The sequence below is a fragment of the Halorubrum aquaticum genome, from assembly GCF_900113615.1.
Classification (GTDB): domain Archaea; phylum Halobacteriota; class Halobacteria; order Halobacteriales; family Haloferacaceae; genus Halorubrum; species Halorubrum aquaticum.
In genome coordinates this window covers 108,961-163,681 of the sequence record NZ_FOPZ01000002.1, presented here as the reverse complement: position 1 = coordinate 163,681, position 54,721 = coordinate 108,961, and the positions used below count along the sequence as shown (strand labels likewise).

Annotated in this window: 58 protein-coding genes (2 of these 58 running past the window's edge); 36 read left to right on the top strand and 22 right to left on the bottom strand. The window is 69.7% G+C overall.

Going from position 1 to position 54,721, the window contains the following annotated elements:
• Together F3H10_RS02845 and F3H10_RS02840 are read left to right on the top strand one after the other, a co-directional pair.
• A protein-coding gene (locus tag F3H10_RS02845; protein ID WP_149783334.1) for a pyridoxal phosphate-dependent aminotransferase crosses the window boundary here: on the top strand, window positions 1–247 show its 3' end. The gene continues 923 nt to the left of window position 1, outside the view; the window shows 247 of its 1,170 coding nt (coding positions 924–1,170); its start codon lies off the left edge, out of view; it ends in the stop codon at window positions 245–247.
• A gap of 66 nt (window positions 248–313) precedes the next feature.
• Window positions 314–1,690, top strand: coding sequence for an FAD-binding oxidoreductase (locus F3H10_RS02840; RefSeq protein ID WP_149783333.1), 1,377 nt, complete (start codon window positions 314–316; stop codon window positions 1,688–1,690).
• Between the two features lie 47 nt (window positions 1,691–1,737).
• Here F3H10_RS02840 and F3H10_RS02835 read toward each other — a convergent pair whose 3' ends face one another.
• Both F3H10_RS02835 and F3H10_RS02830 read right to left on the bottom strand, forming a co-directional pair.
• The gene (locus F3H10_RS02835) at window positions 1,738–2,520 is read right to left on the bottom strand and encodes a hypothetical protein (protein WP_149783332.1); all 783 of its coding nucleotides are present in this window, start codon (window positions 2,518–2,520) and stop codon (window positions 1,738–1,740) included.
• Between the two features lie 130 nt (window positions 2,521–2,650).
• Window positions 2,651–3,370 carry an SDR family NAD(P)-dependent oxidoreductase gene (locus F3H10_RS02830; protein WP_149783331.1) on the bottom strand — a complete coding sequence of 240 codons (720 nt, stop codon included), beginning with the start codon at window positions 3,368–3,370 and terminating at the stop codon, window positions 2,651–2,653.
• A gap of 316 nt (window positions 3,371–3,686) precedes the next feature.
• Between F3H10_RS02830 and F3H10_RS02825 the strand changes: the two genes are divergently transcribed.
• The 5 genes from F3H10_RS02825 (at window position 3,687) to F3H10_RS02805 (ending at window position 10,168) form a co-directional block, all read left to right on the top strand.
• Window positions 3,687–5,183, top strand: a complete 1,497-nt coding sequence (locus F3H10_RS02825; protein WP_149783330.1) for a COG1361 family protein — start codon at window positions 3,687–3,689, stop codon at window positions 5,181–5,183.
• Window positions 5,180–5,845, top strand: a complete 666-nt coding sequence (locus F3H10_RS02820; RefSeq protein ID WP_149783329.1) for an ABC transporter ATP-binding protein — start codon at window positions 5,180–5,182, stop codon at window positions 5,843–5,845. Before F3H10_RS02825 ends, F3H10_RS02820 begins: the two co-directional genes overlap by 4 nt.
• Before the next feature lie 38 nt (window positions 5,846–5,883).
• On the top strand, window positions 5,884–6,984 hold the full coding sequence (locus tag F3H10_RS02815) for an ABC transporter permease (RefSeq protein ID WP_149783435.1): 1,101 nt from the start codon (window positions 5,884–5,886) through the stop codon (window positions 6,982–6,984).
• A 121-nt stretch (window positions 6,985–7,105) separates the two neighbouring features.
• The gene (locus F3H10_RS02810) at window positions 7,106–8,782 is read left to right on the top strand and encodes a thiamine pyrophosphate-binding protein (protein WP_149783328.1); all 1,677 of its coding nucleotides are present in this window, start codon (window positions 7,106–7,108) and stop codon (window positions 8,780–8,782) included.
• A 153-nt stretch (window positions 8,783–8,935) separates the two neighbouring features.
• Window positions 8,936–10,168: a Zn-dependent hydrolase gene (locus tag F3H10_RS02805; protein WP_149783327.1), complete on the top strand. Its 1,233-nt coding sequence runs from the start codon at window positions 8,936–8,938 to the stop codon at window positions 10,166–10,168.
• Between the two features lie 44 nt (window positions 10,169–10,212).
• Here the strand turns inward: F3H10_RS02805 and F3H10_RS02800 are convergent, their stop codons facing one another.
• A complete protein-coding gene (locus F3H10_RS02800) occupies window positions 10,213–11,085 on the bottom strand; it encodes an EamA family transporter (RefSeq protein ID WP_149783326.1) in 873 nt (290 codons plus the stop codon).
• A 94-nt stretch (window positions 11,086–11,179) separates the two neighbouring features.
• Here F3H10_RS02800 and F3H10_RS02795 point away from each other — a divergent pair, with 94 nt between their 5' ends.
• On the top strand, window positions 11,180–11,782 hold the full coding sequence (locus F3H10_RS02795; RefSeq protein ID WP_149783325.1) for an LURP-one-related/scramblase family protein: 603 nt from the start codon (window positions 11,180–11,182) through the stop codon (window positions 11,780–11,782).
• A 27-nt stretch (window positions 11,783–11,809) separates the two neighbouring features.
• Here the strand turns inward: F3H10_RS02795 and F3H10_RS02790 are convergent, their stop codons facing one another.
• Window positions 11,810–13,261, bottom strand: coding sequence for an MATE family efflux transporter (locus F3H10_RS02790; protein ID WP_149783324.1), 1,452 nt, complete (start codon window positions 13,259–13,261; stop codon window positions 11,810–11,812).
• A gap of 390 nt (window positions 13,262–13,651) precedes the next feature.
• Between F3H10_RS02790 and F3H10_RS02785 the strand changes: the two genes are divergently transcribed.
• The 6 genes from F3H10_RS02785 (at window position 13,652) to F3H10_RS02760 (ending at window position 19,644) form a co-directional block, all read left to right on the top strand.
• Complete coding sequence (locus tag F3H10_RS02785; RefSeq protein WP_149783323.1) at window positions 13,652–14,899, top strand: ArgE/DapE family deacylase; 1,248 nt, start codon at window positions 13,652–13,654, stop codon at window positions 14,897–14,899.
• A gap of 61 nt (window positions 14,900–14,960) precedes the next feature.
• Window positions 14,961–16,235: an amidohydrolase gene (locus F3H10_RS02780; protein ID WP_149783322.1), complete on the top strand. Its 1,275-nt coding sequence runs from the start codon at window positions 14,961–14,963 to the stop codon at window positions 16,233–16,235.
• A 190-nt stretch (window positions 16,236–16,425) separates the two neighbouring features.
• A complete protein-coding gene (locus F3H10_RS02775; RefSeq protein ID WP_149783321.1) occupies window positions 16,426–17,442 on the top strand; it encodes a threonine ammonia-lyase in 1,017 nt (338 codons plus the stop codon).
• Between the two features lie 216 nt (window positions 17,443–17,658).
• Window positions 17,659–18,099, top strand: coding sequence for a phage tail protein (locus F3H10_RS02770; protein ID WP_149783320.1), 441 nt, complete (start codon window positions 17,659–17,661; stop codon window positions 18,097–18,099).
• A 59-nt stretch (window positions 18,100–18,158) separates the two neighbouring features.
• The gene (locus tag F3H10_RS02765) at window positions 18,159–18,650 is read left to right on the top strand and encodes a phage tail protein (protein WP_188127848.1); all 492 of its coding nucleotides are present in this window, start codon (window positions 18,159–18,161) and stop codon (window positions 18,648–18,650) included.
• A 49-nt stretch (window positions 18,651–18,699) separates the two neighbouring features.
• Window positions 18,700–19,644: a helix-hairpin-helix domain-containing protein gene (locus F3H10_RS02760; protein ID WP_149783318.1), complete on the top strand. Its 945-nt coding sequence runs from the start codon at window positions 18,700–18,702 to the stop codon at window positions 19,642–19,644.
• A 52-nt stretch (window positions 19,645–19,696) separates the two neighbouring features.
• Here the strand turns inward: F3H10_RS02760 and F3H10_RS02755 are convergent, their stop codons facing one another.
• On the bottom strand, window positions 19,697–20,866 hold the full coding sequence (locus tag F3H10_RS02755) for an NAD(P)/FAD-dependent oxidoreductase (protein WP_149783317.1): 1,170 nt from the start codon (window positions 20,864–20,866) through the stop codon (window positions 19,697–19,699).
• Window positions 20,867–20,982: 116 nt separating this feature from the next.
• On the opposite strand from F3H10_RS02755, the gene F3H10_RS02750 reads away from it, so the two are divergent.
• From F3H10_RS02750 to F3H10_RS02725, 6 genes are all read left to right on the top strand, one after another.
• Entirely contained in the window at window positions 20,983–21,966 is a 984-nt protein-coding gene (locus F3H10_RS02750) for an ornithine cyclodeaminase family protein (RefSeq protein WP_149783316.1), read from the top strand.
• A 237-nt stretch (window positions 21,967–22,203) separates the two neighbouring features.
• Window positions 22,204–23,553 carry an ABC transporter substrate-binding protein gene (locus F3H10_RS02745; RefSeq protein ID WP_149783315.1) on the top strand — a complete coding sequence of 450 codons (1,350 nt, stop codon included), beginning with the start codon at window positions 22,204–22,206 and terminating at the stop codon, window positions 23,551–23,553.
• 5 nt (window positions 23,554–23,558) lie between these two features.
• On the top strand, window positions 23,559–24,473 hold the full coding sequence (locus F3H10_RS02740; protein WP_149783314.1) for a branched-chain amino acid ABC transporter permease: 915 nt from the start codon (window positions 23,559–23,561) through the stop codon (window positions 24,471–24,473).
• The gene (locus tag F3H10_RS02735; protein ID WP_149783313.1) at window positions 24,470–25,513 is read left to right on the top strand and encodes a branched-chain amino acid ABC transporter permease; all 1,044 of its coding nucleotides are present in this window, start codon (window positions 24,470–24,472) and stop codon (window positions 25,511–25,513) included. Before F3H10_RS02740 ends, F3H10_RS02735 begins: the two co-directional genes overlap by 4 nt.
• Window positions 25,510–26,274: an ABC transporter ATP-binding protein gene (locus F3H10_RS02730; RefSeq protein ID WP_149783312.1), complete on the top strand. Its 765-nt coding sequence runs from the start codon at window positions 25,510–25,512 to the stop codon at window positions 26,272–26,274. Before F3H10_RS02735 ends, F3H10_RS02730 begins: the two co-directional genes overlap by 4 nt.
• A complete protein-coding gene (locus tag F3H10_RS02725) occupies window positions 26,271–26,975 on the top strand; it encodes an ABC transporter ATP-binding protein (RefSeq protein WP_149783311.1) in 705 nt (234 codons plus the stop codon). The genes F3H10_RS02730 and F3H10_RS02725 overlap by 4 nt, the downstream gene beginning before the upstream one ends.
• 631 nt (window positions 26,976–27,606) lie before the next feature.
• On the opposite strand, the gene F3H10_RS02720 is transcribed toward F3H10_RS02725, so the two are convergent.
• Complete coding sequence (locus F3H10_RS02720; protein ID WP_149783310.1) at window positions 27,607–28,443, bottom strand: VOC family protein; 837 nt, start codon at window positions 28,441–28,443, stop codon at window positions 27,607–27,609.
• A 237-nt stretch (window positions 28,444–28,680) separates the two neighbouring features.
• On the opposite strand from F3H10_RS02720, the gene F3H10_RS02715 reads away from it, so the two are divergent.
• The gene (locus tag F3H10_RS02715; RefSeq protein WP_149783309.1) at window positions 28,681–28,878 is read left to right on the top strand and encodes a hypothetical protein; all 198 of its coding nucleotides are present in this window, start codon (window positions 28,681–28,683) and stop codon (window positions 28,876–28,878) included.
• 72 nt (window positions 28,879–28,950) lie between these two features.
• Here F3H10_RS02715 and F3H10_RS02710 read toward each other — a convergent pair whose 3' ends face one another.
• The 4 genes from F3H10_RS02710 to F3H10_RS02695 form a co-directional block, all read right to left on the bottom strand.
• Window positions 28,951–29,475 (bottom strand): YqaA family protein, encoded by a 525-nt coding sequence (locus tag F3H10_RS02710; RefSeq protein WP_223174183.1) that lies wholly within the window; start codon window positions 29,473–29,475, stop codon window positions 28,951–28,953.
• A gap of 74 nt (window positions 29,476–29,549) precedes the next feature.
• On the bottom strand, window positions 29,550–29,978 hold the full coding sequence (locus F3H10_RS02705; RefSeq protein WP_149783308.1) for a GtrA family protein: 429 nt from the start codon (window positions 29,976–29,978) through the stop codon (window positions 29,550–29,552).
• On the bottom strand, window positions 29,979–31,418 hold the full coding sequence (locus F3H10_RS02700) for a sulfatase (RefSeq protein ID WP_149783307.1): 1,440 nt from the start codon (window positions 31,416–31,418) through the stop codon (window positions 29,979–29,981).
• Window positions 31,419–31,525: 107 nt separating this feature from the next.
• The gene (locus F3H10_RS02695) at window positions 31,526–32,128 is read right to left on the bottom strand and encodes a TetR/AcrR family transcriptional regulator (RefSeq protein ID WP_149783306.1); all 603 of its coding nucleotides are present in this window, start codon (window positions 32,126–32,128) and stop codon (window positions 31,526–31,528) included.
• Window positions 32,129–32,347: 219 nt separating this feature from the next.
• On the opposite strand from F3H10_RS02695, the gene F3H10_RS02690 reads away from it, so the two are divergent.
• Window positions 32,348–32,641 (top strand): transcriptional regulator, encoded by a 294-nt coding sequence (locus F3H10_RS02690; RefSeq protein WP_149783305.1) that lies wholly within the window; start codon window positions 32,348–32,350, stop codon window positions 32,639–32,641.
• Between the two features lie 13 nt (window positions 32,642–32,654).
• Here F3H10_RS02690 and F3H10_RS02685 read toward each other — a convergent pair whose 3' ends face one another.
• Together F3H10_RS02685 and F3H10_RS02680 are read right to left on the bottom strand one after the other, a co-directional pair.
• Window positions 32,655–33,101, bottom strand: a complete 447-nt coding sequence (locus tag F3H10_RS02685) for a universal stress protein (RefSeq protein WP_149783304.1) — start codon at window positions 33,099–33,101, stop codon at window positions 32,655–32,657.
• A gap of 89 nt (window positions 33,102–33,190) precedes the next feature.
• Window positions 33,191–35,098, bottom strand: coding sequence for an ATP-binding protein (locus tag F3H10_RS02680; protein WP_149783303.1), 1,908 nt, complete (start codon window positions 35,096–35,098; stop codon window positions 33,191–33,193).
• Window positions 35,099–35,218: 120 nt separating this feature from the next.
• Here F3H10_RS02680 and F3H10_RS02675 point away from each other — a divergent pair, with 120 nt between their 5' ends.
• A complete protein-coding gene (locus F3H10_RS02675) occupies window positions 35,219–35,554 on the top strand; it encodes a DUF7113 family protein (protein ID WP_149783302.1) in 336 nt (111 codons plus the stop codon).
• 51 nt (window positions 35,555–35,605) lie between these two features.
• Here F3H10_RS02675 and F3H10_RS02670 read toward each other — a convergent pair whose 3' ends face one another.
• From F3H10_RS02670 to F3H10_RS02645, 6 genes are all read right to left on the bottom strand, one after another.
• On the bottom strand, window positions 35,606–36,595 hold the full coding sequence (locus F3H10_RS02670) for a carbohydrate kinase family protein (RefSeq protein WP_149783301.1): 990 nt from the start codon (window positions 36,593–36,595) through the stop codon (window positions 35,606–35,608).
• Window positions 36,596–36,674: 79 nt separating this feature from the next.
• On the bottom strand, window positions 36,675–37,598 hold the full coding sequence (locus F3H10_RS02665) for an LLM class oxidoreductase (RefSeq protein ID WP_149783300.1): 924 nt from the start codon (window positions 37,596–37,598) through the stop codon (window positions 36,675–36,677).
• Between the two features lie 136 nt (window positions 37,599–37,734).
• Window positions 37,735–38,211, bottom strand: coding sequence for a 50S ribosomal protein L11 (locus F3H10_RS02660; protein ID WP_149783299.1), 477 nt, complete (start codon window positions 38,209–38,211; stop codon window positions 37,735–37,737).
• A 96-nt stretch (window positions 38,212–38,307) separates the two neighbouring features.
• Window positions 38,308–39,690, bottom strand: a complete 1,383-nt coding sequence (locus F3H10_RS02655) for an MFS transporter (protein ID WP_149783298.1) — start codon at window positions 39,688–39,690, stop codon at window positions 38,308–38,310.
• A 47-nt stretch (window positions 39,691–39,737) separates the two neighbouring features.
• Window positions 39,738–40,487, bottom strand: a complete 750-nt coding sequence (locus F3H10_RS02650; RefSeq protein ID WP_149783297.1) for a TetR/AcrR family transcriptional regulator — start codon at window positions 40,485–40,487, stop codon at window positions 39,738–39,740.
• A gap of 176 nt (window positions 40,488–40,663) precedes the next feature.
• Window positions 40,664–40,858: a cold-shock protein gene (locus F3H10_RS02645; protein WP_004046659.1), complete on the bottom strand. Its 195-nt coding sequence runs from the start codon at window positions 40,856–40,858 to the stop codon at window positions 40,664–40,666.
• Window positions 40,859–41,054: 196 nt separating this feature from the next.
• Here F3H10_RS02645 and sdhC point away from each other — a divergent pair, with 196 nt between their 5' ends.
• From sdhC to F3H10_RS02615, 6 genes are all read left to right on the top strand, one after another.
• Window positions 41,055–41,480 (top strand): succinate dehydrogenase, cytochrome b556 subunit, encoded by a 426-nt coding sequence (gene sdhC, locus F3H10_RS02640; protein WP_066417885.1) that lies wholly within the window; start codon window positions 41,055–41,057, stop codon window positions 41,478–41,480.
• A gap of 1 nt (window position 41,481) precedes the next feature.
• Window positions 41,482–41,853: a succinate dehydrogenase gene (locus tag F3H10_RS02635; RefSeq protein WP_149783296.1), complete on the top strand. Its 372-nt coding sequence runs from the start codon at window positions 41,482–41,484 to the stop codon at window positions 41,851–41,853.
• A gap of 7 nt (window positions 41,854–41,860) precedes the next feature.
• Window positions 41,861–42,757 carry a succinate dehydrogenase/fumarate reductase iron-sulfur subunit gene (locus F3H10_RS02630; RefSeq protein WP_149783295.1) on the top strand — a complete coding sequence of 299 codons (897 nt, stop codon included), beginning with the start codon at window positions 41,861–41,863 and terminating at the stop codon, window positions 42,755–42,757.
• 40 nt (window positions 42,758–42,797) lie between these two features.
• Window positions 42,798–44,627, top strand: a complete 1,830-nt coding sequence (locus tag F3H10_RS02625) for an FAD-binding protein (protein ID WP_149783294.1) — start codon at window positions 42,798–42,800, stop codon at window positions 44,625–44,627.
• Between the two features lie 228 nt (window positions 44,628–44,855).
• The gene (locus tag F3H10_RS02620; RefSeq protein ID WP_149783293.1) at window positions 44,856–45,083 is read left to right on the top strand and encodes a helix-turn-helix domain-containing protein; all 228 of its coding nucleotides are present in this window, start codon (window positions 44,856–44,858) and stop codon (window positions 45,081–45,083) included.
• 80 nt (window positions 45,084–45,163) lie between these two features.
• Entirely contained in the window at window positions 45,164–45,799 is a 636-nt protein-coding gene (locus tag F3H10_RS02615) for a uracil-DNA glycosylase (protein WP_149783292.1), read from the top strand.
• Window positions 45,800–45,830: 31 nt separating this feature from the next.
• Here the strand turns inward: F3H10_RS02615 and F3H10_RS02610 are convergent, their stop codons facing one another.
• On the bottom strand, window positions 45,831–46,997 hold the full coding sequence (locus tag F3H10_RS02610) for an NAD-binding protein (protein WP_149783291.1): 1,167 nt from the start codon (window positions 46,995–46,997) through the stop codon (window positions 45,831–45,833).
• A gap of 116 nt (window positions 46,998–47,113) precedes the next feature.
• Between F3H10_RS02610 and F3H10_RS02605 the strand changes: the two genes are divergently transcribed.
• The 6 genes from F3H10_RS02605 to F3H10_RS02580 all read left to right on the top strand — a co-directional run bounded on the left by F3H10_RS02605 (window position 47,114) and on the right by F3H10_RS02580 (window position 51,653).
• On the top strand, window positions 47,114–48,409 hold the full coding sequence (locus F3H10_RS02605) for a potassium channel family protein (RefSeq protein ID WP_149783290.1): 1,296 nt from the start codon (window positions 47,114–47,116) through the stop codon (window positions 48,407–48,409).
• A 44-nt stretch (window positions 48,410–48,453) separates the two neighbouring features.
• A complete protein-coding gene (locus tag F3H10_RS02600) occupies window positions 48,454–49,734 on the top strand; it encodes a cation:proton antiporter regulatory subunit (RefSeq protein WP_223174182.1) in 1,281 nt (426 codons plus the stop codon).
• A gap of 25 nt (window positions 49,735–49,759) precedes the next feature.
• Complete coding sequence (locus tag F3H10_RS02595; protein WP_149783289.1) at window positions 49,760–50,032, top strand: ubiquitin-like small modifier protein 1; 273 nt, start codon at window positions 49,760–49,762, stop codon at window positions 50,030–50,032.
• Between the two features lie 90 nt (window positions 50,033–50,122).
• Entirely contained in the window at window positions 50,123–51,178 is a 1,056-nt protein-coding gene (locus F3H10_RS02590) for a deoxyhypusine synthase (RefSeq protein WP_149783288.1), read from the top strand.
• Window positions 51,179–51,240: 62 nt separating this feature from the next.
• On the top strand, window positions 51,241–51,441 hold the full coding sequence (locus tag F3H10_RS02585; RefSeq protein ID WP_149783287.1) for a hypothetical protein: 201 nt from the start codon (window positions 51,241–51,243) through the stop codon (window positions 51,439–51,441).
• Complete coding sequence (locus tag F3H10_RS02580; protein ID WP_149783286.1) at window positions 51,438–51,653, top strand: hypothetical protein; 216 nt, start codon at window positions 51,438–51,440, stop codon at window positions 51,651–51,653. Before F3H10_RS02585 ends, F3H10_RS02580 begins: the two co-directional genes overlap by 4 nt.
• Window positions 51,654–51,696: 43 nt before the next feature.
• On the opposite strand, the gene F3H10_RS02575 is transcribed toward F3H10_RS02580, so the two are convergent.
• The 3 genes from F3H10_RS02575 to F3H10_RS02565 form a co-directional block, all read right to left on the bottom strand.
• Window positions 51,697–52,728 (bottom strand): LLM class flavin-dependent oxidoreductase, encoded by a 1,032-nt coding sequence (locus F3H10_RS02575; RefSeq protein WP_149783285.1) that lies wholly within the window; start codon window positions 52,726–52,728, stop codon window positions 51,697–51,699.
• Between the two features lie 150 nt (window positions 52,729–52,878).
• On the bottom strand, window positions 52,879–53,055 hold the full coding sequence (locus tag F3H10_RS02570; RefSeq protein ID WP_080505266.1) for a 50S ribosomal protein L37e: 177 nt from the start codon (window positions 53,053–53,055) through the stop codon (window positions 52,879–52,881).
• Window positions 53,052–53,294: an LSM domain-containing protein gene (locus tag F3H10_RS02565; RefSeq protein WP_149783433.1), complete on the bottom strand. Its 243-nt coding sequence runs from the start codon at window positions 53,292–53,294 to the stop codon at window positions 53,052–53,054. Before F3H10_RS02565 ends, F3H10_RS02570 begins: the two co-directional genes overlap by 4 nt.
• Before the next feature lie 298 nt (window positions 53,295–53,592).
• Here F3H10_RS02565 and F3H10_RS02560 point away from each other — a divergent pair, with 298 nt between their 5' ends.
• Window positions 53,593–54,721 carry the 5' portion of a ribonuclease J gene (locus tag F3H10_RS02560; protein WP_149783284.1) on the top strand. It continues 224 nt past the right edge of the window, so only the first 1,129 of its 1,353 coding nucleotides appear in the window; it begins with the start codon at window positions 53,593–53,595; its stop codon lies beyond the right edge, outside the window.

Sequence of the window (54,721 nt, the reverse complement as noted above, 5' to 3'; positions counted from 1 at the left end):
GTCCGTCGGGCTCGACCCCGTGAAGCCGGACGGCGCGTACTACATGCTGACGCGCTATCCGACCGACGAGGACGACACGGAGTTCTGTTTCCGGCTCATCCGCGAGGCGGGCGTCGCCGCGGTCCCCGGAAGCAGCTTCTACACCGACGAGGGCGAGGAGTGGGTCCGATTCACCTTCTCGCGGAACGAGGAGACGATCGACCGCGCCATCGACCGCCTCGACGAGAGCCGCTTTTGGGAGGCGTAGCGTCGTCGATTCGAGAGGGGATCCGACCGGCGCTACCTTTTTGCCCGTCACCCGCCAGCCTCCCGCATGACCGACGCGTCGTTTCTCCGCTCGATCCTCTCGCCGAACCAGGTGTCGACGACGGACGCCGACCGCGACTACCACGGGACCGACTGGGGTACGTCGCCCGAGTCGGCCTCCCCGCCCGACGTCGTCGTCTGGCCGGAGTCGACGGAGGAGGTGTCGGCGGTGCTCGCGGCCGCGACGGAGCGGGGGATCCCCGTCACGCCCTTCGCCGCGGGGACGGGAATCGAGGGCAACGCAGTCCCCGCAAACGGCGGGATCAGTCTCGATCTGACCCGGATGGACGCCGTGCTCGACGTCCGGCCGGAGGACCGCCAGATCGACGTCGAGCCCGGCGTGATCGGTGCCGACGTCGACGAGGCGGTCGCCGCCCACGGTCTCTTCTTCCCGCCGCTTCCCACCTCCGGCGACATGGCGACGATCGGCGGGATGATCGCGACGAACGCCAGCGGGAAACGGACCGTCAAGTACGGGAAGGTCGGCGACTGGGTCCGTGAGATCGAGGTCGTCCTCGCCGACGGCTCCGTGCTCACGGCGGGGACCCGCGCCGAGAAGACCTCCTCGGGGTACGACCTCCGTGACCTGATCGTCGGCAGCGAGGGCACCCTCGGCGTGGTGACGCGGGCGACGCTCTCGCTCGCCGGCCGGCCCGAGCGGACGCGTGTCGGGCGGGCCACGTTCGGGACGCTCGAGGACGCGACCGCGGCCGCCGCCGACCTCGTCTCCTCGGGCGTCGACGTCAGCGCCGTGGAACTCGTCGACGGCTTGAGCGCCCGGATGGTGAACGACTACGTCGGCTCCGAGTTCCCCGAGGGACCGACGCTCTTCTTGGAGTTCCAGGCCGACCACGGCCTCGAGCGGGAGGTCGAGTTCTGTCGGACGATACTCGACGCCCACGACCCGATCGAGGTCCTCCTCGACGGCGAGACCGACCCCGAGGAGGTCTGGAAGCCGCGGCACGAGCTGGCGGACGCGGTCCGGGCGTACTACCCCGAGTTGGAGTCGCTTCACGCCGGCGACGTCGCGGTGCCGATCGGCTCCTTCTCGAGCATCGTCGCGCACGTCCACGCGGTGGCCGACGCCCACGACGTGCCGATCCCGACGTTCGGGCACGCCGGCGACGGCAACGTCCACTTCGACGTGCTCGTCGACCCCGACGAGGAGGGGGCCGTCGCGGAGGCCCACGAGATCTACGACTCGATCGTCACGGAGGCGATCGACCTCGGGGGGACCGCCACCGGCGAGCACGGGATCGGGCAGGGGAAACGCGAGTTCCTGCCGGTCGAACACGGCGAGACCGGCGTCGCAGCGATGCGGTCGATCAAGGACGCGCTCGACCCGCACGGGACGCTCAATCCGGGGAAGGTCTTCCCGGAGTGAGCGCGGGGTCGGGAGCCGGGTCGTCCGGTCGCCGGGTCGCGGAGTCCCTACAGCTCCGCCGTCGAGGAGGCGTCGATCGGGTCCGCCGTCACGGCGCCGCCGGAGCCGCCGGACGGCTCGTCGCGAAGTTGGAGATACGCGGCGGCGATCACCGCGTACAGCACGGTGAAGAGGACGCTGGTGACGACGCTCACGGCGACCTCGGAGGCGAGCGCGAGCCCCGCGAGGTCCAGGATCGACCCGACCGCGCCGACGGTGCCGCCGATCCCGCCGGAGAGGACCACGAGCAGGGCGAGCTTGAGTCGGTTACCGCGCGCGAGCGCCCAGCTCCGCTTGAGCGCACCGACCGTTCCACGGTCCTCGACGCCGACCGCGAACGTGAAGAACAGGAACGAGGCGGCGAGGAAGATCCCGGGGAAGAAGAGCGCCGCGAACCCGAGCGTGACCGCGATCGACACGACGACGCCGCCGACGACCATCGAGAGGGTCGCCCGGCCGGTCCGCCGCGTGAACAGCTCCGAGGGGAACGACGCGAGGTCGCGGGCGGGGCGGGCCAGCGCCCGCGAGAGCACCACGAAGTAGACGGAGCTCGCGAGCAGCGTCGCGGCGAGGAGCGCGAGCCCGACCTCTCCGGGGACGGGCAGCGCCAGTCCCGCGGTCTCGCCGAACTGCGCGGCCACCTCCGGGGGAAGGTAGCCGATCACGGCGGTGTTGACCGCCGCCTGGGTGACCAGTTGAATGGCGAGCAGCCCCGCGAGGAGGATCCCGCCGGTCCTGGTGAGTATTCGTCCGATGCCGTCGCTAACCGCCTGGCCGAGTTGGAGGGCCATGTCATCGAATCGAAACCACGAGCGTAATAAAACGACCGGATCGGCTTCGGTGGGGGGTCCGCGGCGGTGGGGTTTCGGTCGCGTGACGGTCGCTCTCTCGACGTTCTCGTCCCCAAGGGTCCGAGACGGATCAGACGAACTCCGAGGGTCGCGGCCCGTTCGTGACGTGGACCTCGAACGGCTGCGTGCCGACGTCGTCCCGCTCCACGAGGTGCCAGTACGTCTCGGCCAGCTCGTCGGGATCGAGGAACGTCTCCGCCCCGCGGTCCGGCCGGCGCTCGCGGGCCTCCGGCGAGTCGATCTGCCCGTCGATCACGACGTGGGCGACGTGGACCCCCTCCGGCCCGAACTCCTGAGCGATGTCCATCGCCATCCCGCGGGCGGCGAACTTCGCGGCGGTGAAGCCGATCGCCCCGCCGCGGCTCCGCACCGCGGAGGTCGCGCCGGTGAAGAGCACCGTTCCGCCGCCCGTCTCGAGCATGTCGGCGACGGCCTCCCGCGAGCAGACGAACGCGCCGCGTCCGTTGACGGCCCACGCCTCCTCGAACTCCTCGACGCTCGTGTCCATGAGCCCCGTCCAGGAGGCCGCGCTCGCGTGGTTGACGAGGATGTCCACGGGGCCGAACGCCTCCCGAACCGTCTCGAACCCCTCGCGAACCCGATCGACGTCCGTGAGGTCGACCGGCACCGCGAGTCCCTCGCCGGGTTCCGGGAGGTCGGCCGCGAGCTCCTCGACGTACGCCTCCGACCGGGCGAACAGCGCGACCCGACACCCCTCGGCGGCGAACTTCCGTGCGATCGACGCTCCGAGCCCCGGACCCGCGCCGGCGACGACGACAGTGCGCGTCATGCGTTCGCGTACGCGCCCGTGACCCAAAAGTACACCCCGAGCGTCGAAGGGACGCCCCGAGCCTCGACGGGCGACTCCGACGCGCGACGGGCGGTTCGGGGGAAGGAGCGGACCGACGGTCGACGGGGACGTCCGCCGGAGGAAACGGAGTCCGTTCCCGGGGAGACTGACGCGCTTCCGGGGAAGACGATTTAACGGAGGACGTTGTCCGAGGACGTGTGCAGCGATCAGCCCTCCACCGACGCGTACCGCGTGATCCCGACGCACAGGTTCCCCGTTCCTCGCCGCGATCGATCCGGACTCCGGTCGACGTGACATGCGAGTGAAGCGCCTCCGCGCCGTCTCGGCGGTCGCCGGCGGCGTCCTCCTCGTCTGTGTCCTCCTCGTGAGTTCGCTCGGCGGGACGGCGACGACCGCCTCGGCCGACGCCCCCGCCGTCCAAGTGACCTCCGTCACGTCGTCGCCGGACTCCCCGGTCGTCGGCGAGACCGTCACGATGGAGGCGACGGTCTCCAACCTCGAAGGGACCAACGGGACCGTCGAGGTCACCGACGTGTACCTCCGCGACTGGCCGACCGAGTACGAGCGCGTCGAGAACGTCGGATCGGTCGCCCCCGGCGGGAGCGTGACCGTCCCGGTGACGACGGTCTTCGATACCCCCGGTGAAAAGCGGGTCACCGTCCACGTCGTCGTCAGGGACGGCGCGGGCGACTCGAACTCGTACTCGTACCCCCTCGTGGTCGACGTCGAGGAACCCGACGCCGACGGCGACCTCTCGGTGGACCGGAACGCCTCCGGGGAGACCGCCGTCACGCTCACCAACTACGGGAACGTGGACTTCACCGACGTCGAGATCGCCGCGATGAGCGGGGACGAACGCCGGGCCCGACGACACGCGCTCGACGTCGCGCCGGGCGACGACCGAACGGTGACCTTCGACACCGAGGGAGACGACGTGGACGACCTCGCGTTCGTCGCGAACTACTCCGCGAACGGGGAGACCCACGAGGTCAGGCGCGCCCTCGGCGAGACGCCCGACGTGCGCGGCGACCTCTCGATCGCCGGGAGCGCCCCCGACCGGACGACGGTCTCCCTCGAGAACTACGGGAACGTGGCGTTCTCCGACGTCGAGGTCGCAGCGGTGGTCGACGGCGAGGTACGCGACCGGCGGTACACCCGTGACGTCCCGGCTGACGAGAACCGGTCGGCGGCGTTCGACACCGAGGGATACGACGCGGGGAACGTCACGTTCACCGCGAGCTACGCCGCGAACGGGGAGACCCACGAGGTCTCCCGCGAGGTCGCTCTCGAACCGGACGTTTCCGGGGAGATACGCCTGACCGCGGTCGAGGCCACGCGGCGCGCCGGGAGCGTTTCGATCGACGGCGAGGCGGCGAACGTCGGCGGGAGCGACGCCGAGTCCGTCCTCGTGAGCGTGCGAGGCGGCGACGGCGTCACGCCCGAGGGCGGGTCCGGCGAGTACTTCGTCGGCGCGGTCGACGCCAGCGAGTTCGCCACCTTCGAACTCGCCGCGTCCGTCGGGAACGGGACCACCGAGGTCCCCGTCGAGGTGTCCTACCTCGTCGACGGCGAGCGAGTCACGACGGTCCGGCCGGTGGAGGTCTCCTCGACCGGGTTCCCGCCGACGGGAGCCGCGACGAGCGAGCAGAGCGGCGGCGGGCCGTCCGGCGGCAGTGGAGGCCCGCAGGGACCGCCGGGCGACTCCGGGCTCCCGACGCTCCCGATACTCGTCGGGGTCATCGCGCTTATCGGTGCCGCCGGCGGGCTCTACTACCTCTGGAACCGCGAATGAGCGTCGTCGAACTCCGCGGCGTGGGCAAACGCTACGAGAGCGGTGCCGAGATCATCGATGCACTGAAACGCGTCGACTTCTCGGCCGAACGCGGCGAGATGGTCACCATCACCGGTCCCTCCGGGAGCGGCAAGAGCACGATGCTCAACCTGATCGGCCTGCTCGACGAGCCCACCGAGGGCACCGTCTCGCTCCAGGGTCGGAACGTGACGGATCTCAGTGAGGACGAGCGCACCGAGGAGCGCCGCTCCGCGCTCGGGTTCGTCTTCCAGGACTTCCATCTCCTCCCGATGCTCACCGCCGTCGAGAACGTCGAACTCCCCTCGATGTGGGACACGTCCGTCGACCGGCACGACCGCGCCGTCGACCTGCTTCGCCGGGTCGGCCTCGGCGACAGGCTCACGCACACGCCCGACGAGCTGTCGGGCGGACAGAAACAGCGCGTCGCGATCGCGCGGTCGCTGGTCAACGAGCCGGAGGTGCTCCTCGCGGACGAGCCGACGGGGAACCTCGATCAGGAGACGGGAGGGACCATCCTCGACGAGATCACGCGGCTGAAAAACGAGGAGGACCTCGCCGTCGTCGCGATCACGCACGACGAACAGCTGGTCGAGTACGCCGATCGGGTCGTTCGGCTCGTCGACGGGGTGACGCGGCCGTGAGGATCGCCTCCCTCCTCTGGCGGTTCCCGAGCGTGCTGATGGCGTGGCGCAACCTCGGGCGGAACAGGCTCCGAACGGCCCTCGCGGCGCTCGGGATCGTCATCGGCGTGGTCGCCATCTGTTCGCTGGGGATGGCCACCGTCGCGCTCGAACAGCAGGCGACCGCACAGCTCGGCGATCTCACGAACGAGGTGACCGTCTCCTCGGGGCCGGACAGCGACACGGACGGGGTGACGGAAGAGCAGGTCGAGGAGATGCGCGCGATCGTGACCGACGCGCGGGTGATCCCTCAGAAGACGAACGCGACGACGCTCGAGGCGAGAAACGGCATGGAGGCGAGGATGAGCGTGACGGGGGTGACCGACGCGAGCGCGCTGTACGACCTCACCGAGGGGGAGGCCCCCGAGCGGTTACACTCCGGCGCGTTGATCAGCAACGCCACGGCGGACAGGCTCGGTCTCGAGTCCGGCGATCCCGTCGAGTACGACGGGCGGATCTACCGGATCCGCGGGTTCATCGAGTCGGAGCACTCGTTCGGCTTCGGCGGCGGAGATCTCGTGATCCCGGTGTCGGGACTCGCCGACCAGCGACACTACGACACGGTGACGATCATCGCGGCCGACGGCGACGCGGCCGGCCGGATCGGCGACCGGCTCGACACCCGGTTCAACGCCGAGAACGACGAGGAACTGCGCGTCACCACGTTCGGGAACCGGGCACAGGTCGGCGGCTTCCTGGACACGCTGTCGCTCGCCCTGCTCGGGATCGGCGGGATCTCGCTGGTCGTCGCGAGCGTCGCCATCCTCAACGTGATGTTGATGAGCACGGTCGAACGCCGCGGGGAGATCGGCGTGCTCCGGGCGGTCGGGATCCGCCGTGGCGAGGTGTTGCGGATGATCCTGACCGAGGCGACGCTGTTGGGCGCGCTCGGCGGCCTGATCGGCGCGCTCGTGTCGCTCGCGACGGGGATGGTATTGTTCCACGTGATCACGGGCGACGCGACCGGGGCGCTCGGGTGGGCCAGTTCGCGGTATCTGGTGTACGGCTTCGGGTTCGCGGTGACGGCCAGCGTCCTGAGCGGCGTGTATCCCGCCTGGAAGGCCGCGAACGAGTCCCCCGTGGAGGCGCTCCGCGGCTGAGCGCACGCCGCCGACGGCGTCGGCGTCGCCACCGTCGACCGCTCGTTCGTCGACCGCCCGTTCGTCGGCCGGGCGTTCCGAGGCCCAAATCGTTTTTTCGGTCGGGCGAGACCCTCCGAGCATGGCAGTCACCGGGGCGGAATATCTGGTCGACGCGTTGGAGGAGTACGGCGTAGAACACGTCTTCGGAAACCCCGGAACGACGGAGCTTCCGACCGTTCAGGCGGTCTCGGACAGCTCGATCGAGTACGTCCTCGCCCTCCACGAGGACGTGGCCACCGGGATGGCCGCCGGGTACGCGACGGCGCGACGGTACCACTCGCATCACGACGACTCCGTGAACCCGCTCGGCGTCACGAACCTCCACGTCGCGCCGGGGCTCGCACACGGCGTCGGCAACGTCATCGGTGCCGCCTTCTCCGGCTCGCCGCTCCTCGTCACCGCGGGCAACTACAGCACCGACTTCCAACACGAGGAGCCCATCCTCCACGGCGACCTCGAGGCGCTCGTCGACCAGTACACGAAGTGGAGCGCCTCCGTCCCCTCCGTCGACGCCCTCCCGGCGATGCTGCGGCGGGCGGTGCGACAGGCGCTCACCCCGCCGACGGGCCCGGTCTTCCTCGAGTTGCCGGTCGACGTGATGACCGACGAGACCGACGCCGGGGTCCAGCGGCTCGGCCCGATCCCCGACGCGGGACGCGGCGACCCCGACGCGGTCGCGGCCGCCGCGCGCCTCGTGGCCGAGGCCGACGAGCCCGTGATGGTGATCGGCGACGAGGTCGCCCGGTCGGGCCCCGCCGCTATCGAGGCGGCCGTCGACTTCGCGGAGTCGGCCGGCGTCCGGGTCCACGGCGAGTTCATCACCGCGGAGTCGAACTTCCCGACCGACCACGAACTCTGGGGCGGGACGGTGCCGGGGACCGAGCCCGGGTTCGTCGAGACCGTCGACGGCGACACGGTCGTGTTCGTCGGCTGCGGCTCGGCGACGACCTCGCTCGCGCACGACGAAGAACTGCTCGCCGACGCGACGATCGTCCAGATCGGCCCTGACGGCTGGGAGCTCGGGAAGAACTGGCCCGCGGACGCGTCGGTGCTCGGCGACCCCGAACACGTGTTCCGCGAGCTCACGGAACTCCTCTCGGAGGACCTCCCCGCGAGCGAGCGCGACGACCGGCTCGACCGCGCCCGAGAGCGCGTCGCGGCGATCCGCGAGGACCAGCGCCCCGCCGCTCCCGACCCGGACGACCCGCGCGCCTCCAAGGGCCAACTGGGTGAAGCGATGGCCGAGGCCGCATCGGACGCGCTCGTCGTCAACGAGGGCGTTACCGCGGGCCACGCGGTCCGGTGGAGCGTCCCGCTCGGCCCCGAACAGTGGATCGCGAACAAGAGCGGCGGGCTCGGCTACGGGCTCCCCGCGGCGATCGGGGCGGCCATCGCCGAGCGCGAGCGTCCCGACCCGCGCGACGTGGTCGCGTTCATCGGCGACGGGTCGTACTTCTACTACCCGCAGGCGATCTACTCGGCCGTGCGACACGGCGTGGACCTCACCACGGTCGTCGCCGACAACCGGAACTACCGGATCTTAAAGGACAACACGCTCCGGGTGCTGGGCGGGGAGGAGGGCGACCACGACTTCACCGCGATGGACTTCGAGCCGCCGATGGACATCCCAGCGAACGCGGAGAGCTACGGCGCGACGGGCGAGCTCGTCGACGACCCCGACGCGATCGCCGACGCGATATCCGAAAGCCGTGAGCGGGACGGTCCGACCGTCCTCGACGTCGCGATCCACGACTGAGGGTCGACTCGTTTCCGTCTCCCCGACCTCGACTCCCCGACCTCCACGCTGACTCCCTGCCTTCCACGCCGACCCGCCGACCCGATTCCCCGACTCTGATTCCCCGACCCGCCGGCCGCTGGTTTTAGTTGCCCCTTCGACGCAGTGGGAGACATGGTCACCATCGACCCCGAACGGTTCAGGGAGACGTTCGAACGGTACTCCGAGATCGGCCGAACCGACGCCGACGGCCTCCACCGGCTGGCGCTCTCCGAGGAGGATAGAGAGGTACGGGACCTGTTCGTCTCGGACCTGGAGGACCTCGGACTCGAGGTTCGGATCGACCGGATCGGCAACGTCTTCGGGCGCGCGGAGGGAACCGACCCCGACGCCGAGCCGGTGCTCATCGGGTCGCACCTCGACTCACAGCCGTACGGCGGCCGGTTCGACGGCCAGCTCGGCGTCCTCTCCGCGCTCGAGACGCTCCGGGCGTTCGACGACGAGGGCGTCGAGCACCGCCGGCCGATCGAGATCGTGAACTGGACCAACGAGGAGGGGTCGCGGTTCAAGCCGGCGTTGATGGGAAGCGGGGCGTTCACCGGCGAACTCGACCTCGAGGAAGTCCTCGAGCACGCGGACGCCGACGGCGTGACCGTCGCGGAGGCGCTCGATCGGATCGGGTATCGCGGCGACGACCCGGTCGGTCCCCGCGAGGAGTACCACTCCTCGCTCGAACTCCACGTCGAGCAGGGACCCAAACTCGAGGACGAGGGACTCTCGGTCGGCGTCGTCGAGGGCGTGTTCGGGATGGCGTGGCTCGAGGTGGTGGTCCACGGCGACGCCGACCACGCCGGACCGTCCCCGATGTACTCCCGGAAGGACGCGCTCGTCGCCGCCTCGGACGTCGTCGGAGCGGTCCGGCGGCTGTCGAATCGCTTCGCCGACGACGTGGTGACGACCGTCGGGGAACTCGAGGTGGCGCCGGGGTCGATCAACGTCATCCCCTCCGAGGTCCGGTTCACCGTCGACGTGCGCAGCTACGACGACGCGGTCGTCGGCGACCTCGTCGAGGCCGTGGAACGCGAGGTCGAGACCGCCTGCGAGCGCGAGGGCGTCGAGTACGACCTCGAGGAGATCTGGCGGATCCCCCACACCGAGTTCTCCCCGACCGTCGCCGAGACGGCGCTCGCCGCCGCCGACGCTGTCGGCGCGTCCCACCGGGCGATGGTGAGCGGGGCCGGCCACGACGCGAGCTACGTGAACGAGATGACGGACACCGCCATGCTGTTCGTGCCGAGCGTCGACGGCAAGACCCACAACGAGGCCGAGTTCACGGAGTGGGCGGACGCCGAGGAGGGCGCGCGCGTGTACGTCGAGACGGTGAAGCGGCTGGCGAACGCGAAGTGAGGCGACGTGGCGGCCGGCGGACGCGGAGCGAGGCGGGTTTCACCTCAAAGCGCGATCAGCGTCACGCCGACCACCGCGAGCAGCGCCGCGATCAGCCGGATCCGGAAGTAGCGCTCGCCGAGCAGGACGCCGCCGAGGACGACCGCGACGATCGCCTGCGTGTTGATCACCGGCGAGGCGATGCTGGCGGGCAACGACGCGAACGCGAGCGTCGTGACGTGCTCGCCGACCGCGACGATCCCGCCCGCGGCGGCCAGCTTCGGGAGGTCCGCGCGGACCCCGGTGGGCGGGTTTCGGACAGCGCTCGGAAGCAGGACGAGCGCGACGCCGACCAGAAGCAGGGGGACCCACAGCGTCTCGGGGAGCGCGAGCTCCTGGAGCGCGACGCGTTTGCCGAGGTCGCTCACCGCGTAACACATCGCGCTCACCAGCGCGAGTTGGGCCGGGCGCGATCGGGCCGCCTTGCGGAACGGCTCGAGGAGTCCCCCCGGCTCGTAATTGGCGACGTACACCGCGAACGTCGCGACGAGGACCCCGAGGACCTGAACGGGGCTCAACACCTCCCCGAGCAGCAGCACCTCGAGCGGGAGGACGAACATCGGCACGACCTTGTTGATCGGCGTCACGTACGAGACCTGTCCCTCGGCTATCGCCCGTAAGAAGAGGACGAACGCGAGCGCGGTCGCCACGACGGTGAGCGCGACGATCCCGACCTCGGGAGGTCCGAACCCGCCGAGTGCGGCGAGGGAACCGCCGCGGTCGGCGAGGGTGACCGGGGCGTACCACGCCAGCGCGAACGAGTTGATACAGACGGTGAGTGCGGCCGCGGAGTACCCCTCGAACCACCGCTTCAGTACGAAGACGTAGACGCCCCAGACGACGGCGGCGACGACCGCGAACCCGAGGCCCAAGTCCATCGATCGCTCCGACGAACGGTCGACCCAAGAGGCGTTCGATCGACCGACCGCTACCGAGCGGGACCTTTTTGCGGCCCGTGGCGTCCCGTTACCCATGGTCGAGCCCTCCACCTCCGGATCGCGACCGAACCGCTACGACATCTCGACGGTCGACCTCGTCGACGACCGCTACGAGGTGAAACAGTCCACGATCCGGAACAAGTACGCCGTCCGAGACGGCGCGGGAAACGTCGTCCTCCGCGGGAAACAGAAGCTGTTCAAGATGAAAGAGGAGTTCCCGTTCGTCACCGGCGACGGCGAGGACGCGTTCACGGTCAAGGCCGGCGGGATCATGGACGTCGCGGGCAGTTACGCCCTCACCGACGCGGGAACCGGCGAGGAGGTCGTCGTCCTCGACGAGGACCTCTCGTTTCTGATGGAGAACTGGACGATCCGTGACCCCGAGACGGGCGAGGCGCTGGCGACCATCCGGTCGAAGAACAAACTCCTCTCGGCGCTTCGACACCTCGTCTCGGTCGCGAACCTCGTCCCGAACAAGTACGAAATATTCGACGCCGACGGCGACCACGTTGGCGACATCGAGGGGAAGTTCTCGCTGCGGGACGCCTATACGGTCAGCATCGACGACGCGAGCGACGTCCCGAAGGAGGCGGTGATCGCCTGCGCGTGCGTCCTCGACGCGTTGGAGAACCAGTGAGGCGGCCGGCGACGTCCCCGAACTCCCTCAGTCGTCCGTCGACTCGGCGGTCGCGATCGGCTCGTCGGCGTCGACGGTTCGCTCGGTGAGATCCCCCGTGCGCCAGGTTCCGCGGCGGTACCAGACGTAGGCGATCGCCGCGCCGACGACGTTCGAGACCGCGAACGACAGCCAGATGCCCGTCTCGCCGATCCGGCCGGCGGCGACCCACGCGATCGGGAACCGGATGACGCCGAGCATCAACACGGAGATGGCGGCGGCCGTGAGCGTCTTTCCGGCGCCCCGGAAGCTCCCGGTGTACGCCCGCATGATCCCGATGAACCCGAAGGTCAACGCGACCACCCGCAGGAACTGCGAGCCGACCGCCACGACCCGGTCGGCGGCGACCTGGTCCGCCCCGACGAACACCGAGACGATCGGCTCGGGGACGAGGAACACGAGGATCCCGACGGCGGAGAGGATCCCGAAGAGCGTCTTCGCGGCCAGATCGGCGGCTCGCTCGGCGCGGTCGGGCTCGCCCGCGCCGACGTTCTGGCCGGTCATCGTCTCGACGCCGCGGGCGACCGCGATCGCCGGCAGGAACACCACCGAGAAGACCCGCGTCCCGATGCCGTAGGCGGCGACGATCGGGTCGGGAAAGAGCGCGACGATGAACAGGAGCAGGTTCATCGACAGCGCCCGGCCCGTCCCCTCGACCGTCGCGGGGAGGCCGATCCGTAGAAGCCGGCGCAGGTAGTCCCCGTCGGGCGCCATGTCGCCGAGGCGGATCCGGACCCCGCGGGTCCCGCGGAACATGATCGCGAGACCGACGACGAGCGCCAGCGCCCGGGAGAACACCGTCGCGATGGCGGCTCCCTCGATCCCGAGCGCGGGGAACGGCCCCCAGCCGAAGATCAGGAACGGGTCGAGCGCGATGTTGAGCACCACGGACCCGAACATCACGAGCATCGGCGTGATCGTGTCGCCGTACCCGCGCATGAGCGCGATGAACACCGCGAAGCCGAACATGAAGACGAGCCCCGCCGAGATGGTCTCCATGTATCGCGCCGCCAGCGGGAGGACGCTCTCCGATGCGCCCATTATCCCGAGGAACTCCTCGACGAGGAAGTAGCCGACGCCCCCGAGCAGCACCGAGGCGATCACCGCGAACGTCACCGTCTGGGAGGCGGCGTACTCCGCTTCCCGCGCCTCCTCCGCTCCGGTGTACTGTGCGACGAGGACGCTGCCCGCGACGGAGATCCCCATCCCCAGCGAGATGAGCAGGAACACCATCGGGAACGCGAAGCTGATCGCCGCCAGCGCGTCCGTGCTGTACTGGCCGAGCCAGAAGGTGTCGGCGAGGTTGTACGCGGTCTGAAAGAGGTTCGTGACGACGATCGGCATCGAGAGGAAGAACAGGGGCTTGCCGATGCCGCCGGAGGTGAGATCGAACTCCTCGGGGCCCTTGAACAGCGAGTCGATCCGACGCAGGACACCCATCAGCGCGTCGCCTCCGAAGGAGTGATCTCGATGTCGTCCATGTCGGTCGTATGGGTACTTACTGACTAGTTAGTCAAAAGACTTTGGAAGCACGATCCACTGGATAGTCGCCGAATGTAGCCCATGAATCGGCAATATGCGACTGATCGAATCGTATCACGACCGCTACTCTGACCTGATATCAGGCGGGAACTGACGGAGCGGTCCGACCGGCTCAGAACGCCGACGAGGCGTCCGGAAACGACTCGGCGCAGGTGCGATCACCACGACCCGGAGCGGTCACCGTCGTGGGTCACGCCGGCGCAGCGCTCGTTCGCGACCGTCCGGGATGCGGTACCGGATCGCAGGATCCGAAATCTGTTATGGGTGGTGATGGTACCACCCGATAGCATGGACGTCCGCGAAGACGCGTTACGGGAGACGATCCGAGAACTGGTTTCCTTCGAGAGCTATCCGGGCGAGGAGGCGGCGGTTCAGTCCTGGTTCCGCGACCACCTCGCCGACCTCGGCTTCGAGGTCTACGAGTGGGAGCCGGACCCGGAGGTCCTGGCGGCACACCCGTCGTTCCCGCCGGTCGAGACGCTCGAGTTGGAGGACCGGCCGAGCCTCGGCGGCGTCCTGGAGCTCGGCGACCCCGACGACGGGCCGACCGTCGTGTTGAACGGCCACGTCGACGTGGTCCCCGTCGACGAGGGCTCCTGGACGGAGGCCCCGTTCGACCCCCGTTGGGAGGACGGTCGCCTCTACGGGCGCGGGTCGCTCGACATGAAGAGCGGGCTCGCCGCCTGCGTCTTCGCCGCGCTCGCGGTCGAGGCGCGTGCGGACGAGCTCGGCCTCAACGGACGGATCGTCGTCGAGGGCGTCGTCGGCGAGGAGGAGGGCGGGATCGGCGCGGCGGTCGCCGCCGAGAAGAACCCGTACCCCTTCGAGCGCGACGCGGCGATCATCGCCGAGCCGACCGACTTCTCGCTCGTGGTCGCCGCCGAGGGGAGCCTGATGAAGCGGCTCGAGGTCTTCGGCGAGTCGGCACACGCCGCGCGCACCTGGGAGGGCGAGTCGGTGCTCCCGCACTTCGAGCGGATCCGCCACGCGTTCGAGGACCTCGAACGCGAGCGCGCCGAGCGCGTCACTCACCCCCTCTTCGAGGCGTTCGACAACCCGTGGCCGATCAACTTCGGCACCGTCGAGGCCGGCGACTGGGCGTCGTCGGTCCCCTCACACCTCACATCGGAGATCCGTATCGGCGTCGCCCCCCACGAGACGGTCGCGGGAGTCGAAGCCGAGTTCCGGGAGCGGCTCGACGAGGTCATCGCCGAAAGCGAGTGGCTCACCGAGCACCCGCCCACCTTCGAGCGCTTCTCGGTCCAGTTCGAGGGGTCGGAGGTGAGCCGGGACGAGCCGGTGGTCGAGCGTGTGGCCGAGGCCGCGAGCGACCGCGGGATCGAGCCGAACTACGAGGGGTTCACCGGCGGCACCGACGCCCGCCACTACCTCGACGCCGGGATCCCGACCGTCGTGTTCGGCCCCGGATCCGTCGATCTCGCACACAAGCCCGACGAGCACGTCGAGTGGACGGACGTGCGGCTCGCGAGTGAAGTCATCGCCGACGCGACCGCGTCGACGCTCGAGTCGTACTGAGGTCCGACCGGCGATCGGCGACCGGGTCAACGTTTAAGCGGCCCTTCCGCCAACTCCCCCCGTGAACGCCCAATCGCAGTCCCGACTGATCGAGTTGCGTCGCGACCTCCACCGGCGTCCCGAGATCGGCTGGCGCGAGTTCTACACCACCGACCGGATCGTCGAGGAGCTGGAGGCGATCGGTCCCGACGAGCTGTACGTCGGCAGCGAGGTCCACCGTGAGGAGCGGATCCGTCCGCCGACCGACGACCAGTTGGCGCGCGCCAGAGAGCGCGCCCGCGAGACCGGCGTCGACGAGGACGTGCTCTCGAAGGTCGAGGACGGCTACACCGGCGCGCTCGCGGTCCTCCGGAAGGGAGAGGGCCCGACCGTGCTGGTCCGGGTCGACATCGACGGCCTCCCCCAGTCGGAGTCCGAGGACCCCGACCACGTCCCCGCCGCCGAGGGGTTCCGGTCGACGTACGACGATCGCATGCACGCCTGCGGACACGACGCACACGCCGCCATCGGCGTCGGCGTCCTCGAGGCCGTAAAGGAGAGCGACTTCGAGGGAACGCTCAAGGTGCTCTTCCAGCCCGCCGAGGAGCTGGGCGCGGGCGCGGCCTCCGTCGTCGGCAGCGGCCACCTCGATGACGTCGACTCCCTCATCGCCGTCCACGTCGGCCTCGACGTCGAGACCGGAGTGGTGGTCCCCGGCATCGAGTCGTTCCTCGCGATCAACGGCTTCGAGGCGACGTTCGAGGGGTCGCCGGCTCACGCCGGCAACAGCCCGCAGGAGGGCGCACACGCCATCCAGGCCCTGTCGACCGCGGTCGGGAACCTCCACGCGATCCCCCGGCACGGCGACGGCGCGACGCGGGTCAACGTCGGCGTCGTCGAGGGCGGGACCGCGACGAACATCGTGCCCGAGTCGGCCTCGCTCGAGGGGGAGGTCCGCGGGACGACGACGGAGCTCAGGAACTACGTCGAGGACCACGCCCTCCGCGTGCTCCGGAGCGCGGCCGAGCTCCACGACTGCGAGGTGGACGTGTCGTTCCGCAACGGGGCCCCGAGTTCCGAGTGTGACGACTCGCTCGTCGACGCCGTCTCCGCGGCCGCGGCCGGACACGACGCCACCGTCACGCCCGACGAGGGCGACGCGCTCGGCGGCAGCGAGGACGCGACGCGGCTGATGCGGGCGGTCCAGCGGAACGGCGGCGACGCGACCTACGTCGGGTTCGGCGCGAGCAACCCCACCGGCCACCACACCGCGACGTTCGACGTCGACGAGGCGGTCATTCCGCTCGCGGTCGACACCTTGACCGACGCGATACGGTCGATATCGGCCGCGGAGTAGCGGACGCGAACCGGGTGAAGCCGGCGAATCGGACCCTCATGCGAAGCGTTTATCGACGCCGGTAGAGACGGCGTAGCAAGGCGATACCCATGAGGCGTGATGACACGAGACGCGCGACGTCGACGTTCGAAAAGGACGGCCGTTTCGGGAACCGAAACGCGTTCGGTAGGTACCTCGAGAGGTCGCGACCGTGAGCCGATACGAACCCGTCGACTCGCCCGACGAGACGACGGTCTTCCCGTATCACGACCTCACGCCGCCGGAGCCGGGAGACGCGTACGAGGCCCGTGAGATCGTCCGCCGGTACCTCCCGCGGACGCCGCTGGTCAGGAGCGAGGCGCTCTCCGCGGAGACCGGCGCGGACGTCTACTTCAAGCGCGAGGACACGCTCCCGACGGGCGCGTTCAAGGTCCGGGGCGGCGTCACGCTCGGCCACCGGCTTCCCGAGGAGTTCCGCGAGGCGGGCCTCATCGCCGCGTCGACGGGGAACCACGGCCAGTCGGTCGCCTACGCCGGCCGCGAGTTCGGCGTCCCGGTGACGATCGCCGTCCCCGCCGATCCGAACCCGGAGAAGGTGGCCGCAATGGAGCGGTTCGGCGCGGAGGTCGTCGCGACCGGCGCCGACTACGACGAGGCGCGCGAGTGGGCCGAGGGCCGGGCGGCCGAGGACGGACTCCGCTACGTCCACTCGGCGAACGAGCCCGACCTCGTCGCCGGCGTCGCCACGGCCGGGCTGGAGGTACTGGAGGCGCTGCCCGCCGTCGACCGGGTCGTGTGTCCGGTCGGCGGCGGGAGCGGCGCGGCGGGCTACTGTCTCACGACCGGCGCGATCGGCGGCGCGGAGGTAATCGGCGTCCAGTCCGCGGCGGCAGACGCGACCTACCGCGCGTACCACGAGGGGCACCTCGATCCGGCGGAGTCGGCGACGACGGAGGCGGAGGGCATCTCCTCGCGGGTCCCGTTCGCGCTCACGGTCGGGGTCCTCCGCGACCGGCTGGACGACCTGATCACCGTTCCCGAGGAGGCGATCTGGGACGGCGTCCGTGACGTGCTGGCGGCGGAGCGGATCCTCATCGAGGGGGCCTCCGCGTCCGCCGTCGCCGCCGTGCGGTCGATGGACGACGTGGCGGGCGAGACGGTCGTCGTCCCGGTCACCGGCCGGAACCTCTCGACCGAGAAGCTCCGACGGGCGGTCGCGCCCCCGTGAGACGGCGCGTGGCGGGTGTACCCCCGCGTCACCGCCCGCTCGCCCGACAGGATTAATTGGGAGGCCCGTCGTTTGGTTAGGTTAGTTGTCAATAGACAACGAGTACCATGACACGGGACACATCCGCGGCCGCGACGGTCGCCGCACCGGGGGACGGCGTACCGACGGGCGCCGCACCGACGAACGAGAGCGGACGGGACCCACGGGGGCGTGCCGATGCCGGATAGACACGGGCCGTACCGGAAGATCCGATACCTGCTCGAGATCGACGGCGTCGCGAAGGCGGGGTTCAGCCGCTGTTCGCTCCCGACCGCCCGGAGTGACGTGATCGAGTACCGCGAGGGGAACGAGCCGCCCACTCCGCGCAAGCTCGGCGGGCTCGGCCGGTACGACCCGCTCGTGTTGGAGAGCGGCGCGACCGACGACTCCATCGCGCTCTACGAGTGGCGGAAGCTGGTCGAGCAGGGAAAACTCGGCGAGGCGCGCCGGCCGATCGCGGTCGTCCTCCTCGACGAGGAGGGCAGCTCCGGGCCGCGATGGGAGTTCAGGAACGCGTGGCCGAGCCGCTACGTCGCGCCCGACCTCGCCGCCGACCGCTCCGAGGTCGCGATCGAGCGGCTCGGGATCGTCCACGAGGGGATGGAACGGACCGCGTAGCATGTTCGATCGCCGAGCACTCCCGCGGTCGTCGCGGAAGCGAGAGGGACGGAGGCACGATGTCGGCGGATGACCGAACCGACCCGTATCCGAGCCACCGGTTCCTGGTCGAGGTCGACGCGGTCGGCACGGCGGGGTTCAGCGAGGTCCGCGGCCTGTCGGCGCGTGCCGTCGACGACGGGACGGAGGCTGACGGACCGCTCTGGCGACGGCTCCTTGTTCGCGACGCGTCGTGGGGAGGCGCTCGAACCGAGGATCCCGATGGCCGCGGATCCGCATCCGCGTCGCCGCGGCTCGAGCTCCGGCGCGGCGTGACCGACCGGACGGCGCTGTGGGAGTGGTTCCGCGAGTGGACCGACGGCCACGGCACGACGCGACCCGTCCGAGTGGTCCTGTTGGACGAACGCGGCGATCCCGCCCGCGTCTGGCGGTGCGAGCGCGCGCGCCCGGTGCGATGGGACGGTCCGACGCTCTCGGCCCTCGGCTCGGGCGTCGCGACGGAGACGTTCGAGTTGGCACACGACGGGATCACGGAGGTGTCCGCGGAGTGATCCGACGAGCCGCCGTCCCCGCCGCCCCGTCGCCCCCGAGGTGTCGGCCGTGAGTTCGCTCGAGGACGTCTACGGGATCGGCGAGGTCCGCGCGGCGCGACTCCGCGATCACGGACTGGGATCGGTCGAGGAGGTCGCGAACGCCCCGATCGACGGGCTGGCGGACCTGCTCGACGGGGTCGGTCGACAGCGCGCGCGACGGGTCCGCTCCTCCGCGAGGCGGATCGCCGCCGAGGAGGGAGGCGGGAAGGGCGGGGCGCCGCGGGAACGACCCGGAACCAGGTCGTCGGGAGAAGCCGCCACCGGCGGCTACGTGACGACGAGGCGGGTGGCCGCCGCCGACGCGGTCGTGGTCGTTCCGGGGCGCGCGTTCCTGACGCGCGCCGGCGGAACCGACCACCCCGAACCCTGGCGACACGCGCTGGCGTCGGTTCCCGGCGACGGGTTCCTCGGGTCGGATCCGGCCGACGGGACGGTCGTGTGGTGCCCGCCGGAACGGACGGCCGCGGCCGCCCCCGGCCTCTACGAGGCGCTCGCGGACGCCGAGGACGACTCCCGATCCGGCGACGGCTCCTTCCTGACCGGCGTCCTCCGTCCGGGGACCCTGATCCCCGGCGACGTCGTCGGCGACCTATACGAGCGCCGTCCGGAACTCGAGGCCGAGCTCGACGCCGTCCTGCGGAACGGGACGGTCCTGCGTCGCGGCGAGTCGTTCGATCTCGGGGAGCCCGCCGAGGCGGAACTGCTCGCCTCGGCGGGGACGTACCTCCCCGGCGACCGGGTCCTCCCGGAGGGCGCGGGGTTCGACGCCGGGGCGACCGTTCCGGGAGCGGAACTCCCTCGGCGGGCGTCGTTCCTCTCGCCCGGCGTCGTGGCCGTTCCGGGCCGTCGCGCGCTCGGGAGTCTCGCCGCCGACGCCGGCGACGGGACCGCTCCGGGCCTGCTCCGCTCGGGCGGCGTGTTGCTCCCGGCCGACGCCGTCCGGGAGCGATGAGGCCGCGGGGGTAGCGATGCCCGGGTGGCGGAGGGAGCCGCCCCACCCTCTCTCAGGCGACGCTCCGCTCGGTGAGCGTGTCGCCGCGCTCGAACCGGTCGCCCGCGAGCGGGGAGACGTCGAGGAGATCGGTCTCGCCGTCGACGACGAGGTCGGCGGCGATCCGTCCGGAGGCGGGCGCGTGCTGGAACCCGTGCCCAGAGAAGCCCGCGACGGTCACCAGACCGGGGATCGTCTCCTCGACGACCGGGTGGTGATCGGGCGTGACCGCGTACAACCCGGCCCAGCCGCGCTGGATCCGGGTGTCGAGCCCGAAGTACTCCGTGTACTCGGCGGCGTTCTCGACCGCGCGGGCCGCCCACTCGACGTCCATCCCCTCGTCGTAGGCGTCGGGGTCCTGATCGGGGTCGTCGTCCCCGTCGAAGTGGCCGCCGACGAGCGCCACCCCGTCCCGTTCGGGGCGGAAGTACGACCCCGTCTCGAGGTCGATCGTCAGCGGGACCGACTCGGGAACCGGCGGCGTGGGATCGACGACGGCGATCTGCCGCCGTCGGGGCGCGATCGGGAGGTCGACGCCGGCCATCTCGCCGATCGCCGCGGCCCACGCGCCCGCGGCGTTGACGACGCGGTCGACCTCGACGCGCTCCGATCGCTCCGCGCCGACCTCCCGGAGGTCCGCGCCGACGACGCGGTCGCCCTCGCGGTGGAGGTCGGTCACGGCAGTCTTCGTCCGAATCTCGACGCCGCGCTCGCGGGCGGCCTCGGCGTATCCCTGGACGGCGAGGTTCGGGTCGGCGATGCCGTCGTCGGGGTTGTACGTCGCCGCGACGAACGGCTCGGGGTCGAGCCCCGGACAGTGCTCGGTCGCCTCCGCGGGCGTGAGGAGTTCGCTCTCCGCGCCGAGTTCGCGTTGCATCTCGACGTTCTCGCGGAACCGCTCCGCGGTCGCCTCCGAGCGGGCGAGAAACAGGTAGCCGTTCTTCCGGAGCCCGATGTCCACCCCGAACCGTTCCTCGAAGGAGTTCCAGACCTCCTTGCTGGCGAGCGAGAGTTCGACGTTCACGCGCGTGGAGAACTGCGACCGGATCCCGCCGGCCGAGCGAGCGGTGCTCGCGTTCCCGAGCGAGCCCTTCTCGACGAGCGTCACGTTCACGTCGCGGTCGGAAAGCGCGTACGCGGCGGAGAGTCCGACGACTCCCCCGCCGACGACGAGTGCGTCCATGTCCCCCGATCGACCCCCCGGAACATAAACGTACGACGCCGCCGACCGGTCCGGCGATCACGCTGACCGACCGGGCCGACGATCAGGCTAAGTCGCCGGGGGGCGACGCCCCGGACATGGTGCTCGTACTCTCCGCGGCGGAGGTCGAACGGAGCCTCGATCTGGCGGGACTCGTCGACGTGGTGAACGACGCGTTGGTCAAACAGGCCGCCGGCGAGGTCGAGCGGCCGCACCGGCCGCACTTCCCCGTCGGCGCGGGCCTCGACGGCGACGAGCCCGCGGGAACCGGGATCGCGATGCCGGCGTACGTCCACGGGGCGGACCACTACGCGACGAAACTGGTCGGCGTCCACGAGGGGAACGCGGAGCGTGGCCTCCCGACGATCAACGCCCAGATCGCGCTCACGGACGCCCGGACGGGGCTCCCGAAGGCGTTCATGGCGGGGACGACGATCACGAACGCCCGGACGGGCTGTATCGGTGCGGTCTCGGTCCGGGAACTGGCTCCGGAACCGGACGGCGAGGGCCTCACGCTCGGGGTCCTCGGCGCGGGCGCGCAGGCGCGCTGGCAGACCCGCGCGATCGCGACCGTCGCGCCGCTCTCGGACGTGCGGGTCCACTCGCCGAGCGACTCGCGGAGGGCGTGTGCCGCCGACCTGAGCGAGGAGGGGATCCCGGCGCGCGCGGTCGACACGCCCGGGGAGGCGGTCGAGGGGGCGGACGTGGTCGTGACCGCGACGACCGCGACCGACCCCGTCTTCCCGCCCGACGCGCTCGAGGAGGGAACCCTCGTCGTCGCCGTCGGTGCCTTCACGGCGGAGACCCAGGAGCTTCACCCCGCCGTCCTCGAGCGCGCCGAGCGCGTGTTCGCCGACGTGCCCGAGGAGGTCGCCGAGACCGGGGACCTCCTCGCGAGCGACTTCGACGCCGACGATCTGGTCGAGCTCGGCGTTCCCCTCGCGGACGGGTACGTCCGGGAGTCACCCGACGGGGTGTTGGTGGTCGCCAGCGTCGGGTCCGCGACGCTGGACGCCGCGGCGGGCGAGACGGTCTACCGGGAGGCCAGGGAAGCGGGCGACGGGACCGAGGTCTCGCTGTAGCGGCGATCGGCGACGCCGAACGACCGGGTTCGATCCGTCGTCGGCGAAACGCCGAACGACACGCGGGACCGCGATAGTGTAGGATACCCGACTCAATTGGCGATTTCTCTCACTGCGTCGACCATGGTCGGGTCCGTTTTTAATACCCGGTGTACGGGATCCAGTATCGGAATGTCACCCGATACCAATAGACGCGCGAACCGTCGGACGTTTTTGACTCTCGCCGGGAGCGGTGGGATGGTCGGACTCGCCGGCTGCGTGAGCTTCGGCGGCGGCGAAGGGAGCGGCGACGACGGGAGCGGGGACGGATCGAGCGACGACGGGAGCGGAGATGGAAGCAGCGGGGACGACGGGAGCGGGGACGGATCGAGTGACGACGGGTCGAGCGACGGCGGCGGCGGCCCCGACACCATCGCCCTCGGCCAGCCCGCGTCGCTGAGCGGACAGTGGGACTTCCTCCAGCCCGGCGTCTCGCAGGCGACCGACGCCGCCGTCGCCCACATCAACGAGGCCGGCGGACCGCTCGATGCGGAGTTGGAGGTGGTCCGTCGGGACACCGCCGTCGACCCCCAGGAGGCGCGGACCGTCACGACCCAGCTCATCGAGAACGACGGCGTGGCGGGGATCGTCGGCCTCTACTCGAGCGAGATCAACCCGCTCTGGGACTTCCTCCAAGACTTCGAGGTGCCGATCGTCACCCCGTGGCCGGGGTCGACGTTCCTCGACACGCGCGGCGGCGACAAGGGAACGCCGGAGGACCTCTCGGACGACGAGTGGATCTGGCGGACCGTCGTTGGCGACACCGTCCACACCAGCGGGAGCGCGGTGTACGCGCTCGAGAACGACCTCGACACGCTCGGCGTGATCAACGGGACCACCGAGGGGGAGCGCAGCTACGTCGAGGGGTTCCTCGAGGTCTACGAGAACAACGGCGGGACCGTCGCCGAGCGGGTGGAGGTCGAACTCGGAAACTCGAGCTATCAGTCGGCGCTCAGCCGACTCTTCGACGCCGACTTCGACGCCTTCCTCGTCAGTCTCCCCCAGGAGTCGGCGATCACGGCGCTCAACGACTGGTCCGACGGCGGCTACGGCCGCCAACCCATCCTCTCGGACCCGCTGGCACAGCAGGCCATCATCGACCAGGTCGGCAGCGACATCCACGGTGCGTGGGCCGGATCGCCCGGCCAGTCCGGACCGAGCTACGACACCTTCGAGGAGGCCTACTCCGGGCAGGACGGCGACGCGGAGATCAACGCCTGGACGCCGCCGGCGTGGGACGCGCTCATGGTGACCGCCCTGGCGATCGAGCGGGCGGGCGAGGCGAGCCCCGAGGCCATCCAGCGGAACCTCGGTCCGGTCAGCCGAAGCGGCGGCACGGTCGTTCACACCTTCGCCGAGGGGAAGGAGGCGCTCGCGAACGGCGAGGAGATCACCTACGAGGGCGCGGCGACGCCCGTGAACTTCACCCAACACGGTAACGTCTTCGGGAGCGTCACGATCAGCACCGCCGGAGAGAACGGCTTCGAGTCGACGAGCGAGGTCCCGGCCGAGGACATCCGGGAGTACGTCGCCGAAGGCGAATACTGATCCCGATGGGGTTGCTTCAGGAAGCCATCTTCGGGGTCGTCACGGGGTCGTACATCGCGATCGCCGCGATCGGGTTCACGCTCATCTACGGGATCGTGAACATGATCAACTTCGCGTACGGGGAGTACCTCACGCTCGGCGCGTTCGTCGGCTTCTTCGCCGCGAACGCGCTCCCCGGCCCGCTTCCCGTCGCCGTCGTCGCCGCGATGCTCGGCGGCGGAGTCATCAGCATCGCGCTCGCCCGGGGGTTTTTCACCCCGATCAACCACACGGGTCCGGTGCCGATGCTCCTGACCTCGATCGGGCTCGGGATCGCCGTCCGAAACGCGATACGCCTCTTCGGCGGTCGGAGCGCCCGCTACATCGACACCGAGACGGCGACGTTCCGGTTCGACGCGGTCCCCGAGGTGCCGATCGGATCGGTGGACTTGCTCGGCGGGTTCTTCCTCACCTCCGAGCACCTGACCGTGGTCGGCTCGGCCGTGGCGGTCTTTCTCGTCGTCCACCTCCTCCTGACCCGGACCGACGTGGGGATCGCGATGCGGGCGATGGGCGACGACGAGAGCCTGGCCCGGGTCCGCGGGATCGACACCCAGCTGATCCGCGACAGCGTCTGGGTGCTCGCCGGCGTCCTCGCCGGGCTCGCGGGCGTGCTGATGGCGATCCAGACGAACGTCAGCTCCACGACGGGGTACAGCCACATCCTCCAGATCCTCTCCGCCGCCATTCTCGGCGGGGCCGGCAGCCCCTACGGAGCGATCATCGGCGCGTACGTCATCGGGCTCGCGCTCGCGATCTCGACCGCGTTCCTGCCGTCGTCGATGACCGGACTGTCCTCGGCGGTCGCGTTCGCGATCCTGATCGCCGTGCTGCTCGTCAAACCGAGCGGGATCGCCGGAACGGAGGTGCGTGAGGCATGAGCGCCCTCGACCGTCTCCCGTCCGGACGCGGTGATCGAGCCCTGCTCGCCGGGGTGGCCTGCCTGCTCGTCGGCGGACTGTTCGCTCTGACGCCGCTTCAGGCGGACCTTCCGAGCGCGCTGTACGTCTTCGTCGAGGTCGGGATCACGTTCGTGATCTACGGGATGCTCGTGCTCGGGCTCGACCTCCAGTACGGCCACACCGGGCTGGTCAACTTCGGCCATGTGGTCTTCTTCGCGGTCGGCGCGTACGCGACCGCGATGCTGGCCGCACAGGACAGCTTCTCCGGGATCGCGCTGGGGTACCCCTGGCCGCTCGCGCTCCTCGTCGGAGTGATCGCCGCCGCGCTCCTCGGCGTCGTCGTGAGCGCCACCTCGATCCGCCTCCGCGACGACTTCCTCGCGATCGTCACGCTCGCGACCGCCGAGATATTCCACTCGATCTTCGTCAACTTCGAGGGGACCTTCGGCGGGAACGTCGGGATCCTCGGCGTGCCGCGGCCGATCGCCGCGCTCGTCGGCGACGCCGACACCAGACTGATCGCGACCCTGCTCGTGTTGGGCGGGTTCACCCTGATCACGCTCGCGGTCGTCACCCGCCTCACCGACGCGCCGTACGGGCGCGTCCTCCGGGCGATCCGCGCCGACGAGCTCGTGACGCGCTCGGTCGGCAAGTCCACGATCACCTACAAGACGCAGGCGTTCGTCTACGGCGCGGCGCTGGCCGGGTTCGCCGGCGGGCTGTTCGCGCTGTACAACGGCGCGGTCGCGCCCGGCTTCTTCACCATCCAGGTGACGGTCACCGTCTGGATCGGGATGCTGCTCGGCGGCGCGGCGAACCACCGCGCGGTGCTCGCCGGACTGGCGATCATCATGGGTCTGCGGCTCGTCTCCCGGTTCGGCCTGAGCGTGACGCCGGTCTCCGGCGACGTGTTCGCCGCCTTCCGGCTCCTCGTCGTCGGGCTGATACTCGTCGCGGTGATACGCTATCGCCCCGCCGGGATCTGGGGCGATCCACAGGAGCTGGGGGTGGACCAATGAGCCTCCTCGCCGCGGAGGGGCTCGTCAAGGACTTCGGCGGCCTGCGCGCGATAGACGGCCTGTCGGTCTCGATCGACGAGGGGGAGCTCGTCGGCGTGATGGGCCCGAACGGCGCGGGCAAATCGACGTTCTTCAACTGCGTCAGCGGGGTCATCCCGCCCGACGAGGGGACCGTCACCCTCGACGGGACCGACGTGACGGGCGACCCGCCGGAGTCGCTGGCGCATCGCGGACTGGTGCGGACCTTCCAGAACACCCGCGAGCTGGAGACGATGACCGTCCGCGACAACGTCCGGCTCGCCGCGCCGGACCAGCCGGGCGAACGGACGCTTCCCGCGCTGCTCCGGAGCGGTTCGATGCGGGAGCGGGAGGAGACCGTTCGAGAGCGGGCCGACGAGCTGATCGAGACGTTCGAGCTGGACCACCTCGCCGACGAGTACAGCAGCAACCTCTCGGGCGGCCAGCGGAAGCTGCTCGAGCTCGCGCGCACGCTGATGCTCGACCCGGACGTGCTGCTCCTCGACGAGCCGTTCGCGGGCGTCAACCCGACGCTGACTCGCGAGATCGCGGACCACGTCCGCGACCTCAACGCGGACGGGATGACGATCGTGATCATCGAACACGAACTCGAGACGCTGACCGACCTCGTCGACCGGCTAGTCGTCCTCCAACAGGGGAGGCTGCTCGTCGAGGGCGAGCCGGAGGCGGTGCTCGAGGACGAGCGCGTCATCGAGGCGTACCTCGGGGGTGACGCCGAATGAGCCTGCTCGAGGTCGTCGACCTCGACGCCGGCTACGGCGACCTCCAGGTCCTCTCCGGGGTCGACATCGACGTCGACGACGGGGAGTACGTCACGATCGTCGGCCCGAACGGCGCGGGCAAGTCGACGGTGATGAAGGCGATCGTCGGGCTCGCGACGTGTCTCGGCGGGTCGATCGAGTACCGAGGGACCGACATCTCCGGGCTGTCTCCCGAGGAGGTCGTCCACGAGCACATCGGCTACGTCCCGCAGACGAACAACGTCTTCCCGACGCTGACCGTCGAGGAGAACCTCCGGCTCGGCGCGTACGTGCTCGACGAGGTGCCGGAAGAGCGGAAACGCGACGTGTACGACCGGTTCCCGGCGCTCGCCGACCGGCCGGGCGAGGACGCCGGTTCCCTCTCGGGGGGCCAACAGCAGATGCTCGCGATGGGGTGTGCGCTGATGCTCGACCCGGACGTGCTGCTCCTCGACGAGCCGAGCGCGGGGCTCGCGCCCGACCTCGTCGACGACATGTTCGACCGGGTCGACGAGATCAACGACGCCGGCACCACGGTCCTGATGGTCGAACAGAACGCGAAGGAGGCGCTGCGGCGCTGTGACCGCGGCTACGTGCTCGCCAACGGACAGAACCGCTACGAGGACGACGGCGACGCCCTCCTTGACGACGAGGAGGTCCGCCGCGAGTTCCTCGGCGGGTAAAGTTCCACCTTTTCGCTCCCACCTTTTTCTCGTCGGGTTCCCGCCGCTCACTGCGTTCGCGTCGGGAACCGCTCCTCGAAAAACCTGGAGGGAAAAAGCCGACGGCTCGGCGTTCGCCTCGCCGTCGGTGAACCGCTCACTCCGTTCGCGGATGCTCACTACAGTCTAAGGAGTGAGCGATCGATTGCGGTGGCGCGCCGGTGAGCGCCCGACGGGCGCGAACCCGACCGCGAGGGACGTCGCGAACAGAGTGAGCGACGAGGCTGGGGAGGCGTGAGGTGCGGGTGCGGTGCCGTGCGGGGTGGGACTCAAAGGGGCAGTCGCGAGGACGAAGTCCGACGACGCAAGCACTACAGGGAGCGAGCAACGCGAGCGACCGAAGCGCACAGCGAGTCGCACGAGTCCTCGCGACTGGGGCTTTGGCGGTGTTCTCCGCCGGAGAGTCGACTGCGTAGTACCGAACGGTTGGGTTTTTGAACGTGTTCACCGCGCCAACAACGACCTTCTTTTACTCACCCGGATATTCACCGAAACAACCGTCTTACAACACCTACGATCGATCGGTTGATCCGATCGGAAACGATCGGGATTAACCGTCGATACCGTGTTCTACGGGGTCCGTCCCCGTCGTTTACGAGTCCGTCTCGACGAACCCGAGATACCGACGGCCAACCGGGTGTGTCACCGGACCCCACTCGACCGGTCGCCCCCCGATCGATCCCGACTCGAGGTCGTCGAATCCGGGGCCGTCGCCCTCGTACCCGAGGAGGTACGCGACGGGGCGCGGGCCGAACGCCGCGAGCCGGTCGGCGAGCGGGCCGTCGCCGCGCGGTGCCGCGAGCGCGACCGGCAGGTCGGGAAACGACGCAACGTCGGCGTCCAGGCCGGCGCTCTCGCCGGTCGTCGGATCGCTCGCGTCGAAGGCGGTCCCGAACCGCTCGACCGCGGCGTCGAGGTCGTCGACGCCGAGCACGACCGTGTCAACCCCAGCGATCGGAGACGTCGCCAGATCGCCGGTCGGTCGAACCCGGCGCTCCCGCGGGGTTCGGTCGCTGATGAGGAACGGGAGCGTCGACCCCGGGTCGCCCTCGCCCAGGTACGTGAGGTCCCACTCGACGAGCGTGCCGTCCTCGCGCGTCCGCTCGTATTTGGCGGGGCCGTCGACGCGGACGCCGCGGTCGCGGAGGTCGGCGCTCGCCGCCTCGATGTCGTCGACGTCGACCGCCCACGCACACGGGCCACCGTCCTCGCGGATTGGGCCGTCCCACCACGGCGACTCGACGTCCGGCTCCAGCGTCGAGATGAGTTCGACGTAGCTCCCGTCCCGAAACCCGACGATCGCCATGTGTGTGACGCCGTTCGAGTGGCGGCCACCGTACTCGACCGGGAACCCGGCCTCGTCGAACGCGTCGACGAGTCGGTCCAGATCCCGTCCCGCGACCGTCACGTGGTCGATGCGGAGGTCCATACCGGGAGGCCGGAAGCGACCCGGAAATACGTTCCGACGAACCCCCTTCGCCCGAGATCCGGCGACGGGTCACGTGACGCGGCCGATCGTCGGTGGGATCGTCCCGTCGGGGGCGTGCTCTCCGGTACGTCGGGGCCGTCGATCGTACGCTCGGGGATCCGAAGTCGAGACAGCCATATCCGTGTGTGGCCAGTGGTCGCCGTATGAGCGACCCGGACGGGAGTACGGACGACTGGCGTGAGCAGATGGGATCCGGATCGGAGGTCCCTCGTCACCGGGCGGGAGGGTCCGGTGTTCGAGGAGATACTCGCCTCGCTCGATCCGGACCCCGACCGGTTCGATGACGAGGCGTCGACGCCGGGGCTCGTGCCGGAAGGACCGGAAGTCGGACGGGCCAAACGGGACCTCCTCGTCGGTCCCGAGGTCGTGGTCTGAGACGGACTCCCGCCGTTCCGGATCCGTGAGGAAAGCACCCCCGGCGACGCCACACGCTCGGCCTCTGCGGGCTCAAAGCACCGTGAAGAGCCCGCCGACGAACGCGACCGTGACGACGAGCCGGCCGAGACTCCCGAGGAACGTCGCCACGGCGAACCGGGTGTAGTCGCGCTCGAGGACCGCGAACGCGTAGATCGAGATGGTGTCGGGGAAGAAGGGGACCGAGAGGGCCATCGCGAGGCCGCCGTAGCCGTACCGCTGGGCGAGTTCGACCGAGCGCTTCTCGGACCACTCCATGACGTTCCACCGGGACCGCCGGAGCCACCGGACGACCGGACCGGACTGTTTGACCTCCTGGCCGATGTGGAACGCGAACAGGCTGCCGATCGCCTTGCCGGTCGCGCTGACGAGCATGATGCTCCCGAGATGCGCCCACGGCGGAAGCCCGAGGTCGATCGGCGCGACGAGCACGACCTCGCTCGGGCCGGGAAGCGCGAAGGCGATCAGAAACGAGTACACGAAGATGATTCCCATGCCGGGCCACCCCGTCGCCGACTCGACGAGTGACTCGAACCCCCCGCCGAAGGCGGAGAGGATCCCGTCGACGACGAGCGGGGCGGGGGAGACGAGCGAGGGAGGCGAGACGAACGGGACGAGCGGCGTCACGGAGCTCACGTGTCACCCCACGTCCAGCGAGCGTCAAGGACGTATCGGTAGAGGCCGCTCAGGAAGATGGCGACCGCGTTCGCGAGGAGGTACAACAGTCCCGCCCACTCGACGAGCGCGAAGAGGATGGCGAGCTGGATCGGGATCGCGGTCCCGCGGACCAGGTTGGTCTTGAGCAGCCCCGAGAAGTACTCGATCCGACCGGTGTTCCGTGAGGCACGAAACGTCCAGGCGTTGTTGAGGACGTACGAGAGGACGATCGTGAACTCAATGGCGATCGTCGCGCCGATCAGATAGTTCAGTCCGCCGACGTCGACGAACAGCCATAAAAGCGCCATCTGGACCGCCGACGCGACGAGCCCGACCGTGACGAAGCGCCGGAGCTGGACGGCGAGCGGCCCGTAGACGAGGCCGCGGAGGAACGACCGAACCATCTATCGGTATCCCAGCGCCTCCAGACGAGCGTTGAGGTCCTCGTCCACTGACTCGTCCGTGCCCCCGTCGTCGCCGTCCGTCCCGCCGGCGCGGACCGCCTCGGCGTGTGCCTCGGCGAGGGGAGCGAACCGATCGATGACCGCCCGTGCCCCCTCGGACGGGTCCGCCGAGCGATCCGTGGCCTGAAGCGGGTCGGACGGCCGGTGGTACAGCTCCGTCGTCCCGGCGTCGACGTTCTCGATGTAGGTCCACTCGCGGTCGCGGACGCTCACATACAGCTCGCCGTCCGAAAGCGATCGGGGGATCGGCTGTGCGGTCACGTCCTCGCCGCGAACGGTGACCGAGACCACGGGCTCGTCGACCGGCGCTTCCCCCTCGAACACGGTCGGTGCGAGGGAGGTCCCCGTCCACTCCGCCGGCGCATCGACGCCGAGCAGGTCGGTCACGGTCGGCGGGATCGCGTCGAGGCCGACCTGTCCGTCGATCCGTCGTCCCGGGGATCCCGGCACGTCGACGACGAGCGGGACCCGGATCAGCTCGTCGTACAGCTTCGGGTAGTGTGCGAGGTGGCCGTGTTCCTGGAACTCCTCGCCGTGGTCGCCCGCGAGGACGACCGCGGTGTCGTCGTCGACGCCCGTCTCCGAGAGCGTCTCGAGTATCCGGCCGACGCTGGCGTCGATCTGTCGAACGGCGGCCTGATACAGGGTTCGAAGCTCCTCGAGGGTCCGGTCGTCGACGTCCAACCCGAGTCCGGTTCGGGTGTGTGCGTGGAGCATCCGGTGGGTTCCCAGCCAGTTCGAGGAGACCTCGCGGATGTATCTCGGTGCCGGGACGTAGGGGGTGTGGGCGTCCATGTAGTGGATCCAGAGGAAGAAGGGCGCGTCGGTCCCCTCGATGAAGTCGGTCGCGGCGTGTTCGACGTCGAACATCCGCGAGGTGTCGAGGAACGGCCGGTCGTCGGTCTCGCCGCGGATCCACGACCCCGCCCGCCTGAGCGGCGACGCCGCGAGCTGGATCCACGCCTCGACGGTTGGATGGGTCGCGAGATACCGGCTGTAGATGCTCGATCCGACGCTGGCGACGAACGGCTCGAACTCGTCGAAGCCGTCGTCGTACCCCCAGTGTGAGGTGAGAAAGCCGTTCGCCGCGTTGAACCCGGCCGTCGCGGTCCCGTCCGCGGAGAGCGTCTCCGCGAGCGTCTCCGCCCCCTCGACGCCGATCTCGCCGGTGTCGGTGAACACGTCCGTCGAGGCCAGGATCGACGGGAACGAGAAGGGAGTCCAGTTGCCCGTCGCGAAGGCGTGATCGAAGACGGTCCCCCGGTCCGCGAGCGAGTCGATGACCGGCGTGTGTCGCGTCTCGTCGTAGGCTCCGACCGCGTCCGCCCGGAGCGAGTCGACCGTGACGAGGACGACGTTCGAGACGTCGGCGTCACCCACGGGTCGATGACACCCCTGTCGAGATTCCGGTCGAGAACGCGGTCACGATGGCTGTACTATGGTCAGTTTCGGGTTTTACCCTTTCGGTACCGCGGACGGCTCCCGCCTCATGCCGTCCCCTCGAGGAGCATGGCGGTCACGTACTCGTCGGCGACGCGACGCGCCGCGGCGAGCTCCGTCGGGTCCTCCAACACCGCGGCCCTGGTGCGTGCCCCGTCGACGATCGTCATGAGCGCGCTCGCGACCCGTTCGGCGTCGGCGTCCGCGAAGACGCCCTCGTCGATCCCGTGGTCGATCACCGTCCGCAGCAGGTACCGGACGTACTCGTCGTTCTGTCGGAAGCGCTCGCCGAACGCCTCCTTGTAGGGAGCCTGGCTCCGCATCTCCAACATCGCGACGAGCAGGTCGTAGTGGTCCTCGGCGTCGACGAGCAGTTTGTCCAGGAGCAGCTCCAGCCGCCGTTCCGGGTCGGTGGTCTCGACGTCGTGGATCGCCTCGACGAAGCGGTCGAGGACGTACTCGAGAAACGCCGCGAGCAGGTCGTCTTTCGTCTCGTAGTGATAGTGGATCGCCGCGGTCGATTTACCGTACTCCGCGGCGATGCGTTTGATCGTGAGGTCGGCGTAGCCGTGCTCGCGCAGGGCTCGATACGTCGCACGCATGATCTCCTCGTCCGCGTCCGAGACGGACCGTTCCGGCGCGTCGGCCATTACCGGAGCCTGTCTCTCCCGCCGGATAACGGTTTTGACTCCCCGATCAGATCCCACAGATCACGCCTCGGTCCGAATCCGCGTACTGCTCCATTGACCCCTCGAGACGGCGTGACCGCGTCCGAGCGGAATTGATTGATCGGTTAGTAAGGGACTCCCACGTCCTCCGACGCCCGGCACGCTCACCGGGTTTTTATTCTCGACCGACGGAGTTCCGGTATGCCCGATCTCCACCCGATCGCCAAGCGGATCCACAACGTCCAGCCCGACCCGGTTCGTCTCGAGCTCGACTCCGGCGAGTCCGGCGTCTTCGAGTTCTCCTCGACCGAGTTCTTCCAGCGGGAGTTCCGCGGCGAGGGCGTCCGGACCGACGCGGACGGCGACGCCGCCTTCCGGCTCGTCACCTCCGAGGACCACGAGCGGGTGCTTCTCGGTCGGTCCGGCCCCGACGAGGACGGGTGGTCGATGCTCGGCGAGGTCGTCTCCGCGGAGCGTGCCGACGGGGACGAATAGCGGAAGAACGGACCTACCGGACCACGGTCACGGGGACCTCTGCGCGCCGAACGACGCCCTCGGCGACGCTCCCGAGGACGACCCGCGAGAGCCCCGTCCGGCCGCGGCTCGCGAGCACGACGTGGTCGAAGGGCTCGGCGTCCCCGCCCTCGGGACTCTCCTCGCCGGCGGCGACGTCGAGGATCGTCGTCGTCGGCCGGCCGACCTCCAGTCGCGTCGCGACCTCGCGGTCGATCCGGTCGGTCGCGTCCGCGAGGATCCGCTCGCCCCGTTTCTTCGCGCTGTCGTACCACTGGTCGACCGCGCCGGGGAACCCGCCCTCCGCGCCGGTCGTCGAGTCCGCCGGGTTGATCACGTGAAGCGCCGTCAGGTCGGCGTCCGGCCACTCCTCGGCCGCGAACCGGAGCGCTTCGGCCGCCTCCTCCGAGCCGTCGACCGCCACGAGGATCCGTTTGGTCATACGCGGAGGTTCTCGCGGTCGTCTCAAAAACGCGTCGGCGGTTCTTCGAGGGTGGAAAGACCTCCCGAACGCCGGCGACGCCCCGCGTCTCACTCCCCGTGGCGGGTGACGCACGTCGACAGCCCGATCAGCTCCACGGGCTCGGAGTTGTCCGGCGAGTAGACGGCCATCTGTCCCTTCTCCATGTACGGCACCTTTCCCGCGAGGTTGGAGGGGATGTTCACGCTCGCGATGGCGTCCTCGTCGCCGAGGTTCAACACGACCTTGGTGTTCACCTGTTTGAACACCGACTCCGCAACGTCCTGAGGGTCCTGCGTGATGAGGAAGAGGCCGAGCCGCTCCTTTCGACCCTGTTTGGCCGCCTCGGTGAACGTGTCGAGGACCTTGCGCGCCTGGACGTTGTCGGCGTCCGCGAGGAAGTTGTGCGCCTCGTCCATGCCGATCAGCAGGGGTGTCTCCTTGATCCGGTCGCTGCGCGGGTCGTTCGAGAGCTTGTCCCCGACCAGCATCGTCGAGACCGCGAGCACGACGATCTCCTTCTGTCTGGAGGTCGGGAGGTGGTAGGTCGGGACGACGCTGAGCCCGCCCGAACGCACGAGCGTGTGGTCGAGGTCCGTGATCGGCTTGGCGTCGCCGTCGAAGACGCCGCCGGGAACGCCGCGAACCCGGCGCATGACCGCCTCGAACGTCTTCTCGTGGACCCGCCCGGACTCGTCGAGCTCCTCCTTGAGCGCCGGGTCGTCGAGAAACGAGAGGAACTGTCGGTAGGTGCCCGCGTCGCCGTAATCGGAGAAGAACCGGTTGAGGAGCGTCAAAAGCGCCGGGTACTGGTTCTCGTTGAGCCCGGAGCCGGCGACGAGCCACGGCATGTCGTACTCGTTCACCATCGAGAACGGGATCGTGAACTCGACCTGCTCGGCGCGGTGGCCCTCGCCGGGATACGTCGCGTTCGGGACCTTCGGCACGAGCGCGACCGTGTCGTCGTGGCCGCCGTGGGCGATCCCCTCGCGCTCGAACCGCCGGGCAGTCGAGGGGTCCATCGCGGGGTTGTCGTCGTGCATCTGGGCGTACTCGTCCTGCGGGTCGAACTGGACCACGGCCATCCGAGCCTCCCGGCCGTCGTCCATCGGGTACGTCCGGTCGGGGTCGAGGTACTGCCGGAGCACGTTCTTCGAGGCGTGGGTCTTCCCGGACCCCGTCCCGCCGGCGACGAGCGTGTGTCTGAACGCGAGCGGGTCGCCGTCGCCGTAGTCGTCCTTGATCCGGTAGTCGACCGTCGGGGGCTCGGCGGCGGTCCGAACCTTCTCCCCGCCGACGGAGAGGTGACCGAGGAAGACGCCCTCCTCGGGGATCTTCAGGCCCGTCTTGATCTCCGCGTCGTCCGCGGCCTCCTCGACGACCGCGCCCGGCTTCGGAACCCGATCCGTCATCCGGCGGCTCAGCCCGTCGACGTCGTCGTAGACGACCGACATGGGCTCGAGTTCGGCCATGAACTTGTAGTCGCGCTCGGCGAAGTCGTCGCGGCGCATCTGTCGTCGGGCGTGGATCTCGGTGGCGTCGTCCGACTGGAACTCCTGGGCGTACTCCAGGGCCGTGATCCGCGAGAAGAGCCGCTCGCCGTCGGGATACGGGACCACGAGGTACTTCCCCAGCCGCACCGCGTCGCGGTTGCCGGTCGTGACGAACGCCTTCAGCGCCGTGTCGTCCTCCTCCTCGGAGACGCGGAGCCCCTGTGAGACCGAGACGACGCCGAGCCCGGCGTCGCTTCCGGCGGGGTCGACGTCGTAGGCGGCGAAGTCGTCGCTTCCGGCGTCCTCGGGGGCAACGTCGTCGACTTCGACGGAGTCGGCCGCCCCGGACGCGGAGCCGCCGTCCGACTCCGCCGTGGCAGTGTCTCCTCCGGCCTCCGCCGTGGTGACGTCGCCACCGGCCTCCGCCGCGTCGGCGTCGCCACCGCCGCTCTCGTCGGTGTACTCGGTGAAGTCCTCGAGAGTCATGCTCGAGTCACCGTCGCGCAGGCCGAAAGCGTTTCCCCTGGACGCCGCAGCCCCGAACCGGGATCCGATCCCTCGAGTCGACCACGGGCCGCTTTTACGCGTCGGGACCCTACCCCGAACATGATACTCGTTCGCGGCAGCGCCGGCGGGACCGACCTCACCGGGACGGTGTTCGAACGCGGCGAGGAGCCGCCGACGTACAAGGGCGCGCCCGACGAGGACGCCGCGTACGTCTGGGTGTGTGACTCCTTCTATCAGGTCGAGAGCGGCGGATCGGCGCTCCTCGTCGACGGCTCGGAGATCCGCGTCGCGTTCGAGGAGCCGATGCCCCGCGGCTTCGACACCCGCGACCGGGCGGTGGCCGCGGCCCGCGAGCACGTCCGGACCCAGTTCGCCCGGATCGGCATCGACCCCGACGACGTCGAGATCGAGGTGACGAAGGCGGATCCGGCCTGACCGAGGCGGATCCGGTCCGACGCGATCCGTCCGCGCCGCTGTTTTCGAGCCCTACGCCGAGCCGTGCGCGTCCCGGAACGACTCGACCTCCGAGCGGGTCGGGAGCGCCGTCATCGCTCCTTTCGCGGTCGTCGACCGCGCCGCCACGGCGTTCGCGAACGCCAGCGCCTCTTGGACGGACTCGCCGGCCGACAGCGCCGCGATCGCGCCCGCGGTGAACGCGTCGCCCGCGCCGGTCGTGTCGACTGGATCGACGGGGTAGCCGCCGTGTTCGACGACGATCGGCTCGTCCGTGGGGTTCCACGGCGCGTCGGGAGTCGAGCGCGCGAGCGCGCCGTCCGGACCGCGGGTGAGGAGCGCGGTGTGTGGCCCGAGATCGCAGACGGCGCGGGCGAGTTCGGCCGCGTCGCCGTCGCCCGCCGTCGGGTCGGTGATCCCCGCCGCGACGAGGTCCTCCGCGGTCGCTTTCACCACGTCGGCCAGGTCGAACGCGCGCCGACAGGTGTCGACGAAGTCGGTTCCCTCGAACAGCTCCGGCCGGGCGTTCGGATCGAAGGAGACGACCGCGTCCTCGACCTCGTTCGCCCGCGACAGCAGGTCGAACGTCGCCGTCCGGCTCGGCTCGTCCGCGAGGACGACCCCGCCCGCGTGGACCCATTCCACGTCGGCGAGGACGTCGTCGTCGACGGACCCCGGACGCATCCGGGTGTCCGCGGTCCCGTTCCGGTGGAAGCTGAACGACCGATCGGCGTCGGGGTCGAGGCTGACGAAGACGAGGGTGGTGTCGGCGTCGGGGTCCCGCTCGATCAGGTCCTCGCGCACGCCCGCCTCCGCGAGGGTTCTGACGAGGTAGTCGCCGAACGGCCCGTCGCCGACGCGGGTCCAGAACAGCGGGGGCTCCTCCAGGCGTGCGAGCCCGACCGCGACGTTGGCCGGCGCGCCGCCGGCCCGGCGGTGGAACGTCTCGACGGCGTCGAGCGCGCCGTGCCCCTCCGGAACGAAGTCGATGAGCGTCTCGCCGGCGACGAGGAGTCGAGTCATGTCACCCCGTCCGGCCGGGGTCACAAAGTCGGTTCGGGTTTCAGGGCCGATACGAGACGCGACTCGTCACGCCTCCCGGCTACAGCTCGCCGATCACGTCCTCGGCGAACGTCGTCATCGCGGCGGCCGGGTCGTCGGCCTGTAGGCCGATGATCGCGTGGTCGAGGCCGTATTCCTCGAGGTCACGGAAGTACTCCCGGAACCACCGGACGCCGGCGCGGAACCCCAGATGGAGGTGTTCGGGATCGGCGTCGGGGTCCTCCGCGAGCGCGACCTTGACGGCGATGGCGAACGGCTTCTCCCCCGCGAGTTCGCGCCACTCCTCGAGATACGACCGGAGCGTCTTCTCGGGGAGGTGATAGAACAGCCAGCCGTCGCCGTGCTCGGCGATCCACTCGGTCGACTGGCGGGCGTTGCCGGTCGGCAGAAGCGGGAGCGTCCCGGTCGTCGGCTTCGGCAACACGTCGAGGTCGCCCTCGAGCGTTCCCCACTCGCCGGCGACGGCGGGGAACTCCTCGCGCCAGATCGCCCGGATCGCGTCGACGCGCTCGCGGAACGCGGTCCCGCGCTCCTCGGCGTCGACGCCGAAGGCCGGGTACTCCGGGTCGCGGTCGCCGGAGGCGATCCCGAGGACGAGCCGCCCGTCCGAGAGCCGGTCGACGGTCGCCGCGGACTTCGCGACGTGGATCGGGTGCCGGAGGGGCAACACGATACTCGACGTGCCGAGCGCGATCGACTCCGTGTGCGCGGCGACGTGCGAGAGCAGCGGCCAGGCGTCGAACGCCCCGCCGGCGTCCCCGAAGCGGGGCCAGTAGGTCGGCACGTCCCGCGCCCAGAGCCCGTCGAAGCCGACGGACTCGGCGTGGCTCGCGAGCCGCACCTCCTCCTCGACCGCCGGCGTCGACTCGGTCGTCCCGGTGAGCGGAAAGCCGACCCCGAAGGTCAGCCCGTCGGGACCGAACAGCCGCCGATACCCCCGGTTCTCGTGGTCCGTCCCGGTCATCGACGGGGGTTCGTGGCGGCGACGTATCTGCCCTCCGGAGGCGGAAGCCGTCGACTCGAGGGGGTGTCGGCGTCGACGGTGTAGGATCGGAAACGAGCGAAAAGCCGCGGGAAGCGTGACCGAAGGAACCGGAGCGTTACGCCTCGAGGACGTCGTCGTAGTCGCCGGCGTCGACGCGGTCGTCGAACGTCCGGGCGTCCTCGCCCTCGATGGTGACGCCGAGGGAGGCGCAGGTGCCGCCGACCTCCTTGGCGGCGTTCTTCGTGTCGTACGCCAGCAGGTCGCTCGACTTCTGTTCGGCGACCTTCTTCACCTGCTCGACGGACATGTCGGCGACGAAGTCCTCCTGGGGCTCGCCGGAGCCCGTCTCGAAGCCGGCCTCGTCCTTGATCAGCTCCGCGGTCGGCGGGACGCCGACCTCGATCGTGAAGGAGCCGTCGTCGTCGTACTCGACGGTGACGGGGACCTCCATGCCGTCGAACGCGGCGGTCTCCTCGTTGATCCGGTTCACGACGTCCTGCACGTCCACCGGCGTCGGGCCGAGTTCCGGGCCGAGCGGCGGACCGGGGTTGGCCTGCCCGCCGGGGACGAGCGCTTCGATGGTTCCAGCCATGTCCGTACGAACCCGCCGATGACTTTTAACGGTTGTTCTTTCGCCCAGCGGGCGCGAGCGGTTCGCATACGGCGGTCCGTCGGCCGGACCCGCGACTCACGCCTCGGTCGGTGCGGCCTCTCCTCCGGTCGACTCGCCGGCGTCGCGGCCGGGGACGAACGTCCCCGTCTCCCGTCGGACGCCGACGAGCAGCGCGATCCCGGCGGCGAGCGGGACCGCCGCACACGCCGCGTACACCGGCGCGAATCCGACGCTCTCGACGAGCGGGAGCGACACCATCGGTCCCAGTCCGCCCCCGACGTCGCCGAAGACGTTGTTGGTGCCGGAGGCCCGCCCCATCCGCTCGTCGGGCGTCAGATCGGCCAAGAGCGCCATCATGGGCCCGCTCGTCCCGCCCTGGCCCGCCCCGATGGCGATACAGGCCACGCCGAGTTCGAGCGACGAGCCGGCCCGTGCGAGGAGCAGGAAGCCGACGAACGAGACGACGAGGAACCCCAGGAGGATCGGCGTCCGCGACTCGCGGGAGTCGGAGACCCGGCCGCCGGCGAACATGAACACCGACGCGGAGACCACGGTTCCGGCCATGAACAGCCCCGAGGTGCCCTGCGGGTCGAGTCCCAGAAGCGAGATGTCGGTCTCGCCGAGGAACAACACGAGGGTGGCGAAGAGCGCCCCGATGTACGCGAACATGAGCCCGAAGTTCACGAGCCCGACGGTCACCGCCGGCGTCGAGGTGTCGATGTCCCACGGCTTGACCGACTGCTTCTCGCCGTCGGTCGTCACGTGCGTCTCGGGGACGAGTCGGTACGCGACGACGCTTGCGAGGAGGGCGAACGCGGCGGCGACGACGAACGCCGCGACGTTGCCCGCGACGGAGGAGACGACGCCTCCGAGCACGAGCCCCGCCGGAAAGCCCATCGTGATGCCGCCGCGGACGACCCCCATGTTCGTCCCCCGCGAGCCGCTGTCGGAGACGTCCGCGGCGATGGTGTAGGCGGTCGCGAACACCGCGGCGGACCCGACGCCCCAGAGGACGCGCGCGAGCAGGAACCACGTCTCGGGCGCGACCGCGAGCGCGACGGCAGCGAACCACTCGTTGGAGCCGACCGCGAACGATCCGACCGATATCGCCGGCAGTCCCGTCGCGACCGGACGGAACGACTCCGCCGGCGGCAACGCGATCGCGACGACGTATCCGAGGGTGGCGACCCCCTCGATGAACAGCCCGGCGACGAAGGGCTTCCGCGTCCCGTACCGGTCGACGAGCGCGCCCGCGGGCGCGTTGGCGACGAGCCGGACCCAACGGTTCGCGGAGAGGATCACGCCGACCATGAACGCGGAGATGCCGAGGACCGCGCCGAGGTTCGGGAGGATGGGGAAGACGACGCCGCCGCCGAACCCGACGAAGAACGTGCTGGCGATCACCGCGAGCAGCACCGCCGGGAACTCGGAGAGGCCGATCGAGGGGAGCCGGGACATCGGTTACGAACCCGCGCGACGGGCCGGACACGTCGAGTGCGACCGCGTCATGTTCCCGTTCCGTTTCCCGGCTCGGAGTCCCGTGCCGCTCCCGGGCTCCCGCCGGCGGGGTTCTCTCCGGTCCGAGCCGTGAGCTTCTCGAGCGTTTCATCGAGGGACGGGAGGGCCACCCCCTCGGCGAGCAGCGGCTCGACGATCCGCCGGAGCGTCGCCTCCGCGACCGTCCGGGTGTACGCGATGTCGGCCTCGGAGGCCTCGCTGTCCTCGCCACCGAGGCCGGTTCCGAGGGTGATCTGTCTGGTCCGCGCGCCGTCCAGCGTCGCCACGAGGAGCGCGGCCGTCTCGTCGACGTCGACCTCGCGGAAGACGCCGGCGTCGATCCCGGCCGAGAGGACGTCCGCGGCGGTCTCACGCAGGAGCCGGTCGCTCCGGAGCAACTGTTCGCGGATCCGGTCGTTGAACGGTCCTTGAGACCGCATCTCGAGCAGTCCGATGTGGAACGACTCGCGCTCGGTTTCGGCCGGCTCGAAGACGAACCAGCCGACGAACGCGACGAGTCGCTCGACCGGGGGCGCGTCCGCGCCACGCGTCACGCGACGCTCGAAGTCGGAGATCACCCGCGAGAGGAACGCCACGAGGAGGTCTTCCTTCGTGTCGTAGTGGTAGTGGAGCAGCGACTTGCTCTTCGAGCACTCGTCGGCGATGTCCTGCATCGTCAGCCCCGCGTAGCCGTGTCTACACAGCGCCCGGTAGACGCCGTCCATGATCTCGTCGGCCGCGCCCGGCTGCTCGCTCATTGACTGACCGGTCAGTCAGCAAGGCCCAAAGCCCTATCGGTGAGCGGTGCTTCTCGCCGGAACCGGTCGGTAGCGGACGAGTTCGCTGGACGGGCGTTCGTCGAAACTCGGCACGGGGCGGTCGCTATCGGGTGTAGAACGGTCGAAAAGCCGATACAACAGAACGACTCGACGCCTTACAGACGGGTGACGTTCGTCGCGCGCGGACCCTTGTCCGCCTCCTCGATGTCGAACTCGACTTCCTGACCTTCCTCCAGGTCCGGGCCGCCGACGTCCTCCATGTGGAAGAACACGTCCTCGTCCGCGTCGTCAGTCTCGATGAATCCGTAGCCGCCAGTGTCGTTGAAGAAGTCAACTTCGCCTTTCGCCATTGCGTCCGTACAGCCGGGTGGAGTACATAAAAGGCTTCCGCGAGCCGTCCGTCCGAGACAACGACTGTCACACGGGACCGAACCGCGAGCGCGAACGGGACGGACGGTCGCGGGGAGGGGTCACGATCGGCCGTGGTAGTATCACGATAGGCCGTGGTAGTAACTACTATACGACCCCGGTACCGAGGCCCTACGTATGAGTCAGTCGTACAATCGAGGCCTCATCGAGGACTTCAGTCGGTGGCGGGAGTTCGAGGCCGGGATGTGGGCGTGGATATTTCATAAGTTTACGGGGTGGGTGCTCATCGGGTACCTCTTCACCCACATCGCGGTCCTGAGCACGGCGATCCCCGCGTCGGGCGCGGAGACCGCCGTGCTTCAGGCGGGAAACGACGTGTACACCCAGACGATCGTCTCCCTCGAGGGGCTGTTGCTGGTTCGGGTCCTCGAGGTCGGGCTGCTCGCCGTCGCGGTGTTCCACATGCTCAACGGCGCGCGCCTGCTGCTGGTCGACCTCGGCGTCGGGTTGGAGTCACAGGACAAGAGCTTCTACGCGTCGCTGGTCCTGACGGGGGCCATCACGGTCGCGTCGGTGCCGACGTTCATCGCGGGGGCCTTCTGAGATGGCACAGCGCTACTCCTCCTTCGAGAAGGGCGGGCGGATGTGGCTCCTCCAGCGGGTCACGGCCGCGTTCTTACTCGTCGTGTTGGCGTTCCACTTCTTCCTGTTACACTTCGTCCACCACGCCGACGAGGTGTCCTTCCTGATGAGCGCCGGCCGGATGGAGACCATGAGCTACTACTCGCTCATGGTGTTGTTCCTCCTGACGGCGACGTTCCACGGCGTCAACGGCGTCTACAACGCGCTCGTCAATCAGGGACTCACGGGCACGAAACGCACCGTCATCAAGTGGACGCTCGTCGCCGCGAGCGTCGTGTTGATACTCCAGGGGATCCGGACCGCGAACGCGTGGGCGGGGATCCCGCTTTACTGATCGAACCATGAGCACGCAGATACCCAAACAGACCGAGAAAGCGGACGAGACGGCGGCCGAAACCGAGTCGGAAGCGCCCTCGAAGGGCGACGAACGCCGGGCCGAGAAGCGTCGACGCGCGGACGAGCAGCGTCGCCAGCGCGAGGCCGAGGAGGCCGAACGGGCGGCGGCCGACGAGAACACCGTGGAACTGCGGGTGTTCCGGTACGACCCCGACGTCGAGGGGAAACAGGAACCCCGGTTCGACACGTTCCACGTCCCCTTCACGAAGGGGATGACCGTCCTCGACGCGCTGATGTACTCGCGGGACACGTACGACTCCTCGCTCACCTTCCGGCACTCCTGCCGGCAGGCGGTCTGCGGCTCCGACGCGATGTTCGTCAACGGCGGACAGAAGCTCGCGTGTAAGACCCAGATCGACGAGCTCGAGGAGCCGATCCGCGTGGAGCCGCTCCCGCACGCCGAGGTGACGAAGGACCTCGTCGTCGACCTGGAGCACTTCTACGACCAGATGGAGGCGGTCGAGCCGTACTTCCAGACGAACGAGTACCCCGACGGCGAGCTCGAGGAGCAGCGCCAGACCCGGGAGAACCGCGAGAAGATCAAGATGTCGACCCGGTGTATCTGGTGTAGCGCGTGCATGTCCTCGTGTAACATCGCCGCCGGCGACAACGAGTACCTCGGGCCGGCCGCGATCAACAAGGCGTACCGGTTCGCGATGGACGAGCGGGAGGGCGAGGACGTCAAACAGAAGCGCCTGGAGATCATCGAGCAGGAACACGGCGTCTGGCGGTGTCAGACCCAGTTCTCCTGTACGGAGGTGTGTCCGAAGGACATCCCGCTCACCGAGCACATCCAGGAGCTGAAACGCGAGGCGGTCAAGAACAACCTGAAGTTCTGGTAACTGACCGGACACGAAATCACCACCACACTACCACAACACCATGCACGAACACGACGTCGTCGTCGTCGGCGCGGGCGGAGCGGGCCTCCGCGCGGCGATAGCGGCACAAGAGGAGGGAGCCGACGTGGCGATCGTCTCGAAGCTACACCCGGTGCGGTCGCACACGGGCGCGGCGGAGGGCGGGATCAACGCGGCGCTCCGGGACGGGGACTCCTGGGAGGACCACGCGTACGACACGATGAAGGGATCCGACTACCTCGGGGACGCGCCCGCGGTCGAGGCGCTCTGTAAGGAGAGCCCCGAGGAAGTGATCCAGCTCGAACACTGGGGGATGCCGTTCTCGCGCGAGGAGGACGGACGCGTCTCCCAGCGCCCCTTCGGGGGACTCTCGTTCCCGCGGACGACATATGCGGGCGCGGAGACCGGCCACCAGATGCTCCACACGATGTACGAGCAGGTGGTCAAACGCGGGATCACGGTCTACGACGAGTGGCACGTGATGGACCTGGCCGTCACCGACGAGGAGGACCCCGCCGACCGGACCTGTCACGGCGTCGTCGCCTACGACATCCAGCGCGGCGAGGTCGACGGGTTCCGCGCGAGCGGCGGCGTGATCCTCGCCACCGGCGGGATGGGACAGGTGTTCGACCACACCACGAACGCGGTGGCCAACACCGGCGACGGCGTCGCGATGGCCTACCGCGCCGGCGTCCCGATGGAGGACATGGAGTTCATCCAGTTCCACCCGACGACGCTCCCCTCGACGGGCGTGTTGATCTCGGAGGGGGTCCGCGGCGAGGGCGGCATCCTCTACAACGAGAAGGGCGAGCGCTTCATGTTCGAGCACGGCTACGCGAACAACGACGGGGAGCTCGCCTCCCGCGACGTGGTCTCGCGCGCCGAGCTGACCGAGGTCAACGAGGGCCGCGGCATCGAGGACGAGTACGTCCACCTCGACATGCGGCATTTAGGCGAGGAGCGCATCCTCGACCGCCTGGAGAACATCCTCCACCTCGCGGAGGACTTCGAGGGCGCGGACGGGCTCACGGAGCCGATGCCGGTCAAGCCGGGCCAGCACTACGCGATGGGCGGCATCGAGACGAACGAGCACGGCGAGACCGCCATCGACGGGCTCTACGCCGCCGGCGAGTGCGCCTGCGTCTCCGTCCACGGCGGCAACCGCCTCGGCGGGAACGCGCTCCCCGAGCTCATCGTCTTCGGCAAGCGCGCGGGCCACCACGCGGCCGGCAAGGAGATGGGCGAGCCCGAGATCCCGACCGGGAAGTCCGGCGACTGGGAGCCCGCGGAGTACGAGTTCGAGGTCGCCGTCGGCACGGTCGGCGACCGCGGACCGGCGGCCGCCGACGGCGGCGCGGTGGCGTCGGACGCGGAGGGGCTGCTCGAGGCGGAGATCGAACGCGCCCGCGAGCGCGTCGAGGACCTGCTCGCACGCAAGGGTCGCAACCACGCGGAGATCCGCTCGAAGGTCCAGAAGACGATGACGGCGAACGTCAACGTGTTCCGCGAGGAGGAGGGGCTCAAGCAGTCGCTCTCGGACCTGCGTGAGGCGCGCGAGGCGTACACGGACGTGGCCGTCTCGGACCCGTCGCGGACGTTCAACACGGACCTCATCCACACGATGGAGACGCGGAACGTCCTCGACATCGCGGAGGCGCTGACGATGGGTGCGCTCGCCCGCCGGGAGTTCCGCGGTGCCCACTGGCGCAAGGAGCGTCAGGAGCGCGACGACGAGAACTGGCTGAAACACACGCTCGTCTCGTGGAACGACGGCGAGCCCGAACTCTGGTACAAGCCCGCCATTCTCGAGGGCGAGGCGAAGACGTACGAGCCGAAGGTCCGGTCGTACTGACGACGACCTCGGACCTCCGTCCCGCCCCGCGAATCGTTCACGGTTTCCTATGCGTCGACGGTCGAAATTCCGGGCCGGATCCGGTCGCATCCGCCGCGCTTCGCGTCCATCGATCGTGACGGTATCCGGCACTACGCGCCTCGATGAGGTCTCTGACGATTCTTCTCGGTGTTTCGACGATCGTTGAAATAGGGATTTATTATCGTCGAATCCGTGGTCCCGAGTAAGATGTTAGAGACGGAGACGGCGTACTCGGCGGCCCCCGCGCTCCCGCCGGAGTTACAGTCGCCGCGCGCGAAGCTGGTGTACCTCTATCTGACGACCAACGGGCACGCGACGGTCGCGGAGATGGGCGACTCGCTCGGCATGAAGAAGATGTCGCTGTACAGCATCCTGAAGACGCTGCGCAAACAGGACATGGTCGACCGCGACGGCGACGCCTACACGCTGACCTGAGGCGTCGCAGTTCGCTCCCCTCGGTACCGCGCCCGGCGACGCCCCGCAGGATTTAGGTCGCCGTGAGCCGCAGTACGGTCGTGGACGCAACCCAGGAGGAGTTCGCGAACCCGTTCGCGATGGACCCCGACTGCGAGAACTGTCCCGAGCTGTGTGGCCGTCGCGACCGGGTGGTTCACGGGTACGGCGACGTGGGCGCGGAGTTCCTCGTCGTCGGCGAACGACCCACGTCGGCCGCCGAGCACAACGGCGTCCCCTTCACCGGCGAGGGCGGCGGCGAGCGCGTTCAGTCGATCTTCGCCGAACTCGGCTTCGTGAGATCGCCGCCGGACGCGACCGAACCCGACGTACAGAACGTCTTCTTCACGAACCTGACGCGCTGTCGACACCCGGATCGGGAGCCGACCGACGAGGAGGTGACGACCTGTGAGCCATTCCTCAACGCGGAGGTCCGGATGATCAACCCACAGATCATCGTCGCCGTCGGCGAACGCGCGCTCCGCGAGCTCGCGGTGGCGTACACGACCCGCCGGCCGGACTCGTTCGACGTCGAGGCCGAGCACGCGACGACGATCCGCGGGCGCGGCTTCGAGATCGTTCCGATGTACGATCCGGACTCGATGACCGACGCGGAGGCGACGGCGTTCATCGAACACATGCGCGAGAACGTGTTGAGCCGGGACTACCGGCAGACGAAGGGACGGCGAAGTCGGTAACCGGGCTGGGGAACGAATCGAGGCCGGACCGCTACTCCGTGCCCGAGTCGAACGCGTCGTCGACGATCCCTCCGATCGAATCGCCGTTCTCGCCGAACGCGCAGTCGATGAGGATGTGTCCGCCGAGCGTCGTCGGCGATATCACCTGGTCAGCGCCCGCCCGCCGGAGCTTGTCGATGTTCTCCCGCTGGGTCGCGGCCGCGACGATCCGGACGTCCGGGTTGAGCTGGCGGGCGGTGAGGATCGCGAGCGCGTCGCGGGCGTCGTCGTCGGTCGCGACCACGACGGCGCGGGCGTCCTCGATGTGCGCGCGATGGAGCGGCTCCACGTCGCTCGGGTCCGCGGTGAGCACGGGGATGGACCGCTCGTCGAGCCGCCGCGCGGCGGTTTCGTCGGTCGTCACGACGGCGTATTCGACGCCGTCCCGCTCGGCGAGTTCTTCGAGTATCGGTTCCGTCAGGTCCCCGTATCCCAACACGAGGACGTGGCCGTCGAGGAGGTCGAACTGTTTCTCTGTCATCTTTCCGAGCGCCTTGGAGAGCTGCGCCTCGATCGCGGGCGTGAGGAGGACGCCGAGCGCGACCGCGAACGCGGCGACGTTCATCACGAGCGCGGAGAGCACGAACAGCTTGGCGATCCCCGTGTCCGGGGTCACGTCGCCGTAGCCGACCGTCGAGGCGGTGACGACGGTGAAGTAGAACGCGTCGACGATCGTGTCGACGCCGCCGAACTCGTCGCGGAGCGCGTAGGAGCCGACGGTCCCGTACGAGATGGCGGCGGCGAGCGACGCGCCGGCGGCGAGCTGCGTCGGCGAGGGGGTGAAGTCCCGGTCGAACCGTCCCCGATTTATCACGAGCGCCGGGACGGAGACGAGCGAGAGGGCGACGAGCGGCAGCGAGAACACCGACACCTGTAACAGCCCCTGGATCGCGGTCAGCGGGAGCAGGACCGCCGTGGAGTGCCAGCCGACCCGGTACCCTCGCCTGAGCGCGAAGCCGCTCCCGAGCATCGCGAAGCCGGTGATCGTCCCCGTGAATCCGACGGTGCGGCGGACGAACTCGGGAATGAACGGCGAGAGGGGGCCTTGAACGCTGAAGCCGCTGATGTGTAACAGCCCGACGACGATGGAGAGGAGCGCCACGGCGAACGTCAGGAACACCGAGGCTCGAACCGAGACCCACTCGCGAATCCGCTCCATAGCCCTCCGGTGGCCGACACCGGACTTAAATCCCTCGTGGACGGCGCGCGGATCCGGAGGGTCGGAACTCCCGACCGGGGCGGTACTGGTTTAACCTCTCCGGGAATCATCCGGATATGGCTCTGCCCGTCGAGATCCTGTTCGGCATCTACCTGGGGGTCCTCACGGGGATCGTCCCCGCGCTGATCGCCGGGGTGTTAGGGTTCATCTTCAAGTACTTCACCGGGGTGACGATCCCCGGGCTCGGCGTCGTCGCGCTCGCGCTGGCGATAGCGGGGGTCAACGGCGGACTGCTCGCGCTGAACGACCAGACGATCCGCAGCTCCGACCGCGCGCCGGCGATCCTCACCGCGATCCTCGTCGTGTTGATGCTCTCGCTGTACGCGCACGCACAGGGGGACAAGCTCGGCGCGAACGTTCCCAAACGCGTCTCCTTCCGGAAGCTCCGTGAACGCACCCTCTCGACCGACGTCGTCGAGCTCGTGGGCGGGCGCGGTCAGGTCCGCGTCACCGTCGCCGGCGAGGTCGGCGACATGGAGGGGTACCCCCCGCTGCCCGCCGAGACCCGTCGGTCGATCGCCGAGGGGGAGTGGACGTTCCCCGCCGATATCCCGCTCGCGGAGCTGGAGACGCGGTTCGCCGAGCGGCTGAAGACGGAGCTCGAGCTCGCCGACGTCAGCGTCCGCATCGACGAGGAGGCGCGCGCGACGGTGACCGCGGCCCCGCCGACGGGCGGGCTCTCGAAGCGCGTTCCGAAGGGAAAGCGAGCCGTGTCGGTTCCGGCGCTCGTCCCGACCGGGCTCGCCCGCGGGGACGTCGTCAAGGTCCGCACGCCCGACCTCACGGTCGAGGGGACGCTCCTCGCGGCCAGATCCGGCGGGAAACCCGCCGAAGGGACCGGAGCGGGCGCGACCGCGTCCGCGGAGGGTGGCGACGACCCGGAAGCGGAGGCGCGCCCCGCGGAGGGACGGGCGGAGGACCCCCGTACCGACGGCGGCGAGCCGGCTGCGACCCCCGTGGCGCCCCCGACGACGGGGACCACGACCGGCGGCGAGGGTCGCGTGACCGTCGCGGTCGACCGCTCCGAGGCGGGCCCGCTCCTGCGGGCCGGGCGGGGACGGGTGCTCGTGTGCTCGCGCGGGACGCGCCGGGAGTTCGAGCTGACGACGCTGCTGCGCCGGGCTGGCAAGCGGTTCCGGAAGGTGAGCGTCGTCGCCGGCGGCGCGCTCGACGGCCACACCATCGGCGAGGCCAGCGTCCGCGAGGCGTACGACGTGGCGGTGCTGGCGGCGCGCCACGACGCGAAGTGGACCGTCGCGCCGAGCGGGAGCCAGTCGCTCTCGGCGGGCGACGAGCTGTTCGTCGTCGGCACCCACGAGGCGCTCGACCGGTTCGGGGAGGTGGCGGCGTGACGGGGACCGTCTTCGGCGTCTCCGGCGTCCCCGGGATCTCCGGAATCTCCGGCGTCTCGGGGACGGTGGTGGCCGGAAGCGGCGTGGGGTTCGGCGATCCGCGCGCCGCGGCGATCACGCTCGTCACGTTCGCGGTCCTCGCCACGGTCGTCTCGGCGACGGGCGCGCTCCTCTACCGGTGGTACTTCCGGACCGAGATCCCGGAGGGCGTCGCGGTCCTGCTCGGCGTCTCCATCGTCGCGTTGTACCTCAACACCACGTCGCTCGGGGTGCTCGTCAGCGCGGAGACCGCCGAGCTGCTCACCGTCGAGGCCGTCGTCTTCAACGTGACCGCGCTCGCGCTCGCGGCCGTCGTCTCCCCGGTCGGCAGGTACGCGGGGGACCGGCTCGCCGTCGACGTCTTCGCGCTGTCGGGGATGAAGGGCATCGAGGGGGAGATGAGCCGGTTCGTCAGGAGCGTGGGCCGGGTGACGCCCGTGACGCTGCCGGCCCCCGAGGACATCGAGGACATGGACACCTACGAGCCGGTGTCTCCGGAGAAGAAGGCCGAGATGGCCGACCGGACGCTGGTGTTCGGTCGCGGCCTCACGGTCGAAGCGCTCCGCGAGCGACTCATCGAGCGGGTGAAGACGGACTACGGGGTCGGCTACGTCGACGTCGACGTCGCCGAGGACGGCACGCTCGAGTACTTCGCGGTCGGTTCGCGGGTGACCGGACTCGGCCCGACGCTCGCGCCCGGGCGGGTCGCGGTCGCGCTCTCCGCGGATCCCCCCAACAACGCCACCGCCGGCGACATGGTCCAGATCTGGCGGGCGGAGCCCGAGCCGGACCGCGTCGCGACCGGGGAGCTGCGGGGCGTCGTCGGCGACGTCGCCACGGTCGCGCTCGACGAGTCGGACGCCGAGAAGCTCTCGCTCGAGGGGGGCTACCGGCTGGTGACGCTCCCAGCGGAGCCGCAGGCGGACCGCGAGTTCGCCTCGCTGCTCCGCAACGCCGACGAGACGATGGCGACGGTGACCGTCGAGGACGGGAGCGAACTCGTCGGCACGACCGTCGGCGAGGTGAGCGCGGTCGTCGCCGCGGTCCGGCCCGGCGAGGGGTCGGTCCAGCCGATACCGCGACGGGCGTACGCGTTCGCGGCCGGCGACACCGCGTTTCTCGTCGGACGACCGGACGCGATCCGGCGGTTCGAGGCGGACGCGAAACGCGTCGAGGACGACGGAACCGGGGACGGCGGTCCTGCCTCCGGACCGGACTCCACGGCCGACGACGACGCGGTGGACGCCGAGAGCGGTTCGGCGAGCGAGGACGTGACACAACGCTAATGACGCGGCCCCCCGGGGATCACGTATGGAGTGGAAGCTGTTCGCGGACCTCGCAGAGATCGCCGGCGACCGCGTCGTCGCGGTCGATACCGATCCGGGCGAGACGGTCGGAGACGCCCTCGGGGACCTGCTCGAGGCACACCCGGGACTTCGTGACCGCGTCCTCGACGACGGCGAGGTGGCGGACCACATCAACGTGCTCCGCAACGGGAGCAACGTCCATCACGACGACGGGATGGAGACGAGACTCGAGGCCGGCGACGAGCTCGCGCTGTTCCCGCCGGTGAGCGGCGGGTAGGGGGTCTCACCGGCGGACGGCGTTCGGCCTCGACCAGCCTCGCCGAGGCCGATCGGTCGTTTCAAACGGTCGCGCGTCGCAGTGACGGACATGAGCGACGACCACGAAGCGGACGTGGACGACGAGGGGGACGCGGCGGAACGCGACGACCACCCCCACCGCGAGGAGTTCCACGAGGACCCGGTCGGACACGCGCGCGTCGAGGGGGGGATGACCGTCGGCGAGCTCCTCGAGACGTACGGCGAGGCGGGGATCGGCGCGGCCGACGTCCACGAGGCCGGCGACGTGCTCGCGGAGATGTTCGGGAACGACGACTGTACGGTCTTCCTCTCGCTCGCGGGCGCGATGGTCCCCGCGGGGATGCGCGGGATCGTCTCGGAGCTGATCCGCGACGGCTACGTCGACGCGCTGGTGACGACGGGCGCGAACCTCACCCACGACACGATCGAGGCGATCGGCGGGAAACACCACCACGGCCGCACGCACGACCCCGAGAAGACGGCCCGGGAACACGACGAGGGCCTCCGCGAGGAGGGCGTCGACCGCATCTACAACGTGTACCTCCCACAGGAGCACTTCGCCGAGTTCGAGGGACACCTCCGCGAGGAGGTGTTCCCGGCGCTCGAGGGCGAGGGATCGGTATCGATCGCGGAGCTGTGTGCGGAGCTGGGTCGGGCGAACGCCGCGGTGAACGAACGCGAGGGGGTCGCCGAGGACGCCGGCGTCGCCGCCGCGGCCTACGAGTCGGACGTCCCCGTCTACTGTCCGGCCGTCCAGGACTCCGTGTTGGGCCTCCAGGCGTGGATGTACGCCCAGACGGGCGACTTCACGCTCGACGCGCTCGCCGACATGACGCCGCTCACGGACCTCGCGTTCGAGGCCGACGACGCGGGCTGTCTGCTCGTCGGCGGCGGCGTCCCGAAGAACTTCACGCTCCAGACGATGCTCGTCACGCCGCGGGCGTACGACTACGCGGTCCAGGTCACGATGGACCCGCCCTCGACCGGCGGGCTCTCGGGGGCGACCCTCGAGGAGGCTCGCTCGTGGGGCAAACTGGAGACGGACGCGCGAAACGCCTCCGTCTACGGCGACGCGACGGTGATGCTGCCGCTTCTGGTGGCCGCCGCCCGCGAGCGGGTGGAGTGACCCGCGGCGGGCCGTAATTAGATGTAATTAAATTTTTGTGGGCGGGCGGACTCGTCCGGCACATGAGCGAGTACACGACGATATCGCTGCGCAAGGAGTTCGTCGCGGACGTCGAGGAGTACATCGAGGACGAGCCGTTCGGCTCGGTGAAGGAGTTCGTGAAACACGTCGTCGTCCGGGAGATGGAGTCGGACGACGAGATCGGCGAGGCGGAGGCGAAGCAGATCGCCCGAAAGCTCCGCGAGTTGGGGTACATGGAGTGACCCGAACGCTCGAGGAACGCCCGACGGCGTTCTCCGAGGGACTCTCGCGGGCCGACCTGATCCTCGTCTGTATGCCGCTCCTGTTCCTCGGGGGCTACGGCGTCGGCGCGCTTGCGTTCGAGGGCTGGCCCGCCGCCACCGCGACCGCCTCGACCGCCTGTGTGCCCTTGATGCTCGAGGGCCTCTTCGTGAACCCGCCCGAGGACGGGTGAGTGCGGATCGTCGTTTCCGCCGGATCGAGCGGGCGTCGATCGGTCACTCCCGCGCGTCGATCCCGACGGCCTCCGCAAGCAACTCGTGTGACCGCAGCGCGTCCTCGTGGTCGGGAACAACGTGTTGGATCATCACCTCGTCGACGCCGACGCGGTCGGCGAGCTGGGACAGCAGGCCGTCGATCGTCTCCGGACCGCCGGAGATCGCCCGCGGCCACTCGCCGGGGTCGAGCGTTTCCGGAGTCGGCTCGGGAGCGCCGCCCAGTTCGTCCACCGCCTCCTCGACCGACGGCGTCGACCCGATCACGCCGCGTTGCATCCGTTTGTAGGTCGCCTCCGCGGGCGCGCGCCGTCGGGCCGCGGCCGCGTCGGTCTCGCCCGCGACGGCGTTGACCGCGAGCATCCCCTGCGGCTCGTCGGGGCCGTCGGTCAACTCGGAGGGCTCGAAGTGTTCGCGGTACGTCTCGAAGGCGGACTCGGCGTGGCCGGGACGGATGAACGCCGCGAAGCAGTACCGCGCGCCGAGCTTTCCGGCGATCTCCGCGCTCGACGGGCTCGACCCGAGCACCCAGGGGACGGGCGGAGCCGCCCCGGATCGGGGAACCTCGAGGTCGGCGTACGCGTGGTCCGCGGGGAAGGCGTCGTACAGGTGGCTGATGACCGCACGGATCTTCTCGGTGTGGTCGCCGTCCGGATCCGCGACCCGTCGATCGGTGCCGAGCGCGCGGTCGGCCGCGGGCGACCCGTTGGCTCGACCCAGCCCGGCGTCGATCCGCCCCGGGGCGAGCCCGTCGAGCGCGCCGAAGACCTCGGCGACCTTGAACGGGCTGTAGTGGTTGAGGAGGACGGCCCCCGACCCGATCCGGATCGAGTCCGTGGCGGCGGCGAGCCGTCCGAGGACCACCTCCGGGGTCGTTCCCGCGAGCCGGTCGCCCATCCCGTGGTGTTCGGCGACCCAGAACCGCGAGTAGCCGAGTCGCTCCGCTCGCTCGGCGGTCTCGACGGTGTCGGCGTAGGCGTCGGCGGCGGTCCCGCCCTCGGGGATGGGCGAGAGGTCGACGATGGACAGGTCCATGTCCGGACTCGGAGGCTCCCGCCGTTAACGGTTGGGCTCGCGGCGGGCTCGGTGGGTGATCCGGGACGACGACGAGGCGTTCGAGACGGCGGATCGAGGCGGAGCGGGGGCTAACGGGGAGGTGGATCGAGACGGAGAAGCGGCGAAACCTCAGTTGTCGCCGGCCTTCGACTGCCAGGCGTAGTCGCGGCGCTTCGCGGACTTCCCGAACCCGCACGAGGAGCACCGCTCCTTCGTGAGGTGGTAGGACTTCTCGCCGCAGCGGCGGCACTTCACGTGAACCGTCTTGTTCTTTTTCCCCTGAGAGGGCGTACCGGAGCCGGTCATGCTTTGATGGAAACGACGTTATCGCCGCGTATAATCGTTGTGTCTTCGATCGCGACCGCGAACTCGCCGTCGAGATCGCCCTCGACGCGGTCGTTTACGCCCTCCTCGGGTTCGATGACGACGTTCATGTGCTGGTCGTAGCCGGCCAGAATTCCGTAGTAGGTCGTACCGTCCTTGAGGTGTACCGTCACCGGATCCTCGAGCGACGCTTCGAGCACGTCGAGGGGTCGTCCACTCATTGTCCCTACCGCCTCCCGTCGCACTATTAAAAATACCGGGAGGCGGACGGTTCCGACGGAACGCGAGGCGTCCGAGCCGGGTTTTCGCTCCGTTCCCGCGCTGCGCCGTCGAACCCGGACGTTTTTAACACGCCGCGGTGTATCGGCGGACACCACACTCCCGCGGGACACGGTGAGCCGACGCCGGCTCGGCCGTAGCGGGGCCTTCACCGACACGCGGTTAGACGCCGGGGCTGACGGCTCCTTTGCGGGGAATCAGTGATAGAGCGCCGGAAGGCGGCGTTCGAGAACACACACCATGGAAATCGAAATCGCGACAATCGGCGGATACGAAGAGGTCGGTCGACAGATGACGGCGGTCCGTGCGGGCGAGGACATCGTCATCTTCGACATGGGCCTGAACCTCAGTAAGGTCCTCATCCACGACAACGTGGAGACCGAGAAGATGCACAGCCTCGATCTGATCGACATGGGAGCGATCCCGGACGACCGGATCATGAGCGACCTGGAGGGCGACGTCCAGGCGATCGTCCCGACGCACGGGCACCTCGACCACATCGCGGCGATCCCGAAGCTCGCACACCGGTACGACGCGCCGGTCGTCGCCTCCCCGTACACGATCGAGCTCGTCAAACAGCAGATCTCCGACGAGGGCAAGTTCCAGGTCGACAACGACCTCGTGAAGATGGAGGCGGGCGGCACGATGGCCATCGGCGACTCCGAGCAGGTCGAAATGGAGTTCGTCAACGTCACCCACTCGATCATCGACGCGATCAACCCGGTCCTCCACACGCCCGAGGGCGCGATCGTCTACGGGCTCGACAAGCGGATGGACCACACGCCCGTCATCGGCGACCCGATCGACATGGACCGCTTCGCCGAGATCGGCCGCCAGGACGAGGGCGTCCTCTGTTACATCGAGGACTGTACGAACGCGGGCCGGAAGGGCCGGACGCCCTCCGAGTCGGTCGCTCGCAAGCACCTCCACGACACCCTCAACTCGGTCGAGGACTACTCCGGCGGGATCGTCGCCACGACGTTCTCCTCGCACATCGCCCGGGTGAAGTCGCTCGTCGAGTTCGCCCGCGAGATCGGCCGCCAGCCCGTGCTGCTCGGCCGCTCGATGGAGAAGTACTCGGGCACCGCCGAACGGCTCGACTTCGTCGACTTCCAGGGCGACGTCGGCATGTACGGCCACCGGAAGTCCGTCGACCGCGCGTTCAAGCGGATCATGAAGGAGGGGAAGGGCAACTTCCTCCCCATCGTGACGGGCCACCAGGGCGAGCCGCGCGCGATGTTGACCCGGATGGGTCGCGGCGAGACGCCCTACGAGCTGGAGAACGGCGACAAGGTCGTCTTCAGCGCGGGGATCATCCCCGAACCGACCAACGAGGGCCAGCGGTACCAGTCCGAGCAGCTGCTCCGGA

What these genes read in the sequence shown, in the direction of transcription:
- F3H10_RS02840 (WP_149783333.1), top strand. Translation starts at nt 314, where the DNA reads ATGACCGACGCGTCGTTTCTCCGCTCGATCCTCTCGCCGAACCAGGTG.
- F3H10_RS02835 (WP_149783332.1), bottom strand. Translation starts at nt 2,520, where the DNA reads ATGGCCCTCCAACTCGGCCAGGCGGTTAGCGACGGCATCGGACGAATA.
- F3H10_RS02830 (WP_149783331.1), bottom strand. Translation starts at nt 3,370, where the DNA reads ATGACGCGCACTGTCGTCGTCGCCGGCGCGGGTCCGGGGCTCGGAGCG.
- F3H10_RS02825 (WP_149783330.1), top strand. Translation starts at nt 3,687, where the DNA reads ATGCGAGTGAAGCGCCTCCGCGCCGTCTCGGCGGTCGCCGGCGGCGTC.
- F3H10_RS02820 (WP_149783329.1), top strand. Translation starts at nt 5,180, where the DNA reads ATGAGCGTCGTCGAACTCCGCGGCGTGGGCAAACGCTACGAGAGCGGT.
- F3H10_RS02815 (WP_149783435.1), top strand. Translation starts at nt 5,884, where the DNA reads ATGGCGTGGCGCAACCTCGGGCGGAACAGGCTCCGAACGGCCCTCGCG.
- F3H10_RS02810 (WP_149783328.1), top strand. Translation starts at nt 7,106, where the DNA reads ATGGCAGTCACCGGGGCGGAATATCTGGTCGACGCGTTGGAGGAGTAC.
- F3H10_RS02805 (WP_149783327.1), top strand. Translation starts at nt 8,936, where the DNA reads ATGGTCACCATCGACCCCGAACGGTTCAGGGAGACGTTCGAACGGTAC.
- F3H10_RS02800 (WP_149783326.1), bottom strand. Translation starts at nt 11,085, where the DNA reads ATGGACTTGGGCCTCGGGTTCGCGGTCGTCGCCGCCGTCGTCTGGGGC.
- F3H10_RS02795 (WP_149783325.1), top strand. Translation starts at nt 11,180, where the DNA reads ATGGTCGAGCCCTCCACCTCCGGATCGCGACCGAACCGCTACGACATC.
- F3H10_RS02790 (WP_149783324.1), bottom strand. Translation starts at nt 13,261, where the DNA reads ATGGGTGTCCTGCGTCGGATCGACTCGCTGTTCAAGGGCCCCGAGGAG.
- F3H10_RS02785 (WP_149783323.1), top strand. Translation starts at nt 13,652, where the DNA reads ATGGACGTCCGCGAAGACGCGTTACGGGAGACGATCCGAGAACTGGTT.
- F3H10_RS02770 (WP_149783320.1), top strand. Translation starts at nt 17,659, where the DNA reads ATGCCGGATAGACACGGGCCGTACCGGAAGATCCGATACCTGCTCGAG.
- F3H10_RS02765 (WP_188127848.1), top strand. Translation starts at nt 18,159, where the DNA reads ATGTCGGCGGATGACCGAACCGACCCGTATCCGAGCCACCGGTTCCTG.
- F3H10_RS02755 (WP_149783317.1), bottom strand. Translation starts at nt 20,866, where the DNA reads ATGGACGCACTCGTCGTCGGCGGGGGAGTCGTCGGACTCTCCGCCGCG.
- F3H10_RS02750 (WP_149783316.1), top strand. Translation starts at nt 20,983, where the DNA reads ATGGTGCTCGTACTCTCCGCGGCGGAGGTCGAACGGAGCCTCGATCTG.
- F3H10_RS02745 (WP_149783315.1), top strand. Translation starts at nt 22,204, where the DNA reads ATGGTCGGACTCGCCGGCTGCGTGAGCTTCGGCGGCGGCGAAGGGAGC.
- F3H10_RS02740 (WP_149783314.1), top strand. Translation starts at nt 23,559, where the DNA reads ATGGGGTTGCTTCAGGAAGCCATCTTCGGGGTCGTCACGGGGTCGTAC.
- F3H10_RS02735 (WP_149783313.1), top strand. Translation starts at nt 24,470, where the DNA reads ATGAGCGCCCTCGACCGTCTCCCGTCCGGACGCGGTGATCGAGCCCTG.
- F3H10_RS02730 (WP_149783312.1), top strand. Translation starts at nt 25,510, where the DNA reads ATGAGCCTCCTCGCCGCGGAGGGGCTCGTCAAGGACTTCGGCGGCCTG.
- F3H10_RS02725 (WP_149783311.1), top strand. Translation starts at nt 26,271, where the DNA reads ATGAGCCTGCTCGAGGTCGTCGACCTCGACGCCGGCTACGGCGACCTC.
- F3H10_RS02720 (WP_149783310.1), bottom strand. Translation starts at nt 28,443, where the DNA reads ATGGACCTCCGCATCGACCACGTGACGGTCGCGGGACGGGATCTGGAC.
- F3H10_RS02705 (WP_149783308.1), bottom strand. Translation starts at nt 29,978, where the DNA reads ATGGTTCGGTCGTTCCTCCGCGGCCTCGTCTACGGGCCGCTCGCCGTC.
- F3H10_RS02695 (WP_149783306.1), bottom strand. Translation starts at nt 32,128, where the DNA reads ATGGCCGACGCGCCGGAACGGTCCGTCTCGGACGCGGACGAGGAGATC.
- F3H10_RS02690 (WP_149783305.1), top strand. Translation starts at nt 32,348, where the DNA reads ATGCCCGATCTCCACCCGATCGCCAAGCGGATCCACAACGTCCAGCCC.
- F3H10_RS02685 (WP_149783304.1), bottom strand. Translation starts at nt 33,101, where the DNA reads ATGACCAAACGGATCCTCGTGGCGGTCGACGGCTCGGAGGAGGCGGCC.
- F3H10_RS02680 (WP_149783303.1), bottom strand. Translation starts at nt 35,098, where the DNA reads ATGACTCTCGAGGACTTCACCGAGTACACCGACGAGAGCGGCGGTGGC.
- F3H10_RS02675 (WP_149783302.1), top strand. Translation starts at nt 35,219, where the DNA reads ATGATACTCGTTCGCGGCAGCGCCGGCGGGACCGACCTCACCGGGACG.
- F3H10_RS02670 (WP_149783301.1), bottom strand. Translation starts at nt 36,595, where the DNA reads ATGACTCGACTCCTCGTCGCCGGCGAGACGCTCATCGACTTCGTTCCG.
- F3H10_RS02665 (WP_149783300.1), bottom strand. Translation starts at nt 37,598, where the DNA reads ATGACCGGGACGGACCACGAGAACCGGGGGTATCGGCGGCTGTTCGGT.
- F3H10_RS02660 (WP_149783299.1), bottom strand. Translation starts at nt 38,211, where the DNA reads ATGGCTGGAACCATCGAAGCGCTCGTCCCCGGCGGGCAGGCCAACCCC.
- F3H10_RS02655 (WP_149783298.1), bottom strand. Translation starts at nt 39,690, where the DNA reads ATGTCCCGGCTCCCCTCGATCGGCCTCTCCGAGTTCCCGGCGGTGCTG.
- F3H10_RS02650 (WP_149783297.1), bottom strand. Translation starts at nt 40,487, where the DNA reads ATGAGCGAGCAGCCGGGCGCGGCCGACGAGATCATGGACGGCGTCTAC.
- F3H10_RS02645 (WP_004046659.1), bottom strand. Translation starts at nt 40,858, where the DNA reads ATGGCGAAAGGCGAAGTTGACTTCTTCAACGACACTGGCGGCTACGGA.
- sdhC (WP_066417885.1), top strand. Translation starts at nt 41,055, where the DNA reads ATGAGTCAGTCGTACAATCGAGGCCTCATCGAGGACTTCAGTCGGTGG.
- F3H10_RS02635 (WP_149783296.1), top strand. Translation starts at nt 41,482, where the DNA reads ATGGCACAGCGCTACTCCTCCTTCGAGAAGGGCGGGCGGATGTGGCTC.
- F3H10_RS02630 (WP_149783295.1), top strand. Translation starts at nt 41,861, where the DNA reads ATGAGCACGCAGATACCCAAACAGACCGAGAAAGCGGACGAGACGGCG.
- F3H10_RS02625 (WP_149783294.1), top strand. Translation starts at nt 42,798, where the DNA reads ATGCACGAACACGACGTCGTCGTCGTCGGCGCGGGCGGAGCGGGCCTC.
- F3H10_RS02620 (WP_149783293.1), top strand. Translation starts at nt 44,856, where the DNA reads ATGTTAGAGACGGAGACGGCGTACTCGGCGGCCCCCGCGCTCCCGCCG.
- F3H10_RS02610 (WP_149783291.1), bottom strand. Translation starts at nt 46,997, where the DNA reads ATGGAGCGGATTCGCGAGTGGGTCTCGGTTCGAGCCTCGGTGTTCCTG.
- F3H10_RS02605 (WP_149783290.1), top strand. Translation starts at nt 47,114, where the DNA reads ATGGCTCTGCCCGTCGAGATCCTGTTCGGCATCTACCTGGGGGTCCTC.
- F3H10_RS02595 (WP_149783289.1), top strand. Translation starts at nt 49,760, where the DNA reads ATGGAGTGGAAGCTGTTCGCGGACCTCGCAGAGATCGCCGGCGACCGC.
- F3H10_RS02590 (WP_149783288.1), top strand. Translation starts at nt 50,123, where the DNA reads ATGAGCGACGACCACGAAGCGGACGTGGACGACGAGGGGGACGCGGCG.
- F3H10_RS02585 (WP_149783287.1), top strand. Translation starts at nt 51,241, where the DNA reads ATGAGCGAGTACACGACGATATCGCTGCGCAAGGAGTTCGTCGCGGAC.
- F3H10_RS02575 (WP_149783285.1), bottom strand. Translation starts at nt 52,728, where the DNA reads ATGGACCTGTCCATCGTCGACCTCTCGCCCATCCCCGAGGGCGGGACC.
- F3H10_RS02570 (WP_080505266.1), bottom strand. Translation starts at nt 53,055, where the DNA reads ATGACCGGCTCCGGTACGCCCTCTCAGGGGAAAAAGAACAAGACGGTT.
- F3H10_RS02565 (WP_149783433.1), bottom strand. Translation starts at nt 53,294, where the DNA reads ATGAGTGGACGACCCCTCGACGTGCTCGAAGCGTCGCTCGAGGATCCG.